Origin of the sequence: Streptomyces sp. WG5, assembly GCF_049974565.1 — a bacterium.
Taxonomy (GTDB): Bacteria; Actinomycetota; Actinomycetes; order Streptomycetales; family Streptomycetaceae; genus Streptomyces.
In genome coordinates this window covers 1-56,038 of record NZ_JBNGGC010000032.1, presented here as the reverse complement: position 1 = coordinate 56,038, position 56,038 = coordinate 1, and the positions used below count along the sequence as shown (strand labels likewise).

General features: G+C 72.8%; 48 protein-coding genes and 4 pseudogenes (1 of these 52 cut by a window edge). 20 read left to right on the top strand and 32 right to left on the bottom strand.

Annotation, left to right across the window (positions count from 1 at the left end; translation table 11 throughout):
- On the top strand, positions 1–347 hold the 3' portion of the coding sequence (locus ACP4IX_RS28210; RefSeq protein ID WP_426557286.1) for a VWA domain-containing protein. The gene continues 919 nt to the left of window position 1, outside the view; the window shows 347 of its 1,266 coding nt (coding positions 920–1,266); its start codon lies off the left edge, out of view; the stop codon is at positions 345–347.
- Positions 347–1,150 carry a hypothetical protein gene (locus ACP4IX_RS28205; RefSeq protein WP_426557284.1) on the top strand — a complete coding sequence of 268 codons (804 nt, stop codon included), beginning with the start codon at positions 347–349 and terminating at the stop codon, positions 1,148–1,150. Before ACP4IX_RS28210 ends, ACP4IX_RS28205 begins: the two co-directional genes overlap by 1 nt.
- A gap of 82 nt (positions 1,151–1,232) precedes the next feature.
- Here the strand turns inward: ACP4IX_RS28205 and ACP4IX_RS28200 are convergent, their stop codons facing one another.
- The gene (locus ACP4IX_RS28200) at positions 1,233–1,874 is read right to left on the bottom strand and encodes a winged helix-turn-helix transcriptional regulator (RefSeq protein ID WP_426557282.1); all 642 of its coding nucleotides are present in this window, start codon (positions 1,872–1,874) and stop codon (positions 1,233–1,235) included.
- An 87-nt stretch (positions 1,875–1,961) separates the two neighbouring features.
- Here ACP4IX_RS28200 and ACP4IX_RS28195 point away from each other — a divergent pair, with 87 nt between their 5' ends.
- The gene (locus ACP4IX_RS28195) at positions 1,962–3,170 is read left to right on the top strand and encodes a pyridoxal phosphate-dependent aminotransferase (protein ID WP_426557280.1); all 1,209 of its coding nucleotides are present in this window, start codon (positions 1,962–1,964) and stop codon (positions 3,168–3,170) included.
- Positions 3,171–3,236: 66 nt separating this feature from the next.
- On the opposite strand, the gene ACP4IX_RS28190 is transcribed toward ACP4IX_RS28195, so the two are convergent.
- Together ACP4IX_RS28190 and ACP4IX_RS28185 are read right to left on the bottom strand one after the other, a co-directional pair.
- A complete protein-coding gene (locus ACP4IX_RS28190) occupies positions 3,237–4,262 on the bottom strand; it encodes a hypothetical protein (protein ID WP_426557278.1) in 1,026 nt (341 codons plus the stop codon).
- Positions 4,263–4,428: 166 nt separating this feature from the next.
- The gene (locus ACP4IX_RS28185; protein WP_426557276.1) at positions 4,429–5,256 is read right to left on the bottom strand and encodes a helix-turn-helix transcriptional regulator; all 828 of its coding nucleotides are present in this window, start codon (positions 5,254–5,256) and stop codon (positions 4,429–4,431) included.
- Between the two features lie 100 nt (positions 5,257–5,356).
- Between ACP4IX_RS28185 and ACP4IX_RS28180 the strand changes: the two genes are divergently transcribed.
- From ACP4IX_RS28180 to ACP4IX_RS28170, 3 genes are all read left to right on the top strand, one after another.
- Positions 5,357–5,959 (top strand): histidine phosphatase family protein, encoded by a 603-nt coding sequence (locus ACP4IX_RS28180; RefSeq protein WP_426557274.1) that lies wholly within the window; start codon positions 5,357–5,359, stop codon positions 5,957–5,959.
- Between the two features lie 73 nt (positions 5,960–6,032).
- The gene (locus ACP4IX_RS28175) at positions 6,033–6,686 is read left to right on the top strand and encodes a hypothetical protein (RefSeq protein ID WP_426557273.1); all 654 of its coding nucleotides are present in this window, start codon (positions 6,033–6,035) and stop codon (positions 6,684–6,686) included.
- 54 nt (positions 6,687–6,740) lie between these two features.
- A complete protein-coding gene (locus ACP4IX_RS28170; protein ID WP_426557271.1) occupies positions 6,741–7,166 on the top strand; it encodes an acyl-CoA thioesterase in 426 nt (141 codons plus the stop codon).
- A gap of 168 nt (positions 7,167–7,334) precedes the next feature.
- Here the strand turns inward: ACP4IX_RS28170 and ACP4IX_RS28165 are convergent, their stop codons facing one another.
- Positions 7,335–7,865 (bottom strand): hypothetical protein, encoded by a 531-nt coding sequence (locus ACP4IX_RS28165; protein WP_426557270.1) that lies wholly within the window; start codon positions 7,863–7,865, stop codon positions 7,335–7,337.
- Between the two features lie 461 nt (positions 7,866–8,326).
- On the opposite strand from ACP4IX_RS28165, the gene ACP4IX_RS28160 reads away from it, so the two are divergent.
- Both ACP4IX_RS28160 and ACP4IX_RS28155 read left to right on the top strand, forming a co-directional pair.
- Positions 8,327–11,851 (top strand): ALF repeat-containing protein, encoded by a 3,525-nt coding sequence (locus tag ACP4IX_RS28160; RefSeq protein WP_426557268.1) that lies wholly within the window; start codon positions 8,327–8,329, stop codon positions 11,849–11,851.
- Positions 11,851–12,222 carry a DUF6086 family protein gene (locus tag ACP4IX_RS28155; RefSeq protein ID WP_426557322.1) on the top strand — a complete coding sequence of 124 codons (372 nt, stop codon included), beginning with the start codon at positions 11,851–11,853 and terminating at the stop codon, positions 12,220–12,222. Before ACP4IX_RS28160 ends, ACP4IX_RS28155 begins: the two co-directional genes overlap by 1 nt.
- A 189-nt stretch (positions 12,223–12,411) precedes the next feature.
- Here ACP4IX_RS28155 and ACP4IX_RS28150 read toward each other — a convergent pair whose 3' ends face one another.
- The 8 genes from ACP4IX_RS28150 to ACP4IX_RS28115 all read right to left on the bottom strand — a co-directional run bounded on the left by ACP4IX_RS28150 (position 12,412) and on the right by ACP4IX_RS28115 (position 19,734).
- Positions 12,412–13,800: a nucleobase:cation symporter-2 family protein gene (locus ACP4IX_RS28150; protein WP_426557266.1), complete on the bottom strand. Its 1,389-nt coding sequence runs from the start codon at positions 13,798–13,800 to the stop codon at positions 12,412–12,414.
- Positions 13,801–14,113: 313 nt separating this feature from the next.
- Positions 14,114–15,526: an 8-oxoguanine deaminase gene (locus tag ACP4IX_RS28145; RefSeq protein ID WP_426522824.1), complete on the bottom strand. Its 1,413-nt coding sequence runs from the start codon at positions 15,524–15,526 to the stop codon at positions 14,114–14,116.
- Positions 15,527–15,597: 71 nt separating this feature from the next.
- Complete coding sequence (locus ACP4IX_RS28140; protein ID WP_426522823.1) at positions 15,598–17,013, bottom strand: nucleobase:cation symporter-2 family protein; 1,416 nt, start codon at positions 17,011–17,013, stop codon at positions 15,598–15,600.
- A gap of 65 nt (positions 17,014–17,078) precedes the next feature.
- Positions 17,079–18,014 carry a factor-independent urate hydroxylase gene (gene pucL / locus ACP4IX_RS28135; protein ID WP_426522822.1) on the bottom strand — a complete coding sequence of 312 codons (936 nt, stop codon included), beginning with the start codon at positions 18,012–18,014 and terminating at the stop codon, positions 17,079–17,081.
- Positions 18,015–18,021: 7 nt separating this feature from the next.
- The gene (gene uraH, locus ACP4IX_RS28130; RefSeq protein ID WP_426522821.1) at positions 18,022–18,441 is read right to left on the bottom strand and encodes a hydroxyisourate hydrolase; all 420 of its coding nucleotides are present in this window, start codon (positions 18,439–18,441) and stop codon (positions 18,022–18,024) included.
- 2 nt (positions 18,442–18,443) lie between these two features.
- Positions 18,444–18,953 carry a 2-oxo-4-hydroxy-4-carboxy-5-ureidoimidazoline decarboxylase gene (gene uraD, locus ACP4IX_RS28125; protein WP_426557264.1) on the bottom strand — a complete coding sequence of 170 codons (510 nt, stop codon included), beginning with the start codon at positions 18,951–18,953 and terminating at the stop codon, positions 18,444–18,446.
- Positions 18,954–19,102: 149 nt separating this feature from the next.
- On the bottom strand, positions 19,103–19,471 hold the full coding sequence (locus ACP4IX_RS28120; protein WP_426557262.1) for a helix-turn-helix domain-containing protein: 369 nt from the start codon (positions 19,469–19,471) through the stop codon (positions 19,103–19,105).
- Positions 19,468–19,734 (bottom strand): hypothetical protein, encoded by a 267-nt coding sequence (locus ACP4IX_RS28115; protein WP_426557260.1) that lies wholly within the window; start codon positions 19,732–19,734, stop codon positions 19,468–19,470. The genes ACP4IX_RS28120 and ACP4IX_RS28115 overlap by 4 nt, the downstream gene beginning before the upstream one ends.
- 141 nt (positions 19,735–19,875) lie before the next feature.
- Between ACP4IX_RS28115 and ACP4IX_RS28110 the strand changes: the two genes are divergently transcribed.
- The 5 genes from ACP4IX_RS28110 to ACP4IX_RS28090 all read left to right on the top strand — a co-directional run bounded on the left by ACP4IX_RS28110 (position 19,876) and on the right by ACP4IX_RS28090 (position 24,654).
- Complete coding sequence (locus tag ACP4IX_RS28110; RefSeq protein ID WP_426557258.1) at positions 19,876–20,715, top strand: TIM barrel protein; 840 nt, start codon at positions 19,876–19,878, stop codon at positions 20,713–20,715.
- A 47-nt stretch (positions 20,716–20,762) separates the two neighbouring features.
- Positions 20,763–21,653, top strand: coding sequence for a 2-hydroxy-3-oxopropionate reductase (locus ACP4IX_RS28105; RefSeq protein WP_426557256.1), 891 nt, complete (start codon positions 20,763–20,765; stop codon positions 21,651–21,653).
- Positions 21,654–21,832: 179 nt separating this feature from the next.
- Positions 21,833–23,296, top strand: coding sequence for a catalase (locus ACP4IX_RS28100; protein ID WP_426557255.1), 1,464 nt, complete (start codon positions 21,833–21,835; stop codon positions 23,294–23,296).
- A 432-nt stretch (positions 23,297–23,728) separates the two neighbouring features.
- On the top strand, positions 23,729–23,980 hold the full coding sequence (locus ACP4IX_RS28095; RefSeq protein ID WP_272588326.1) for a hypothetical protein: 252 nt from the start codon (positions 23,729–23,731) through the stop codon (positions 23,978–23,980).
- Positions 23,981–24,036: 56 nt separating this feature from the next.
- Positions 24,037–24,654 (top strand): TIGR04222 domain-containing membrane protein, encoded by a 618-nt coding sequence (locus ACP4IX_RS28090; RefSeq protein WP_383145604.1) that lies wholly within the window; start codon positions 24,037–24,039, stop codon positions 24,652–24,654.
- Positions 24,655–24,729: 75 nt separating this feature from the next.
- On the opposite strand, the gene gcl is transcribed toward ACP4IX_RS28090, so the two are convergent.
- Positions 24,730–26,514, bottom strand: coding sequence for a glyoxylate carboligase (gene gcl / locus ACP4IX_RS28085; RefSeq protein WP_272588324.1), 1,785 nt, complete (start codon positions 26,512–26,514; stop codon positions 24,730–24,732).
- Between the two features lie 154 nt (positions 26,515–26,668).
- Here gcl and ACP4IX_RS28080 point away from each other — a divergent pair.
- Positions 26,669–27,362: pseudogene (locus tag ACP4IX_RS28080) on the top strand (hypothetical protein).
- A gap of 8 nt (positions 27,363–27,370) precedes the next feature.
- On the opposite strand, the pseudogene ACP4IX_RS28075 reads toward ACP4IX_RS28080, so the two are convergent.
- From ACP4IX_RS28075 to ACP4IX_RS28050, 6 genes and pseudogenes are all read right to left on the bottom strand, one after another.
- A pseudogene (locus tag ACP4IX_RS28075) lies at positions 27,371–28,938 on the bottom strand (trypsin-like serine protease).
- A gap of 34 nt (positions 28,939–28,972) precedes the next feature.
- Entirely contained in the window at positions 28,973–29,362 is a 390-nt protein-coding gene (locus tag ACP4IX_RS28070) for a hypothetical protein (RefSeq protein WP_426557252.1), read from the bottom strand.
- A gap of 83 nt (positions 29,363–29,445) precedes the next feature.
- Entirely contained in the window at positions 29,446–32,883 is a 3,438-nt protein-coding gene (locus ACP4IX_RS28065; protein WP_426557250.1) for an ALF repeat-containing protein, read from the bottom strand.
- A 252-nt stretch (positions 32,884–33,135) separates the two neighbouring features.
- Positions 33,136–33,621 carry a hypothetical protein gene (locus ACP4IX_RS28060; RefSeq protein ID WP_426557248.1) on the bottom strand — a complete coding sequence of 162 codons (486 nt, stop codon included), beginning with the start codon at positions 33,619–33,621 and terminating at the stop codon, positions 33,136–33,138.
- 215 nt (positions 33,622–33,836) lie between these two features.
- Positions 33,837–35,444, bottom strand: coding sequence for an AMP-binding protein (locus ACP4IX_RS28055; protein WP_426557246.1), 1,608 nt, complete (start codon positions 35,442–35,444; stop codon positions 33,837–33,839).
- Positions 35,441–37,114 carry an AMP-binding protein gene (locus ACP4IX_RS28050; RefSeq protein WP_426522807.1) on the bottom strand — a complete coding sequence of 558 codons (1,674 nt, stop codon included), beginning with the start codon at positions 37,112–37,114 and terminating at the stop codon, positions 35,441–35,443. The genes ACP4IX_RS28055 and ACP4IX_RS28050 overlap by 4 nt, the downstream gene beginning before the upstream one ends.
- A gap of 124 nt (positions 37,115–37,238) precedes the next feature.
- Between ACP4IX_RS28050 and ACP4IX_RS28045 the strand changes: the two genes are divergently transcribed.
- On the top strand, positions 37,239–38,087 hold the full coding sequence (locus tag ACP4IX_RS28045) for a response regulator transcription factor (protein ID WP_426557244.1): 849 nt from the start codon (positions 37,239–37,241) through the stop codon (positions 38,085–38,087).
- Positions 38,088–38,259: 172 nt separating this feature from the next.
- A pseudogene (locus tag ACP4IX_RS28040) lies at positions 38,260–39,071 on the top strand (ATP-binding protein); the annotation flags it as partial.
- Here ACP4IX_RS28040 and ACP4IX_RS28035 read toward each other — a convergent pair.
- A pseudogene (locus ACP4IX_RS28035) lies at positions 39,061–39,243 on the bottom strand (winged helix DNA-binding domain-containing protein); the annotation flags it as partial. The pseudogenes ACP4IX_RS28040 and ACP4IX_RS28035 overlap by 11 nt on opposite strands.
- A 207-nt stretch (positions 39,244–39,450) precedes the next feature.
- Between ACP4IX_RS28035 and ACP4IX_RS28030 the strand changes: the two are divergent.
- The gene (locus tag ACP4IX_RS28030) at positions 39,451–40,368 is read left to right on the top strand and encodes a polysaccharide pyruvyl transferase family protein (protein WP_426557320.1); all 918 of its coding nucleotides are present in this window, start codon (positions 39,451–39,453) and stop codon (positions 40,366–40,368) included.
- A 298-nt stretch (positions 40,369–40,666) separates the two neighbouring features.
- Here the strand turns inward: ACP4IX_RS28030 and ACP4IX_RS28025 are convergent, their stop codons facing one another.
- The 12 genes from ACP4IX_RS28025 to ACP4IX_RS27970 all read right to left on the bottom strand — a co-directional run bounded on the left by ACP4IX_RS28025 (position 40,667) and on the right by ACP4IX_RS27970 (position 53,451).
- Positions 40,667–41,563, bottom strand: coding sequence for a glycosyltransferase family 2 protein (locus tag ACP4IX_RS28025; protein ID WP_426557242.1), 897 nt, complete (start codon positions 41,561–41,563; stop codon positions 40,667–40,669).
- On the bottom strand, positions 41,560–42,495 hold the full coding sequence (locus ACP4IX_RS28020) for a glycosyltransferase family 2 protein (RefSeq protein WP_426557240.1): 936 nt from the start codon (positions 42,493–42,495) through the stop codon (positions 41,560–41,562). Before ACP4IX_RS28020 ends, ACP4IX_RS28025 begins: the two co-directional genes overlap by 4 nt.
- Positions 42,492–43,673: a glycosyltransferase family 9 protein gene (locus ACP4IX_RS28015; protein ID WP_426557239.1), complete on the bottom strand. Its 1,182-nt coding sequence runs from the start codon at positions 43,671–43,673 to the stop codon at positions 42,492–42,494. The genes ACP4IX_RS28020 and ACP4IX_RS28015 overlap by 4 nt, the downstream gene beginning before the upstream one ends.
- A complete protein-coding gene (gene rfaE2, locus ACP4IX_RS28010; RefSeq protein WP_426557237.1) occupies positions 43,670–45,040 on the bottom strand; it encodes a D-glycero-beta-D-manno-heptose 1-phosphate adenylyltransferase in 1,371 nt (456 codons plus the stop codon). The genes ACP4IX_RS28015 and rfaE2 overlap by 4 nt, the downstream gene beginning before the upstream one ends.
- Before the next feature lie 8 nt (positions 45,041–45,048).
- Entirely contained in the window at positions 45,049–45,657 is a 609-nt protein-coding gene (locus tag ACP4IX_RS28005) for a D-sedoheptulose-7-phosphate isomerase (protein ID WP_426522802.1), read from the bottom strand.
- Positions 45,657–46,874 (bottom strand): glycosyltransferase family 4 protein, encoded by a 1,218-nt coding sequence (locus ACP4IX_RS28000; protein ID WP_426522801.1) that lies wholly within the window; start codon positions 46,872–46,874, stop codon positions 45,657–45,659. Before ACP4IX_RS28000 ends, ACP4IX_RS28005 begins: the two co-directional genes overlap by 1 nt.
- A complete protein-coding gene (locus ACP4IX_RS27995) occupies positions 46,871–47,824 on the bottom strand; it encodes a glycosyltransferase (RefSeq protein ID WP_426522800.1) in 954 nt (317 codons plus the stop codon). Before ACP4IX_RS27995 ends, ACP4IX_RS28000 begins: the two co-directional genes overlap by 4 nt.
- The gene (locus ACP4IX_RS27990; protein WP_426557235.1) at positions 47,821–48,810 is read right to left on the bottom strand and encodes a glycosyltransferase family 9 protein; all 990 of its coding nucleotides are present in this window, start codon (positions 48,808–48,810) and stop codon (positions 47,821–47,823) included. The genes ACP4IX_RS27995 and ACP4IX_RS27990 overlap by 4 nt, the downstream gene beginning before the upstream one ends.
- Positions 48,807–49,655 (bottom strand): D-glycero-alpha-D-manno-heptose-1,7-bisphosphate 7-phosphatase, encoded by an 849-nt coding sequence (locus ACP4IX_RS27985; RefSeq protein WP_426557233.1) that lies wholly within the window; start codon positions 49,653–49,655, stop codon positions 48,807–48,809. The genes ACP4IX_RS27990 and ACP4IX_RS27985 overlap by 4 nt, the downstream gene beginning before the upstream one ends.
- A complete protein-coding gene (locus ACP4IX_RS27980) occupies positions 49,652–50,686 on the bottom strand; it encodes a glycosyltransferase (RefSeq protein WP_426557231.1) in 1,035 nt (344 codons plus the stop codon). The genes ACP4IX_RS27985 and ACP4IX_RS27980 overlap by 4 nt, the downstream gene beginning before the upstream one ends.
- Entirely contained in the window at positions 50,683–52,317 is a 1,635-nt protein-coding gene (locus ACP4IX_RS27975; protein ID WP_426557229.1) for a carbamoyltransferase family protein, read from the bottom strand. Before ACP4IX_RS27975 ends, ACP4IX_RS27980 begins: the two co-directional genes overlap by 4 nt.
- Positions 52,318–52,458: 141 nt before the next feature.
- Positions 52,459–53,451 (bottom strand): UDP-glucuronic acid decarboxylase family protein, encoded by a 993-nt coding sequence (locus ACP4IX_RS27970; protein WP_426522796.1) that lies wholly within the window; start codon positions 53,449–53,451, stop codon positions 52,459–52,461.
- Positions 53,452–53,579: 128 nt separating this feature from the next.
- Between ACP4IX_RS27970 and ACP4IX_RS27965 the strand changes: the two genes are divergently transcribed.
- The 3 genes from ACP4IX_RS27965 to ACP4IX_RS27955 all read left to right on the top strand — a co-directional run bounded on the left by ACP4IX_RS27965 (position 53,580) and on the right by ACP4IX_RS27955 (position 55,812).
- Positions 53,580–54,365 carry a polysaccharide deacetylase family protein gene (locus tag ACP4IX_RS27965; RefSeq protein ID WP_426557227.1) on the top strand — a complete coding sequence of 262 codons (786 nt, stop codon included), beginning with the start codon at positions 53,580–53,582 and terminating at the stop codon, positions 54,363–54,365.
- A 42-nt stretch (positions 54,366–54,407) separates the two neighbouring features.
- Positions 54,408–54,848 carry an SRPBCC family protein gene (locus ACP4IX_RS27960; protein ID WP_426557225.1) on the top strand — a complete coding sequence of 147 codons (441 nt, stop codon included), beginning with the start codon at positions 54,408–54,410 and terminating at the stop codon, positions 54,846–54,848.
- A gap of 85 nt (positions 54,849–54,933) precedes the next feature.
- Complete coding sequence (locus ACP4IX_RS27955; RefSeq protein WP_426557224.1) at positions 54,934–55,812, top strand: endonuclease/exonuclease/phosphatase family protein; 879 nt, start codon at positions 54,934–54,936, stop codon at positions 55,810–55,812.
- Positions 55,813–56,038 lie beyond the last annotated feature (226 nt).

Here is a 56,038-nt window from a genome sequence, read left to right as displayed (position 1 = left end):
AGATCGTGCGCGGTGAGGCGGCGGGCACCGGCCGTACGGATGTGATCTCCACGGGGCTGCGCTACCCCAAGGCGGAGAGCGACGAGGAGGACGCCCCGGCCGAGACCGTGTGCCTCCAGGTCACCAACTCCTTCTCCGTCGCCTCCGGAGTGAAGACCACTCCCGGACTGCCGCTGGAGCTGACCGTCGACGTCGTGGACGGCCCGGGCGACGCCGACGACGTGGCCTCCTTCGGCCTCGGACGCGGCTGGTGGCTGCTCGGCGTGCTGGTGCTCATCGGTTTCGCCGCCGGTCTGCTGTGGGGCTGGCTGTCACGCTGGCGGCTCGCGGTCTGGAGGACCAACTGATGCGTATCACCCGGACCCTAGGCACCGCGGCGTTGCTGCTCGGCCTCGCCGCGTCCCCCGCGGCGGCCGACTCCTCGCCCTCCGCGAGCCCCTCGGAGGACGGCGGCGCGCCGACGACGGCGGGCACCTCCTTCCGCACGGCGACCGAGATCGAGCAGGAGCAGCAGGCCACGGCGAGCGGTTCCGCGGGCGACTACCTGTACTGGTCGTTCCCGGCCGACGCCGGCCAGCGCCCCACCGTCAAGGCCACGGTGAAGCTGCCCGAGACGCACGCCGCCGAGACCTGGCGGATCGACGTGTACGACGGTCTGCGCCGCCGCCAGGCCTGCCAGTACGGGGCACAGACCCGCACCGCGGCGCCGAACGCCCCGACCGTGGAGCTGGCCTGCGTGCTGCGCACGGTCCGCGCCTGGTCCGAGCCGTGGGCCAACGACCCGCTGCCGGGCACGTACTACATCCGGCTGACGGCGGTGAACCTGCCGACGTCCGACCTGGGCGTCCCGGTCTCCACCGAGGTCCGGGTGGACTCCAAGGACATCGGCGGGGCGGCGGCGGTGGACGGTTCGCTGTCCGAGCCGCTGGTGCCGGGTGTGGCGATGAAGTCCCCGGCCGACGAGGAGGACTCGGACGGCGGGGCCGTACTGTCCGCCATCGAGCCCGAGGACGGCTGGTCCTCCGGCTGGTGGTCCGACCGGTGGGTGTGGACCGGGATCGGCGGCGTGCTGGCCGCGCTCGCGGGCATCGGCGGATACGCGCTGACCCGCGGTTCGGGACGGCCGTCCCGGGTACCGCCGACCGTCTGACGCGACCACGGAAGGCCCGCCCCCGGCGGGCCTTCCGTCGTCTCACGCCTCCCCTCTCACCCCTCCCTCTCGTCCCTCCCTCTCACCCCTCCCGGAGCGACTTGGCGACCGTGCCGTCGCCGGTCACCTCGACGCGCCCGTCCCGTACCGCGTCCCGCAGACCGGTCTCCCCGCGGCTGAGCGCCGCGCAGGTCCCGGCGTCCAGCACCAGCCGGGCGTCGGGCTCCCCCGGTGCGGGCCCGTCGCCGTACACGGGGCCCCGCTCGTCGGCGCCCGCGTACAGGTGGAAGTCCCCCTCCTCCAGCCGGACCTCGACGACGCCCTCCCCCACCCCGGCCTCCCGCACCGCCCGCAGCAGGGGCAGCGCGGACCAGTGCGCCCGTACGGCGTCCGTCGGCCGCCGCTCCCCCAGCTCGCCGGCGCCCCACGCACCCAGCGCCTCCAGTACCGGCAGCAACTCGCGGCCGCGCGCGGTGAGTTCGTAGACGTACGCCGCTCCGGGCGGCGGCAGCCGGCGCCGGGTCGTCAGCCCGTCGCGTTCCATGTCCTTCAGCCGCGAGGCGAGCACGTCCGTGCTGACGCCGGGCAGGTCGGCGTGCAGGTCGGTGTAGCGCCGCGGACCGGCGAGCAGCTCCCGGACGATCAGCAGGGTCCAGCGGTCGCCGACGGCGTCGAGCGCGCGGGCGGCGGAACAGTACTGGTCGTAGCTTCGGCGAGGTGACATGCGACGCAGTGTAGACAAGTTGTTGGACTTTCCAAGCGGCTACTTGGTAAAACCAAGCAACACCAGATTCCGGAGGGGAAGCCGCGCATGGAGTTCCGGCAGTCGAACAAGCTCAGCGAGGTCTGTTACGAGATCCGCGGCCCGGTGATAGAGCACGCCAACGCGCTGGAGGAGGCGGGGCACAGCGTGCTCCGCCTGAACACCGGCAACCCGGCGGCCTTCGGTTTCGAGGCACCGGAGGAGATCCTCCAGGACATGATCCGCATGCTGCCGCAGGCGCACGGCTACACCGACTCCCGCGGCATCCTCTCCGCCCGCCGGGCCGTCGCCCAGCGCTACCAGGCACTCGGCCTGGAGGTCGACGTGGACGACGTCTTCCTCGGCAACGGCGTCTCCGAGCTGGTCTCCATGGCCGTACAGGCGCTGCTCGAGGACGGCGACGAGGTCCTGATCCCCGCCCCCGACTTCCCCCTCTGGACGGCGGTGACGACCCTCGCGGGCGGCAAGGCAGTCCACTACCTGTGCGACGAACAGGCCGAGTGGTACCCGGACCTGGCCGACATGGAGTCGAAGATCACCGACCGCACCAAGGCGGTCGTCATCATCAACCCCAACAACCCCACCGGCGCCGTCTACCCGAAGGAGATCGTCGAGGGCATCCTCGACCTCGCCCGCCGGCACGGCCTGATGGTCTTCGCCGACGAGATCTACGACCAGATCCTCTACGACGACGCCGTGCACCACTCGGCCGCGTCCCTCGCCCCCGACCTGGTGGTGCTGACCTTCTGCGGCCTGTCCAAGACGTACCGGGTGGCGGGTTTCCGCTCCGGCTGGCTGGTGGTGACGGGGCCGAAGCAGCACGCGAAGGACTACCTGGAGGGCCTGACCATGCTGGCCTCCATGCGCTTGTGCGCCAACGCGCCCGCCCAGTACGCCATCCAGGCCGCGCTCGGCGGCCGCCAGTCCATCCGCGAGCTGACGGCACCGGGCGGACGACTGCGCGAACAGCGGGACGTGGCCTGGGAGAAGCTGAACGAGATCCCGGGTGTGTCGTGCGTGAAGCCGAAGGGCGCGCTGTACGCGTTCGCGCGCCTCGACCCGGCCGTGCACAAGATCCACGACGACGAGCGGTTCGTGCTGGACCTGCTGCTGAGGGAGAAGATCCAGGTGGTCCAGGGCACCGGCTTCAACTGGCCGAGCCCGGACCACTTCCGCATCCTGACGCTGCCGCACGCGGAGGACCTGGAGGCGGCGATCGGGCGGATCGGGCGGTTCCTCAGCGGGTACCGGCAGTAGCCGCCGACCCTGGGGAGCGGCACCCGGGACGCACGTCCGTGCGGCGCCGTGCCGGTCGGTCGTGCGCTACCCGAGCGGCAGGCTGGAGACCGTGAAGGGGAGGCTCTCCGGGGGGAGTCCGGCGACCCAGCGGTTGTACTGGCTGTTCACGACGAGAAGGCGGTTGTGGTCGGTGAGGGCCGCGGCGGAGGGGTGCAGGAGTCCTTCCGGCGGCACCAGACGGTCGACGAGGCGGCCGTGGGTGAGGGCGTCGTTCATCTCGACGACGGTGACCTGCGGCTGGGTGTCGGGATCGGCGTACAGGTTGCCCTGCGTCACGTAGAGGCGGCCGTCCCTCCATGCCAGGGCGTCGCCGTTGACAAGTGTGTGGCCGCCGAGGTCGACCTCGGCGGTACGGCCGGTGGAGCGGTCGACGCGCCACAGCTTTCCGGTGTTGCTCTGGACGGCGAGCAAGTGGTCGGTGCCGACCACGACGATGCCGTTGAGGTTGTGCTGTCCGTCGATCCAGTCGATGCCCGAGGCGTCGACGTCGAGCCAGTGCTCCAGCTCCCACCGGCCGCGCTCGTCCTCGGTCAGTCGGTAGACGACCGGCTTGAAGGAGTCGGTGACGTAGGCGGTGCCGTCCGCGGCCACCGTGACATCGTTGACGAAACCGCCCTTCGTTCCGTGCAGTGTGGTCAGCAGGGAGCCGTTCGACGTGTCGTAGACGCGCAGCGTGCCCGTACCGCCCCCGTTGACGTAGAGCCGTCCCTCGCCGTCGATGGTCATGCCGGCGGTGAAGGAGCGTCCGTCCTTCCCGCTGGGCGACCAGACCCGCGCGGTGGGTTTGCGGACATGTCCCCGGTAGAGGGTGCCGTCCTGGGCGCTGCCCACGTAGTAGTGCCCGCTGCGCGGGTCGTAGGCCACACCGGTGGGAAAGGCCTTCTCCCCCGGGATCACGTAGTGGTCGGGGAGCCGCGCGGTGGCGGCCCCTGAGCCTGCGGTGGATTCGGAGCCTGCGGTGGGTTCGGAGCCGGTGGCGGTCTGGGAGCCGGTGGCGGCGGTGAGGGCGAGCGCGGTGACGGCTGCCAGGGCGGACGCGAACAGGCGCATGGAGGACCTCGGCGGGGTCGGTGGGGCGGAATGGATGGTCCTGTTCATCCTGGACGGGCCGCGGGCCGGCTCCCTCCGCTCCGTCCCACCGGAGACACGGCGAACCTGGGTACTCCCAGTCCCCCCTCACCGGCGGACTCCCAGACTCCCGGACTCCCCCGCGGGCCTATGCCTTGGCCATGACGCGCAGCGCCTCCTCCTCGGGCGAGCCCGGAGCGGCCGTGTAGACGAGGAGGCTCAGCTCGGGGTCCTGGGGGAAGCGGGTGATCTCGTAGGAAAGGGTGAGTGGGCCGGCGACGGGGTGGTCGATGCGTTTGAGGCCGTGGGACTTGGTACGCACCGTGTGCTGTTGCCAGTGGCGCCGGAACTCCTCGCTGCCCTCGTTGAGTTCCCCGACCAGCCGCCACAGTTCGGGATCCTCGGGGAAGCGGCCCGCCGCGATGCGGAGATGGCCCACCGCCTCGCGGGCGATCATCTCGCGGTCGGGGTAGCGGCGGCCGATCTCCTCGTTCAGGAGATGGAGCCGGCACAGGTTGCGCTCGGCCACCGGCAGTGCGGCGAAGTCGGTGATGAGGGCGCACAGCGGCCGGTTCCATGCCAGTACGTCCATCCGGCGGCCCATGGCGAGCGCCGGAGCGGTGATCCAGTCCAGCAGCCGACGCACTCCGGGGCGCGTCTCCCCACCGCCGGACCGCCCGATCTCCGGGTCCGGCTTCTGGGGCCGCGCGAGCCGGAAGAGATGGGCGCGCTCGTCCTCGTCCAGCCTCAGGGCGGCGGCCACCGCCCCGAGCACGGCGTCCGACACACTGCGGTTGCGGCCCTGCTCCAGGCGTACGTAGTAGTCGATGCTCACCCCCGCCAGGTGCGCCAGCTCCTCACGGCGCAGTCCCGGCACGCGTCGCAGGCCCGCGCCGGAGGCGAAGCCGACGTCCTCGGGCCGGATCCTGGCCCGTCGTGAGCGTAAGAAGTCCCCCAACTCGCCGCGTGACTGCATGATCCCATTATCGTCTTCCTGGGCCTCACTGTCCGCAGGCGGTGCGTCGCCGGGGCGCGTGCGCAGTGATCGCCGGGCTTCCGCCCGTAGCCTGGGCGGCATGGGTGATCTTTTTCTGGTCCGGCACGGTGAGACCGAGTGGTCGCGGTCCGGACGGCACACGGGCCTGACGGACGTCCCGCTGACCGACCACGGGCGGGAGCAGGCGCGCAGTCTCGTGCCGCTGATCCGGTCGCACCGGATCGGGGCCGCGTTCGTCAGCCCGTTCCAGCGGGCCCGGGAGACGGCCGAGCTGATCGGACTGCGGGACGAGGTGCGGATCGACCCCGACCTGCACGAGTGGGACTACGGCGGGTACGAGGGCATCACGACGGTCGAGATCCACCGGAGCCGGCCGGACTGGTTCCTGTTCACGGACGGGGTCGCCCCCGGGCCGCCGGAGCACCCCGGGGAGACACCGGAGCAGGTCGGCGAGCGGGCCGACCGGGTACTGGCCAGGGTGGAGGCCGCGTTCGCCAACACCGAGGGGTGCGTGGTGCTGGTGGCGCACGGACACTTCCTGCGGGCACTCACCGCGCGGTACCTGGGGCTGCCGGCGTCGCACGGGGCACTGTTCCAGCTGGGCACGGGCACGCTGTGCCGGCTGGGCACGGAGCACGCGCGACCGGTGATCGCGGCCTGGAATGTCAGACCTCCGTCGTAGCCTTCGAAGGCATCACCGGTGATGCCACCGGTGGCGTGACCGGTGGCATCACCGGTGAGGGAAGGAGGACGCCGTGGCACTGTCGCCCACCGCCGCGCAGCGGCGTGTCATCGACGCCGCCGACCCCGTCAGCGGGCGGCTGAAGGGGACGGAGGCTCAGCTCGCCGCGCTGGTGAAACGGGGGCTCGCCTTCCGGCACCCGCGCCCGCCGCACGACCACTTCCTGACGCCGGCCGGGCATCGGATACGGGAGGCTCCCGCCGAGCCGGAGAAACCGGTGCCGGCCGGGCCCGCGGCGCCGGCCGAGCCCGCGGCCGGCGGTGTGTTCGCCGCGCGGGTGGGCGGGGAGGAGGCCGTGCCGGGCGATACCGGACCGGCGCGGCTGCGTGAGGTGCGCAGCGCCTGGCAGGGGCTGCTGGAGCTGCGCCGGATGACGCATCCCGACGGGGCGACGGACCGGCCGTGCGGGTGGGAGCGCAAGCACCTCGTGCAGGCCGCCGCGCTCGCCCTGGAGGCGGCCGGGCACCGCCCGGCGGGGCCGGACGGCAGGGCCGGGTACCGGGTGCGCGCGACGCCGCAGCCGGAGGCCGTCGCCGTGTACGAGCCGGACGGTACGGCGCTGCGGGGCTGTGCGGCGACGCTGGAGCGGGCGGGGTGGCAGGTCGGGGAGCACACCGAGCCGCGCACGCGGGCCCGTTACCTGCTGGCCTCGCCGCGGAAGGTGTGAGGCACTCGTGCCAGGATCGGTCGGTCAGTGCACCCACGAGGAGAGGCGGCAGCGGTGAGCGAGCCGTTTTCCGTACCCGTGACGGTCCGCGGGTACGAGACCGATACGCAGGGCCATCTGAACCAGTCCGTCTATCTGAACTACGCCGAGCACGCCCGCTGGGCCCTGCTCCAGGCAGCCGGTATTCGGCAGGCCGATCTCGTCGCACACGGTGTGGGGCCCGTGGTGCTGGAGACGACCATCCGCTTCCGGCGGGAGCTGCTCGCCGGTGACGAGACCACGGTGACCTGCGCCTTCGAGTGGGGCGAGGGCAAGACTTTCCGGATCCGCCAGGTGATCCGCAGGACGGACGACGGCACGCTGGCAGCCGACATCGAGGGGGTCGGTGGACTCATGGACCTGAACGCCCGCAAGCTGGTGGCCGACCCACTGCGGCGGTTCGAGGAGCTGGCCGCGGAGCCCGGAGTCCTCGGTCTGTGACCCGCGGTCCCCGGGCCTCCATGGACGGTGTGGGTGACCGGCGACGGGGAGGCACCCCGGTACCGGCACCCGAATCGTCCGGCCCCCGAAGGCGGCACGGCGCGGTATCGGCAGTCGTTCCAGGGGCCGTTCGGCCGGTCACCCCAACCTGGCCTCGGTCGGACTCGGTCAGCCCGTGACGCGAATCTCGACCAGAACGGATTGCTTGCCCCCGGAAGGAAGGTCTCCCTCGCCCACGGTGACGAACTGCCCCTCGGCGACGTTCACGGTGGTGGTCTCGCCTTCGGCGGTCAGGTCGGCACTGATGGGCCGGTCCGCGGCTTCCAGGGCGAACACGCGGGGAAGTTCCAGGGTGATGTAACCGGACGCGCCAGTGGCCTTGAAGCAGTACAGCTCCTTCCGGCCCACCGCTGGGTCAGCAACGGTCTGCACCCTGATCTGATCGAGCGAGAAGTCACAGTCGGCCAGCGTGACGTGACCGTCACCCCTCTTCAGAAGAATGCCTTCCTCTGCGAGGACCTGCTCCGCGTTCGGGTAGTTGAAGTCCTCGACCGCGAACGGGGGCGAGTCCGCCACCGCGGCGCCTGCCGAAACCGAGGACGGGGCCGACGCGGCGAACGCGATCGAGGTCACCCCTGCCACGGACGCGACCGTCGCTGCGATACCGACCAGCATGCGTCTGCGTACGCGTGATGTCATCAAAGGTCCTTTCAGGCAGCGCGGGGTGACACCAAGTCCGAAACGGTGCCCCCAGACCCTTGCCCCCCGTCACGCTGTACCGGCTGACGATCAGAATGCCGCTGAAGATTAACGCACCGTCAGGTGGCAGCGCGTGTGTGATCCGTCACATGGTAGGCCGCTCGCCGTCCGCCGTCGATCGCCTCCCCTGCAGTGCCCGGCAGCGGAGGCCCAAACGCACCGCGTCGACCCAACTGTTCGTGGTACTGGCTCTTCTCACGCGCCATCAGCCAATGCCTAAGATCACGCAGCACCGATGATCGGCAGCCGGTGAGAGCTGCCTCGGACGAGACGAGTCTTTGGTGAATCGAAGAACCCAAGGGACGAGAGGCCCGCGCGGAACCTGGCGTGTGATACGCGCCTCGGCGCTGGGCCTGTTGCCCTTCGCTCTGACCGTGAGCCTGCTGGGGTCCACACCCGCCGTGGCTGAGGACGCTCCGGCGTCGGCGGTGCAGCTCGCCGCCCTGGCTGAGGTGACTCCCACGGACCGCGGCCGGGTCGTGGACTACTGGAAGGAGGGTGGCCCCGGGGTCAAGGCAGCGGCCGAGGCCGCCCTGACCGGGACCGATGCCGACCTCCAGGCGTTCCTCGCAGCTGTGGACGGCATCGCGCACCAGGACAATCGCGTGACCACCGCCCAGATGGCCAGTGTCGGCGGCACGGAGCTCCTGACCGCCGCCCGAGCCGCACTGGCCGACACGCCCGCCGCGCTGGAAGACTTCCTTGACGACGGCTGGCAGGACCCGCTGGAGCAGGATCAGCGCGTCCAGGTCGCGCAGATCATCAGCACCGCGGGGTCGAACGTGCAGGACGCCGGGCGGGCCGCGCTGAACGGTACGCCAGAGGACGTCAGCGCGTTCCTCAGCGAGGGTCAGTACACCGCCCGTGAGCAGGACGAGCGCGTGCAGGTCGTCCAGATCATCAGCGTGGGCGGCGCCAACGTGCAGGCCGCAGGGCGTCTGGCACTCTACGGCACACCGGAGGACCGCCGGGAGTTCCTGGAGGTCGGCCAGTTCGTCGCGCGCAACAAGGACGTGGAGCACGCCACGGTTGCCCAGCTGGCCAGGCAGACGCAGGAGGCGGGCCGGCAGGCGGCCAAAGAGACCAAGGCGGCCAAGAAGGCGTCGGCAGAAGCGATCGAAGCGTCCAAACTGGCCAAGGAAGCGGCCCTGAAGGCCGCGGCCGAGGCCGAGGCCGCCAAGGACGACACCGACAAGGCCGCCCGTGCCGCGGGCCGTGCCGCCAAGGCAGCCACCCAGGCCGCCGCCTCGGCCCAGAAGGCGATCAACGCAGCTCGCGCCGCAAACAATTCCGCGCGCATAGCCGCGAACGCCGCATCTCAGGCGGCGGCCGCCGCGGCTGCCGCGTCGCAGGCCGCCGCACGCGCCCAGGCCGCGGCAGCCGACGCCGCCGTGGACGCGGACAACGCGGAGGCCGCGCGTACCGCCGCGGAGAACGCGCGCAACATCGCCAAGGGCGCCGACCTGGCCGCTGACGCCGCCGACGAGGCGTCCAAGGCAGCCACCGCGGCCGGTGACGCCGCCGCCTCGGCCAGGAGCGCGGGCAGCAATGCCAATCTCGCGGCTGACGCCGCGACGGCGGCGAGTGGCTACGCGGGGGACTCCAGCGCCGCCGCCGCCGAGGCGCGTGCCGCCGCGGCAGCCACCAGGCGCCACGCGCAGGAGGCCAACCGCGCCGCCGCCGAAGCCGAGAGGCTGGCCCGCAAGGCCGCCACGGCCGCGGGGGACGCCCGGGACGCCGCTCGATCGGCGGCGACTCACGCGAGGAACGCCGCAACCGCGGCGGACGATGCCGCCGAACACGCGGGAGACGCCGCTACGGCGGCCACCAAGGCCACCGCGCACGCCAACGCCGCCACCACGGCAGCGAACACGGCTTCGGACACCGTGGCCAAAGCCCAGGAGATCTACACGCTCGCCCGTGAGGTGGAGGCCGAGGAGCTGCTGGGCCGCACCAACGCCGGCATCGAACGTGCCAGGGACCAGAAGGCCGCGTACACCGCCCACACCGAGGGCCGGGCGGAGCTGGAGCAGGCAGTCCTGGACCGGGACGCCGAACGCGACCGGCTGGTGGCACAGGCCGCCGAACCGGGTGCCGACCGGGCCGCAACAGCGACTCAGGGCCGGAAGCTGGCCGTGCTGGTGATGAAGAACGGAACGGCCTGGGGACGAGCGGCAGCCGAAGCCGCACTGGCCGGTCCGGACGACGTCGTCCTCGACTATCTGGAGAACGGCTGGGAAACCGCCGGGCAGCAGGACGAACGTTCCTACGTCGCGCGCCTCGCCGAAGAGAGCGCAACCCCGGAGATCCGGGCAGCGGCCGAGGCCGCACTCGACGGTGACGCCGCGACCGTTACCGCCTTCGTCAACGGCGGCCAGTACCAGGCGGCCTCCCAGGGCATGCGCGTGGCCATCGCACAGATCGTCTCCGAGGCGGGCCCGGTCGTCACCGAGACGGGCAGGGCGGCGCTCAATAGCGGCGACCCGAAGAAATACAGTGAGTTCCTGGTCGAGACGCAGTACACCGCGCGGAACCAGGACGAGCGGGTCAGAGCCGCACAACTGGTCTCCGTTGGCAGTCCCGAGGTCAAGTCCGCGGCCCGGATCGCGCTGGAGGGCTCGCCTGCGACGCTGCACGCCTTCATCGCCTCCGGCCAGTACACAGCTGCACGCAAGGACCACCTCACGGCCACTCACGTGGCCCAGGTCCAGAAGCTGATCGCCGATGCGTCGAAGGTCGCGGCGAACGCCCAGAAGGATGCCGCGCTCGCGCAGAAGGTGGCCGCCAAGGCCCGCAAGGCCGCCGACGAGGCCAACGGCTGGGCGGTGAAGGCGGACGAATACGCCGAGCAGGCCCAGGGATACGCCGACGAGGCGGCCCAGCACGCCAAGGACGCCGAAGCCTCGGCGGCCAGCGCTGCCGCGTCCGCCGCGACCGCACGCTCCGCAGCCCAGGACGCCAACCTCGCAGCCGAGGACGCCGCCCTGTCCGCCACGGACGCCACCCTCTCCTCGGAGATGGCTCAGGCGTCGGCGTCCCGCGCATGGGTCGCCGCCGACCAGGCACGCGCGTCGGCGATCGCCGCCGGCAAGGACGCCGATGCCGCACTCGCAGCCGCCAGCGAGGCCTTCACCATCGCGGTCAAGAAGTACCGGGAAGAGGAGGAAGCCCGCCGCAAGGCCGCCATCGCCGCCAAACAGAAGGCGATGAACGAGCCTGGTGCCCGTGCCCGCAAGCAATACCGCTGCGGACAGGCAGTCGTCCCCTGCGACCCCCAGGAGTTCGCCCGCTGGTGTCAGCACAACGAGGTCTACTGCGACATCATCGCCTATGGGGACGAGTTCGGCGACGCCATGGAAGAGCTGTGGGGCGTCACCGCAGAACTCACCGGCCTCACAGCACTCGAAGCCTGCCTCGACAAGAAGGACCTCTCCAACTGCGGATCCCTCGCGGTGGATGTCCTCATTTCCAGCAAACTCAAGGCGCTGAACAAGGCCTACGAGGGTCTTACATGGGCCAGTCGCGGCTGCAAGATCGTCTCTGGTGTGACGACCATGATGACCGCGCAGGCGGCGGGTGTCGGCAAGGGCTGCCTCGAGGGCAAGAAGGACTACGATGTCTTCGACCCCGACACGGGGAACAAGATCACCGACATCGACCTCTTCGAGGATGACATTCTGTGGGAGGACAAGAGCGTTCTCGGCTACTGGGCCGACGAGGACTGGCTCAACGAACACATCGAAGAGAAGTTCGAGCGGTACCTGAGGGCCCGTAAGCAGCTTCCCGAGCACTATCGGGACGCCTCGATCGGCTTCCGGTTCACCCGGCCGAACCAGGACCCGCGGTTCATGGAAGCGGTCGAGGCCCGGTTCCAGAAGTTGAGGGAGAAGTACCCGGACGTGCACATCATGACGAAGTGGTTCTGATGGGTTACCCGTTCCAAGCCGCCGACAGGTCAGGCACTTTGTGGGATCCGGCACTCAGGGTGGGACAGGCCTACGTGGCGCTCGCTCGGGAAGCCGGTGAACTGCACGGTATGCCGACGGGCTTGACCGAAAACGAGCGACTCGGTGGAAGTGATGTGGACCTGGCGGTGTTCCAGCAGTTCACCCAGGGGCTCTACGACAGATACTGCTCCACCAACAACGTCGTCCTGCACGGTCTCCTGCGTGGGCTCTTGCTGCCCTCGATCGTGATGCTCGAAAAGGGCGGCGGCTCGATCACCCGGGCTCCCGAAGAGGAGGACGGTCTGCTGGAAGACCTGGACTCCTACGTGCGCGCCATGTGGGAGGGCTGAGCCGGCCTTCGTGCGGGCTCCGGGGCGGCCGGCCAGCCGGTCGCCCCGGTCCCGTCGGTGGCGGCGGCCCCGCCTCCGTCCGCCGCACACCTCGACCGGGCACGAAGCCGGTCCCGGGACATGGGTGGGCCGACGCCTCTGGCCGAGGCGCCGGCCCTCCTAACGCGCGGGGTTCACCCGGTGTCGGCCTCAAGGCGCGGCCGGGGCCCGGGTGGCCTCGGTGATCTCCGTCCCCGCCTCCATCGGGTGGGTCACGTCCTCCGCGTCCCGCCCCCGGCCGCCGATGTGGTTGAAGACCAGGTTGAGCAGGACGGCTGCCAGACAGCCGGTCGAGATGCCCGAGTCGAGGATGATCTTCGCGTTCTCCGGGAACGAGTGGTAGAACTCCGGCGCCGCGATCGGGATGATGCCGACGGCCAGGGAGACCGCCACGATCAGGACGTTGTTGTCCTTGTCCAGGCTCGCCCGGACCAGGGTCTGGATGCCGCTGGCCGCGACCGAGCCGAACAGCACCACTCCGGCACCGCCGAGCACCGGCCGGGGCACGACGGCGATGAGCGAGGCGGCCATCGGGCACAGGCCCATCAGGACCAGGAAGCCGCCGCCCGCGGCCACGACGAAGCGGCTGCGGATCTTCGTCATCGCCACGAGGCCGATGTTCTGGGCGAAGGCGCTGCACATGAAGCCGTTGAAGACCGGGCTGAGCGCGGACCCGAGGGTGTCGGCGCGCAGGCCGGCCGCGATGGTCTTCTCGTCGGCCGGGCGGTCCACGATCTCGCCCAGGGCGAGCATGTCGGCGGTGGACTCGGTCATCGAGACCACCATCACCACGCACATGGAGAGGATCGCGGCGAGCTGGAACTGCGGCGCGCCGAAGTGGAACGGCGTCGGGAAGCCGACGACGCTCGCGTCCGCGACCGGCCCGAAGTCCGTGACGCCGAACGGGATCGCGATGAGCGTGCCCGCGACCAGGCCGAGCAGCACGGCGATCTGCTTGACGAAGCCCCGGGTGAAGCGGCGCAGGAGGAGGACGACGACGAGGGTGATCCCGGCCAGGGCCAGGTTGGTCGACGACCCGAAGTCGTCGGCCTCGGGACTGGAGCCCTGCGCCCAGCCGAAGGCCACGGGCAGCAGGGATATACCGATCAGGGTGATGACCGTACCGGTGACGACCGGTGGGAAGAACCGGATCGCCTTGCTGAAGAAGGGGGCCGCGAAGAAGCCGATGAGTCCGGCGATGATGACGGCGCCGAAGATGATCGGCAACGCGTCGGACTTGTCCTCGGTGGACGCGACGATCGCGGTCATGGGGGCGACACCGGCGAAGGTGACGCCGTTGACGAAGGGCAGCCGGGCACCGATCTTCCAGATGCCCAGGGTCTGCAGGAAGGTGGCGAGGCCCGCGGTGAACAGGCAGGCGCCGGTGAGGAAGGTCAGTTCGGTGGCGGTCAGGCCGATGGCCGCGCCGACGATCAGGGGCGGGGCGACGACTCCGGCGTACATGGCGGCCACGTGCTGCAGGCCGGTCGTCGCCATTTTCAGTGGCGGGAGTTTCTCGTCAACAGGGTGGTCGGCCACGGCGGCGTCCCTCCGGTCGGGTACACGTCGGCATTGACGCGGGTGTCAGGGAGGTGGTGCGGATGGGCATGGGGTACCTCCCGCTCGAGCGGAGTCGAGAGTGGGGGAGGGACCGGGACGGACCGTTCGGGGAAACGGTGACCGCTCCGGGGGCGTACGCGTGGGCGCACGCCCCGGAGACGGCCGCCGTGGACCCCGCTCGGGTCCACGGCTACCGGCCGGGAGCCGTCCCTCCCGGCCGGAGCTCAAGTGCCTCGCGGCCTATCGGTGTTCGGTCGGCGGGGCGATGTCCGGCCCCGCGCGGGTCGCGGCCTCAGCCCTGCGCCGCGATGCGTGCCAGCCGCCGTGCCTCGTCCCGGGTGGAGCGGGCGATGGCGTCCTCGTCGACCGTGAGCAGCCGGCCGTTCTCGACGATCTGGCGGCCGTTGACGAACGACGCCGTGACCGGGGCCGCGGCACCGAGGACCAGGGCGGTCACCGGATCGGCGATCGAGGAGTGGGCGAGGGTGTCCATCCGCCACAGCACCAGGTCGGCCAGCTTGCCCGGCTCCAGCGAGCCGGTCTCGGCGGCCCGGCCGAGGACCTGGGCGCCGCCGTAGGTGCCCAGGCGCAGCGCCTTGCGGGCGTTGAGCGCGGCCTCGCGGTGGGCGCCGAGGCGGTTGATGAGGAGGGCGCCCCGCAGTTCGGTGTGGAGTTCGCCGGACTCGTTGGAGGCGGTGCCGTCGACGCCGAGGCCGACCGGGACGCCGGCGTCGAGCATGTCGGGGACGCGGGCGATGCCGGCGGCCAGTCGCGCGTTGGAGGACGGGCAGTGCGCGACGCCGGTCCCCGTGCGGGCGAAGGCGGCGATGTCGGCGTCGTTCATGTGGACGCAGTGCGCCATCCACACGTCCTCACCGAGCCAGCCGGTGGACTCGAAGTAGTCGGTCGGGCCCATGCCGAACAGCTCGTGGCAGAACTTCTCCTCCTCCACGGTCTCCGAGCCGTGGGTGTGCAGCCGCACACCGAGGCGGCGGGCCAGCTCGGCGCCCTGGCGCATCAGTTCGGTGGAGACGGAGAAGGGGGAGCAGGGGGCGACGGCGACCTGGGTCATCGCGTCGAAGGAGGCGTCGTGGTGTTCCCGGACGGTGGCCTCGGTGGCGGCGAGCGCGCCGTCCAGGCTCTCCACCGCGAAGTCCGGCGGCAGCCCGCCGTCGGACTCGCCGCGGTCCATGGAGCCGCGGGCGAGGGTGAAGCGGACGCCCGTCTCGCGGGCGGCGCGGATGATCGCGCCGGACAGGTCGCCGGAGCCCCGCGGGAAGACGTAGTGGTGGTCCATGGCGGTGGTGACGCCGCCGCGGGCCATCATGGCGAGGGAGCCCTGGGCCGCCGCGTACGCCATCGGCTCGTCGATGCGCGCCCAGGTCGGGTACAGCGCGACCAGCCAGTCGAACAGGTTGTGGTCGGTGGCCAGGCCCCGGGTGATCCACTGGTAGAAGTGGTGGTGGGTGTTGACCAGGCCGGGCGTGACCAGGTGGCCGGTCGCGTCGATCCGGCGCACCACGTTCTCCAGGCCCTCGGGTGCCTGTCCCGCGCCGAGCGACTCGATCCTGTTGCCGGCGAGGACGAGGTGCCCCGAGGCGATCTCGGTGTCACCCGCGTCCACCGTGGCTATCGCGCAGTTCTCGATGACCACACGCTCGGCCGCGTGCCCGGCCGCGCGCTCTGCTGCCGATGATGCTGCCATGCTGCTTCCTTCTCTTTCAGTGCGGCCCGTGGGCGGGAGTTGAGTACCCACGGGGAGGGCACGGCAGGACCCTAGGAGGATTTGAGTGCCGGAACGGTGGTGCGGCTCCGGGTGCCGAGATGGTGGAAGAACAGGTTGAGACAGACCGCGACGAGCGCGCCGGCGCTGATGCCGGAGCCGAGGACGGTCTGCGCCCACGCCGGGAACTCGGCGTAGAAGGTCGGCGCGGCCAGCGGGATGATGCCGGCGCCGAGCGCCACGGCCACCAGGATGATGTTGGAGCTGTCGTCGAGGCCCGCCTCGGCCAGGGTACGGATGCCGCTGACGGCGATCGAGCCGAAGAGCACGATGCCCGCGCCACCGAGTACCGGCATGGGGACCAGGGAGACGACCGCGCCGAGGACCGGGAAGGCACCGAGGACGAGCAGGGTGGCGCCGGCGACGGCGACGACGTAGCGGCTGCGTACCCGGGTGAGGGTGACGACGCCGACGTTCTGGGCGAAGGCGGAGGTGGGGAAGCCGCCGAAGACGGGGCCGACCAGGGTGGCGAGGCCGTCGGTGCGCAGGCCGCGGGTGATGACCTTGGCGTCGGCGGGGCGGTCGCAGATCTCGCCGAGGGCGAGCATGCCGGCGGACGACTCGGTCATCAGGACCAGCATCACGATGCACAGCGACAGGATCGCGGCGGGCTGGAACTCGGGGGCGCCGAAGGCGAAGGGCGTGGGCAGCGCGGCGACCGGGGCGGACTTCAGGCCGCTGAAGTCGGCCATGCCGAAGGGGATGGCGGCCAGGGTGCCGATGAGCAGGCCGAACAGCAGGGCGACCTGCTTGAGGAAGCCCTTGCCGAAGCGCTGCATGACGAGGATGACGGCGAGGGTGAAGGCGGCGAGCGCGAGGTTGCGCATCGCGCCGAAGTCGGCGGCCGTCTCGTCGCCGCCCTGCGCCCAGCCCACCGGGACCGGCATGAGCGTGACGCCGATGAGGGTGATGACCACGCCGGTGACCAGGGGCGGGAAGAAGCGGAGCAGTCGGCCGAAGAACGGGCCGACGGCGAGGCAGAAGACGCCGGCGACCATCACCGCGCCGTAGATGGCGGGGAGTTGACCGCCCTCGCTGTTGGTCTCGGCGATGGCGAGGATGGGCGCGATGCCGGCCGAGGAGGCGGCGTTGACGAACGGCAGGCGGTTGCCGACGAAGCCCTTGACGCCCATGGTCTGGATCAGGGTGGCGATGCCCGCGATGAGCAGGCTCGCGGCGATCAGCCGGGTGCGGCCTTCGATGTCGAGGCCGACGGCCTGGCCGATGATGAGCGGAGGAGTGACAACGCCCGCGTACATGGCGGCGATGTGCTGGAGCGCGGCGGGGACGAGCCGCGAGGGGTGGAGCTTCTCGTCGACCGGGTGCACGGACGTGACGGCGTCCTCCGTGTGCTCCGGTGACGGGGTGGAACGTGAGCCTTTCGCCGGCTCCGTTGCAGGCTGTGCCATGGTGTTCCCTCCGGTGTGGCGCGCCACCGGCCCCGGGGGGCCGGGCCGGTGGCGCGCGTCCCGCGTCAGAGGTTGGTCATGTCGACCGGGATGAGTTGCTCGGCGCCGTCGCGCAAGATGGTGGCCTCGATCAGGCCGTAGGGCCGGTCGGCGGCGTAGTAGACGGCGCCGTCCTTGGCCTCGTTGTCGATCCCGAAGGGCGACAGGTCCGAGCGGAAGTGGTGCTTGTTGGGCATCGAGAAGCGGATCTCGTCGACCTCGTCGCGGGAGTTCAGCACCCGCACACCCATCTCGAAGAGGGTCTGCTGGAGCGAGTACGAGTAGGTCTCGGCGAACGCCTGGAGCGCGTGCTTGCGCACCCCGTTGTACGAGCGGTCCCAGTCCGGGGCGTGCGAGTCGATGCCGTCCCAGTTGTGCCGCCACCAGGTGGAGACGGTGGTGGCGAGGATGCGGTCGTAGTCCTCCTTGAGGGTGGTGTACTTGTCCTTCAGGTAGCCGAAGAACTCGGAGTTGGTCGAGTTCAGGACGGTGAGGTCCTTGAAGCCGGAGAGCACCTGGATGCCGTGGCCGTCGTAGGTGATCTCCGCGACGCGGGTCTCCTGGCCCGTGCGGACGAAGGAGTGCGCGATCTCGTCGGAGCCGACGAAACGGGAGCCGCCCTTCGAGGTCTCGATCCGCTCCCAGCCGTACTCCTCGATGCGGATGCGGGCCCGCTTGATGGGCTCGTTGTTGTCGACGAAGTGGCGGGCGAGCTTGACGCCGAGGTCCTCGGCGCTCTCGATCCCGTGCTCCTTGGCGAAGGCGAACACCGTGTTCTTGGTGGTGTCGGTCGGCAGGACGTTTGCGTTGGACCCGCTGCGGTGGACCTCCTCCATGTCGCCGGAGAGGGCGACGGAGACGTTGAGGTCCTTGATGTGGTGCGTGTCGCCGTCCCGCGTGATCTTGACGACGCGGTTCTCTGCCTTGCCGTACTGGTTCTGTCCCAGGACGAAACGGGTCATGTGTCGGTCAGCTCCCTCGGTAAACGGAGTAGCCGAACGGGTTGAGCAGCAGCGGAACGTGGTAGTGCTCCCCGGGCACCACCGCGAAGGTGATGGTGACCTCGGGGAAGAACACCGGCCGGCCGTTCTCGCTGTCCCGGAGCGCGGGGGCGTCCTGCTGGGCCGCGGCTTGTTTCTTGGCGAAGTACGTCTCGGTGTCGAAGTCGAGGCGTACGTGTGTGGTGCCCTCCGGCAGGGCCGGGAGGTCCTTGCACCGGCCGTCCGCGTCGGTCGCGGAGCCGCCGAGCGTCTGCCAGTCCTCTCTTTGCCCGTGATGGGCGGAGCTGCCCGAGCGGGCGGCGAGCCGGACGGCGACTGCCTCGGCGGGGCGGCCGACGCTGGTGTCCAGGATGTGCGTGGACACGGAGGCGGTGGTGCTGGTGCTCATGGTCAGGCGTCCTGTTCGACGAGTCGGGAAAGGCGGATGCGGTTGATCTTCCCCAGTTCGGTGCGGACGATCTCCCGCTCCTGCTCGGGCGAGTTGCCGATCCGCTCCTTGAGCGCGTCCCGCATCTGCTCGCCGGTCCGGCCGGTGGCGCAGATGAGGAAGACGTGGCCGAACGTGTCCTGGTAGGCCAGGTTGAGGTCGAGCATCTCCGCCTTGAGTTCCTCCGAGGCGCCGGCCATGCCGGCCTGCTCCCGGGAGGAGGTCGGGTCGCCCGGCTTCGGGCGGCCGATGGGCGGGTGCCCGGCCATCGCCTCGGCGAGGTCGTCCGCCGTCAGCTCGGCCATGGCGGCGTCACTCGCGGCGTACAGGTCCTCGGTGGTGGCGTAGGGGCGGGCGGCGAGCAGGTGCCGGGCCCACGCCGTCGAGGCACACGCCTCGTGGAGTTCCGCGAGCGCCGCGGACTCCTCGGATGCGTTGAAACGGGCCAGGCCCGACGCGGAAGTGGACGTCACGGGAGCCTCCGTGGCCTTGTGCTGAACGGGCGTGCCGATAGCTAACGCCCTCGGAAACAACGCGTCAACACTTTGTTGAAAATTCGGTGTTGCGAAAGCCGCCGCCCGGATTCCGGACGGCGGCTCGTGATGTGGGGCTCCTGTGCAGGTCAGGAGTCCTTCTCGCGGTTGAGGTAGTTGTAGACGGTGAAACGGCTGACGCCGAGGGCGCTCGCGACGGTCTCCACGCCGTGCCGCACGGAGAAGGCGCCGCGCGCCTCCAGGGTGCGTACGACCTCCTGCTTGGCGCGCCGGTCCAGGTCCGCCAGCGGCCTGCCCTGCCGGCGCTCCATGGCCGCGAGGATGTGGTCGAGGGAGTCGGCGAGCTGGGGCAGGCGCACCGCGACGACGTCGGCGCCCTCCCAGGCGAGGACGACATCGTCCTGACCGGCCTCGTCGGGCGGCAGCATCTCGCCGCCGATGGCGTCGACCAGGGGCTTGACGGCCGCGATGAAGGGCTCCTGACCCGGGCCGGTCACCGCTCGCCCCCCCCTTCGGCGCCCTGCCCGACCACGTTGACCTGGAGGGAGATCCGGGTGGCCCCGGCCTCCAGGGACCGGCGCAGCAGCGCGTCCACCGCGGTGAGCACCGCGTCGGCGCCGCCCTCGGCGGTGTTGCCGAACGGGCCGACGTCCACCTCGTCCAGCTCCGCGGCCTCGACGACCTCACGGGCGACCACCGCGTGCGCGGGCGCCTCGTCCAGGTCGAAGGGCTCGGTCGTGAACTCCACTCTCAATCGCACCCGGTCAACCTAACGCGCGGTGACCGTTTTACGCCGCCCCCTCTTGACAAGTGCGGAGCTCCACCGGCAATCTTCCATTACGCAGAAACGAACTTCCGTAATGCGGAACAACGAACGAAACGGAAGGGAGCGCGGCACCCGATGGGCTTCGCAGATCAGCGCTTCAACGTCAACCTGTCGATCCTCTTCACGGAACTCCCGCTCCTGGAGCGTCCCGCGGCCGCCGCCGCGGCCGGCTTCACCGCGGTCGAGCTGTGGTGGCCCTGGATCGACTCGCCCACCCCCGAGCAGTCCGAGCTCGACGCCCTGAAGAAGGCGATCGAGGACGCGGGCGTCCAGCTCACCGGGCTGAACTTCTACGCGGGACAGCTGCCCGGCCCCGACCGCGGCGCCCTGTCCGTGCCCGGCGAGGAGTCGGACCGCTTCCGCGCCAACATCGACGTGGCCGCCGACTTCGCGAAGTCGCTCGGCTGCACGGCGCTGAACGCCCTGTACGGCAACCGCGTCGAGGGCGTCGACCCGGCCGAGCAGGACAAGCTGGCGCTGGAGAACCTGGTCCTCGCCGCCCGCGCGGCCGACCGGATCGGCGCGATCCTGCTGATCGAGGCGCTCAACAAGCCCGAGTCGCCGCTGTACCCGCTGGTGTCGGCGCCGGCCGCGGTCGAGGTCGTCGACAAGGTCAACGAGGCCACCGGACTCGGCAACGCGAAGTTCCTCATGGACCTCTACCACCTGTCCATGAACGGCGAGGACCTGCCGCAGGTGATCGACGCGTACGCCGCGAAGACCGGCCACGTGCAGATCGCCGACAACCCGGGCCGCGGCGCCCCCGGCACGGGCTCCCTCCCGCTCCAGGAGCTGCTCGACCAGCTGAGGAAGGCCGGTTACGACGGCTGGGTCGGCCTGGAGTACAAGCCGGGCGACAACCCCAGCGCCGAGGCCTTCTCGTGGCTGCCGGCCGAGACCCGCGCGGCCCGCTGAGCGCCACCCGCAGGAACTCTTCACAGATTTTCAGAGAGGCACCCATCATGAGCACGCTCCCCAAGGTCGCCTGGATCGGTCTCGGCATCATGGGATCCCCCATGTCGGAGAACCTGATCAAGGCGGGTTACCAGGTCACCGGCTTCACCCTGGAGCAGGAGAAGCTGGACCGCCTGTCCGCCGCCGGCGGCACCGCGGCCGGCTCGATCGCCGAGGCCGTGCGCGACGCCGACGTCATCGTGACCATGGTGCCCGCGTCGCCGCAGGTCGAGGCCATCGCCTACGGTCCCGAGGGCATCCTGGAGAACGCGAGGTCCGGCGCCCTGCTGGTCGACATGTCCTCGATCACCCCGCAGACCTCGGTCGACCTCGCGAAGGCCGCCAAGGACAAGGGCATCCGCGTCCTGGACGCCCCGGTGTCCGGCGGCGAGGCCGGCGCCATCGAGGCCGTGCTGTCCATCATGGTCGGCGGTGAGCAGGCCGACTTCGACGAGGCCAAGCCGCTCCTCGAGGCGCTGGGCAAGACCATCGTGCTGTGCGGCCCGCACGGCTCGGGCCAGACCGTGAAGGCCGCCAACCAGCTGATCGTCGCCGTGAACATCCAGGCGTGCGCCGAGGCCGTGGTCTTCCTGGAGAAGTCGGGCGTGGACCTGAAGGCCGCCCTCGACGTGCTGAACGGCGGACTGGCCGGCTCGACCGTGCTGACGCGGAAGAAGGACAACTTCCTGGCCCGCGACTTCAAGCCGGGCTTCCGCATCGACCTGCACCACAAGGACATGGGCATCGTCACCGACGCCGCCCGCAACGTCGGCGCCGCGCTGCCGGTCGGCGCCGTGGTGGCCCAGCTGGTCGCCTCGCTGCGCGCCCAGGGCGACGGCGGCCTGGACCACTCGGCCCTGCTGCGGGCCGTGGAGCGCCTCTCCGGCGCCCAGGTCTGACCGTACGCACCCCAACGAGACTTCCGGGCGGCGCCGCCGCTGACACCTGTCCTGTCGCGCCCGAGCGGCGGCGGCGCCCGGAACCCGCTTCAACAAACTGTTGACGTGCCTGACACCCGAACTTAGGCTCCACGAAGCGGAAACAAGTTTCCGCTGACCCCTCGCACGGAAGGTCCCCGATGTCGCAGCGCGTGCTCACGACAGAGTCCGGCGCCCCGGTCGCCGACAACCAGAACTCCGCCTCCGCCGGCATCGGCGGTCCCCTCCTCATCCAGGACCAGCACCTGCTGGAGAAGCTCGCCCGCTTCAACCGCGAGCGCATCCCGGAGCGCGTGGTGCACGCCCGCGGCTCCGGCGCCTACGGCCACTTCGAGGTGACCGACGACGTCACCGGCTACACGCACGCCGACTTCCTGAGCACCGTCGGCAAGCGCACCGAGGTCTTCCTGCGCTTCTCCACCGTGGCCGACTCCCTCGGCGGCGCGGACGCGGTCCGCGACCCGCGCGGCTTCGCGGTGAAGTTCTACACCGAGGAGGGCAACTACGACCTCGTCGGCAACAACACCCCGGTGTTCTTCATCAAGGACCCGATCAAGTTCCCCGACTTCATCCACTCGCAGAAGCGCGACCCGTTCTCGGGCCGCCAGGAGCCGGACAACGTCTGGGACTTCTGGGCGCACGCCCCCGAGGCCACGCACCAGGTGACCTGGCTGATGGGCGACCGCGGCATCCCGGCGTCGTACCGCCACATGAACGGTTACGGGTCGCACACCTACCAGTGGACCAACGCCAAGGGCGAGTCGTACTTCGTCAAGTACCACTTCAAGACGGACCAGGGCATCCGCACCCTGACCGCCGACGAGGCCGCCGAGCTGGCGGGCCAGGACCCGACCTCGCACCAGACGGACCTGGTGCAGGCCATCGAGCGGGGCGTGTACCCGTCGTGGACGCTGCACGTGCAGCTGATGCCGGTGGCCGAGGCGGCGAACTACCGCTTCAACCCGTTCGACGTGACCAAGGTGTGGCCGCACTCCGACTACCCGCTCAAGCGGGTGGGCCGGCTGGTGCTGGACCGCAACCCGGACAACGTCTTCGCCGAGGTCGAGCAGGCCGCCTTCTCCCCGAACAACTTCGTTCCGGGCATCGGCCCCTCCCCCGACAAGATGCTCCAGGGCCGTCTGTTCGCCTACGCGGACGCGCACCGCTACCGGCTGGGCGTCAACCACACCCAGCTCGCGGTCAACGCGCCGAAGGCCGTGCCCGGCGGTGCCGCCAACTACGGCCGCGACGGCTTCATGGCCTCCAACGGCCAGGGCCGGGACGCCAAGAACTACGAGCCGAACTCGTACGAGGGCCCGGTCGAGACCGGCCGCCCGCTGGCCGCCCCGCTGGCGGTGTCCGGCCACACCGGCACCCACGAGGCCCCGCAGCACACCAAGGACGACGACTTCTTCCAGGCCGGCGAGCTGTTCCGCCTGATGTCCGAGGACGAGAAGAAGCGCCTGATCGCGAACATCGCCGGCGGCCTGTCCCAGGTCTCCCGCAACGACGTGATCGAGAAGAACCTCGCGCACTTCCACGCCGCCGACACGGAGTACGGCAAGCGCGTGGAGGAGGCGGTCCGCGCCCTGCGCGAGGACTGATCCACCAGCTCGCGTACGGAACCCGGCGGGGAGGCCGGGACCGTGCGCGGCCCGTGAAGGCACCGGAGCGGCCCGGATGAGGGGTGGCCGCCCGGGGCCGGCACGGGCAGGGCGAGGACCGCGGCGGCCTGCGAGCCAGTGCGGTGGTGAACGGCCCGGACGCTTCTCCTACGACCTGAGGGGAGCGGTGTCCCGGGCCCGTCGCACCGCCGCGGTCCCAGCCACCCGCCCCTTCGAGAAGGGGCCCGACGACTCCGTCCGGCGGCGCGAACGACCTGTCGCGCCCAGCCTCGCGCTGTCGGACGGACACCACGTGAAGAACCTTCACCGGCCGAGAAGCGCCGGATGCGGACGGTCCCGCATCCGGCGCTTCTCGGCGTTTCCCGGCCCGCACCGGGTGCGGATCCGCCGCCCGCGCAGCAGCCTGGAGGCATGGCAACGGCACACCCACCCGAGCACCCGCACATCGTGGTCCACGCCCCCGCGCTGGACGGATCGCGCCGGGTCACCAACGGCGACGAGACCCTCGGTGTCGCCTCGCACGCCGACGACGTCGCCGAGCTGCTGCGGCTGGCCGACCTGTACGTGACCGACGTCGAGGAGAGCGACCTGGTCGAGTGGCAGGGCGGCGGCCCGGACGACTGGCCCGGGCTGCACGAACACCACGAGCACCATCGGGGCTGAGCACGCGTAGCGGCCCTCGGCAGCGGGCACAACCCCGGCACACGGGGGTGGTCGCCATGGACGACGACGGGACGGTCCGGCTCGAACCGCACGAGGTCGCGCTGCTGCGCGGCGGCCCCCGCGCCGCCGTGACGGTCGCCGTGGTCGACCTGTACATGCGCGGCGCCGTCGAAGCCGGCCCACCGGGCACCGTACGCGCGCTGGACGCCGAGCCGGGGATCGCCGCGAGGCCGCTGCCGCCGCTCGCCGAGACGGTGCGGTGGTGCCTCGACGAGCCGCTGAGCATACGGAGGCTGACCCGGCGGCCGGACGTCCGCCTGGCCGTGGCGCTGATGCGGATACCGCTGGCCGAGGCCGGCATGCTCCGCCCTCCGCTGCTCGGCCCGACCCGGGCCGCCCGTCGCCGGGTGCGCGCCCTCCGGGAACGGCACCCGCCGCCCGCGGGCCGGCGCGGCATGACGGCCGACGACAGGCTGCTCGCCGTGGCCCTGCACGACGTGGCCGCCCTGCGCGTCCTCTTCCCCCGCTTCGCCCTGCGGGCCGGGCTCGTGGAGCGGGTGGAGGTGGGCGGCAGGGGCCTCCTCAAGCACTCCCCGCGGGGTACGGGGAGCGGATCGACGGGCGGCATGGCGTACTACTGCGGCGGCGGGGGCGGGGGCGGCGGCTCCGACTGAGAGCGGGCACGTGAAGAGCGGCCCGTCCACCAGGGGACGGGCCGCTCTCGGGTGTTTCGCGGGTCAGAGCTCGGGTCAGACCTTCAGCGTCTTGACGGCCGTCGGGGCGTGCCCCGGCTCGGTCGCCAGCTCCTCGAACTCCACGACGTTGCCGATGTCGTTGGTGCCCGACATGGAGATGTTGGTGACGCGCTCCAGGATCGCCTCGACGACGACCGGCACCTGGTGCTCGGCGGCCAGCTTCTTGGCCTGCTCCAGGGCCGCGCCCAGCTCGTTCGGGTCGGTGACGCGGATCGCCTTGCAGCCCAGGCCCTCGGCGACCTTGACGTGGTCGACGCCGTAGACGCCCAGCTCGGGCGAGTTGATGTTCTCGAACTCCAGGTTGACCTGGAAGTCGATCTCGAACGCCCGCTGCGCCTGGCGGATCAGGCCCAGGTAGGAGTTGTTGACCAGGACGTGCACGTAGGGGATCTTGTGCTGCGCGCCGACGGCCAGTTCCTCGATCATGAACTGGAAGTCGTAGTCGCCGGAGAGCGCCACGACCTGGGCCTCGGGGTCGGCCTTGGCGACGCCGAGCGCGGCCGGGACGGTCCAGCCGAGGGGGCCGGCCTGGCCGCAGTTGATCCAGTGCCGCGGACGGTACACGTGCAGCATCTGGGCGCCGGCGATCTGCGAGAGGCCGATGGTGGAGACGTACCGGGTCTCCGGGCCGAAGGCCTTGTTCATCTCCTCGTAGACGCGCTGCGGCTTGATCGGGATGTCGTCGAAGTGCGTACGGCGCTGAAGGGTGGCCTTGCGCTCCTGGGCGGAGGCGGCCCACGCGGTGCGGTCGGGCAGCTTGCCGGCCGCCTTCAGCTCCTTCGCCACCTCGACGAACAGCTCCAGGGCCGCCTTCGCGTCGGAGGCGATGCCGTAGTCCGGGGCGAAGATCTTGCCGATCTGGGTCGGCTCGACGTCGACGTGGACGAACTTGCGGCCGGCGGTGTAGACGTCCAGCTTGCCGGTGTGGCGGTTGGCCCAGCGGTTGCCGATGCCGAGGACGAAGTCCGACTCCAGGAAGGTCGCGTTGCCGTAGCGGTGCGAGGTCTGCAGGCCGACCATGCCGGCGTTCAGCTCGTGGTCGTCCGGCAGCAGGCCCCAGCCCATCAGGGTGGGCACGACCGGGGTGCCGGTCAGCTCTGCGAACTCGACGAGGAGGTCGGCGGCGTCGGCGTTGATGACACCGCCGCCGGCCACGATCAGCGGGCGCTCGGAGGCGTTGAGCAGACCGATGGCCTTCTCGATCTGGGCGCGGGTGGCGGCGGGGCGGTAGACCGGCAGCGGCTCGTAGGTCTCCGGGTCGAACTCGATCTCCGTCATCTGGACGTCGATCGGCAGGTCGATCAGGACCGGGCCGGGGCGGCCGGAACGCATCAGGTGGAAGGCCTGCTGGAAGACGCCGGGGACCTGCGCGGCCTCCAGGACGGTCACCGCCATCTTGGTGACCGGCTTGGCGATGGAGGCGATGTCGACGGCCTGGAAGTCCTCCTTGTGGATCACCGCGGTCGGCGCCTGGCCGGTGATGCACAGGATCGGGATCGAGTCGCCGATCGCCGAGTAGAGACCGGTGATCATGTCGGTGCCGGCCGGCCCGGAGGTGCCGATGCAGACGCCGATGTTGCCCGGGTGGGTGCGGGTGTAGCCCTCGGCCATGTGCGAGGCGCCCTCGACGTGCCGGGCGAGGGTGTGGTTGACGCCGCCGGAGGCCTTGAGCGCCGCGTAGAAGGGGTTGATCGCCGCGCCCGGCACACCGAACGCGTCGGTGACGCCCTCGCGCTTGAGAATCTCAACTGCCGCTCGGGCAGCGGTCATACGAGCCATCGAGTACTCCTGCTTCGGCTGTCGGATTCGCACTCCCGTCGCGCCCCGCGGTGAGCTCTTCCGTAGCGACTTTACGTTTTCCGTATAGTGGAAACTTGTTTCTACGATCTGGAAGTAATGTAAGTGGGTAGCCGGAGGCCGTCAAGGGAGGACGATGGGCGTCATGCCCGAGACCGTCTCGGTGCGCTGCACCGCCTGCGGCCGCCGGCACCGCTACACGGCACCGTCGTACCCCTGCGCGTGCGGGGAGCCCGTCGCCCCGGAGCTCGATCCGCGCCGGGCCGCCACTCCGGTCACCCACCGGAGCTGGGAAGAGGAGTGGATCGGGCTGCGCTGCGCGGCCTGCGGGGCGCGGAGCCGGTGGCCGCGCCCGGAGCTGGGCTGTCCGTGCGGGACCGTGCTGCGCGTGCCGGTGGACCCGGCGGCCGCCGGCCGGTCCGGGCGTACGCCGGGTTCCCGGGTGCCGGCCCACCGGTCCGCACCGATCCGCACCGCCCGCGACGCGGTCACCGCCGCGGTGCTCTATCTGCGCGGCCTGGGACACCGGGACGTCCGGCGCGCCGACCAGCGGCCCGTGGCCGGCATCGGGCTGGCCGCGCCCGGCCTCGTGGTCCAGGTGGACCCGACGGCGGGCCCGACCTCGGCGCGGGACGTGGAGTGCCTGTGGCTGACGGCCATGGCGGAGTCGGCGCGGGGGGGTCTACTTCTCGCTCGCCGGTTACGCCGAGGACGCCCGGGTCCGCGGCGACCTGCTGGACGTCGCGCTGTTCGTGCTCGACCCGTCGGGCGTGCCGCGCCCGGCGAACGCGCCGGCCGTGGCGCTGGACACCACGGCCGGCTGGGACTGACGCGGCGACTACCGTGCCGCGAACCCGAAGGTGGTGCCGGAGACGGGGAGACCGCCCTGTCCCGGCTGGTAGGCGGTGACCGCGGTGTTGGTCTCGCCGAGGGTCACGTTGGACATCGGCAGGGCGTACAGCGCGCCGGTGCTGGTCGGACCGTAGGGCATGCCCACGTACAGGTGGGTGCCGGTGAAGTGGACGCTCGAGCCGAGGCGCTGGTTCGCGCCCGGGGTCCCGGCGATGCCGTCACCGTCGCCGGACTCGATCCACTTGTCGTTGGCGCCGGGCGAACCGAGCAGCGAGAAGACGTGCACCGCCCCGGCACTGGCCATCGAGCCGAGGCCTCGTCCGGGATGCCGACGGCCAGCTTCATCGTCGCCGTGGTGCTCACCGCGCGCGGCGCGGTGTTGACAGCGGTGAGGGTGGACCCGAACCGAGACTCTCGCCCGGCACACCGATGGCGAGGAACGGCTCGGCCCACCGGCGGCGGTGGTACCGGCCGCGAGGGCCTGCCCCATCAGGTCGCCGGTCTCCGACGCGGAGGCGCCAATGGTCCCGTTCCCGGCCCCCTGCTCGAAGTGGGTGGCCTTGGTCGCCGAGGTGCCGAGACCGCCCCGGCCGCCGTGCAGGACGTCGATCATGCCCGCGTCGACGGCCTCGCCGAGGTTCTCACGCGGGGTGCCGACCGCGAGGTCGCTGCACCCGTCCTCGCCGTAGTCGACGACGGCCGGCGTCGTGCCGAACTGATCGTTGCCCTCGGAGCCGCCCGGGACCCAGTCGAGGCCCTGGGTGATCTCGGCGGCGCCCTTGCCCCCGCCGTAGACGACCCTGACCAGGCCCGCCTGGGCGTGTGTCGACGTCGGCCGTCGGGTCGGCGACGGCGACGTCCTCGACGCCGTCGCAGTTGAAGTCGGTGCTCCGGCGCCGGTCTTGGGCGCCACCCAGGAGCCGAGGTCGTCGACGCGGGCGACGATGCCGCCGGTGCGCGTCTCGGCGGCGCCGGTGTCGCCCATGCACGCGGCCGCGGCGTCCTTGCCGGTCACCGCCGCGGTGGTGGCGTCCGGCGCGTCCACCGAGAAGACGCCGGTGTGCAGGTTCAGCGCCGCCCACTCGGACGCGCTACGGCCGTATCCGGCGAGCGTCAGCTCCTCGCCGGCGGTGGGGGCGGTGGTGGCCAGGGGGGACGGGGTGACATGGGTGACCGGGCGGTTCAGCCGGGCCAGGACCACGTCACGGTCGGTGCGCGGCACCAGCTCCACGACCATGCGGACGGCGCCCCCCGTGCCGGTAGGTCGGCCCGGCCGATGGTCGCGGTGGTGGCCAGGGCGGGCTTGCCCGGGGGCACGGCGAGGCTCTCGGCGGGGTTGTCGGCGGAACAACTGGCGGCGGTCAGCAGCCACTCGGTGTCGACCAGGACGCCGGAGCAGCCGCGGTCGCCGATCAACAGCTGCGCGGTGTAGGCGTGAGTGGTGTCGGAGTCGGCGGCGGGGCCGGCGACGGCGACGGCCGGTGACGCCGTGATGAGCGCGGAGCCTGCGGCAAGGGCAAGTGCGGCAGAGCGTATGGATGCGGTGTGGCCCACTGGTCTCGCGCGGTGACGGATGACTCCTCAATATTCAGTCAATGAATCGCCAGAGATAAGCCCCCACCCCGATGCAAACTGTACAGGAACCCATAATCCAGTACAGCGAAAAAGTATTGAGCGGAACCTTGTCCCAAGGCTTTTCTTCCTGCTCCGCAATATCAGCTCCAACTTTTTTCGCCACCGGCCCAAGCATAATCACAAGCACGAGCAGGACACTGCTGTAGACATACGAAGTGAGAGCGATGGAATACCCTTCCATCAGGGCATTTGGCAGCAGGAAAGCCCAACCCGTGAGCGGAATGAGAAACATGCGCAGCCGTGCTTTCGGCGTCGGCATGATCCACGCCATGGCAGCGATGTACACGGCGGTGACACTCACAGAGACAAGGATCCACTGAGATGTGGTCAGGTCTGCAGACACGGTCGTGGAACCTCCTGGGGCGGAACACGTTGTCGGTGCTCTCAAGACGTTGAAATCCCGCCCCGGAGGTTATCATTCCCGATTTACCAGGGCGTCAGATCGTGCCAGGTATCGCTGACGGCGTCACCCACAGCCTTCCCCGCGCTGATGACCGTACTGGTGGCCGGGGAGAGAACTGCCGCTCCCACACGCCGGGCTTGGACACCCACCGACATCGCACCGGCCCCGAGTCCGCGGAAGGCATCGTCAATGGCGCCGACGGTGCCCCCGAACTTGCCCCAGGGAAGGCCGGTGGTGTAAATACCGACGGCGACGCCGAATGCCGACGTGAGGAATTCCTCGGACGTGATTCCGTCGGTGAATCCGTAGATGACGGTGCTGGCGACGCCCGTGATCAGGGAGACACCACCGGCGATGGCGTAGATGGCCTCGCCCGCCGGCGGGGGGACCAGGAGGCCGAACGCCGCCACGTAGGCCGAGTAGGTGGAGATGGTGCCGAGCGTGGCAGCGGCGCTCCGCCACTCGTCCTTGTCGGCGCCGAGGAAGGTCCCCGGCTCCTCCACCCCGTCGTTCTCTGCGGTGTCGGCCTGGTCGATAGCGTTCTGTTTGGCCTTGTTCGCCTCCTCCTTGGCCTTCCTCGCCGCCTCGATCTGCTCCTGCCTGCGCTTCTGGTGATAGATCTGCTTCGCCTCGGACGCGGCCGCCGCCGCCTCCTTCGCGTCCTTGCCCGCCTGCGTCGCCGAGGCACGGGCGGCGTTGGCCGAGGCCTGGGCGTTGTTGGCCGACACCACCGCCGAGGCGGCGGCCGCGGTCGCCCGGTTGGCGGAGTAGTTGGCGCGCCGGGCGGCGGTTCGGGCGGTCAGGGCCGCGTTCTTCGCCTTGTCGGCGGAGGCCTGGGCATCCTGAGCCGACTTCTCGGCCTCGTCCGCGTGGGCGTCCGCCTGCTTCTTGTACACCTCGGCCTGCTCGGCGGAGTTCGAGGCGGCCGTGGCCCACCGCTGCGCGTCCTCCGCCGCGTCGCGCGCCTCCGCGGCCACCTTCTGCGCGTAGGCCGCGTTCGTCACCGCGTCCTGGGCGTGCTTGGCGGCCTGGGCGAGCAGGGCCTGCATCGCCGCGATGTGAGCGGCGGCGTCCGCGTCGATCTGCAGCATCCGCTGGTACACGGTGTTGACGAAGTTGCGGCGCATCCAGCTCGGTCCCTCGAGCGCCACGGTCGCCGCCGTCCTGGTGTACGGACCCGCGGAGTCGAGCTTCGAGAAGACGGCTACGTTGTCGTCCTCCGCCAGAGCCGGCGCGTACTTGACCGTGAAGAACTCGTGCACCGCCTTGGCGGAACCGTCGTTGAGAGCCTCGGTTGCCGCCTGAGTGACCGCCTTGCCGGGGTTCTGACCGAGGATCCGGAAGATCGCCGCGGTCTGGTCCTCCCGGGCGGCGTCGATGGCGCCGGTGTTGAGGAACTTCGTGGGCGCGGCCTCGTCCGGGGACTCCAGCGCCGTCTGCGCCGCGCTCGCCACGTCGACGGAGGAGACCTGGGCGATGAACAGGACGGTCTCGCGGTCGTCCTGCTTCTGTGCGATGGACCGATCCGTGTCGACCCAGTTCAGGACCGAGTCCTCGCCCGCGGCCAGGGCGAAGCTCGCCGCCTCGCGGGTCCAGGTTCCGTGCGAGGAGCACAGGTTGAAGCAGGCCTTGCGGCCCTGGTCGACGGCGGTCGCGCGGTCTCCGGCCGCGAGTGCCTTCTCGGCCGCCGCGATCAGGTCGCGCGTGGCCGAGTCCATGGCCTGCTGCCGGGTCAGCTGGTTGCGGGCCGCTTCGTTGTCCTGCTGCTCGATCCTGGCGAGTTCGAGGGCCTCCGCCTTGCCCTGGTCGGCATACTCCTCGAGCTTGGCCAGCTCCGCCTCGCGCGCCTCCTGCTCCACGGCCTGGGCGTCCAGCACCGCCTTGATCGCGGCGTCGGCCGCCTCCTGGGCGTCGGCAGCCCAGGCAGTGCTCTTGTTGGCGAAATCGACGGCCTGCCCTGCGGCCTTCGCTGCCTCCTCGGCCGCGGCAGCGGCCTTCTCGGCGTGACCGGCCGCGGAGTTGGCCGCGTCGCGCGCCGCCCCGGCCGCGGCCGCCGCCTTGTTGGCCAGGGACTGTGCCGTGGAGGCGGCGCGGGTGGCACGGGCCGCCTGGGCGTCCGCCTGCTGGGCGGCGGCACGTGCGGCGGCCGCCTCCGACTGGGCGGCACCGGCGGCGCCGGCCGCGGTGGCCGAGGCGTTGGCGGCGACCGCGGCGTCCCGCGCGGCGGCGGCCGCCGAGTTGCCGGCCGCGACGGACTGGGCGGAGGCGATCCTCGCCTGGTCGGCGGCCGCGGCGGCCGACCGCGCCTTGGCGGCCGCGTTGCGGGCGGCGACGGCCGCGTCCTTCGCGGCGGCCGTCTTCGAAGCGTCCTTGGAGGCGGCCATGGCGGCCTGGTAGGCAGTGGAGGCGGCACGTGCGGCCGTGGCCGCGGCGGACGTCGCCGCATGGGCGGCCCAGGCGGCCTTGCGGGCCGCGGTCTGTGCGGCGTAGGAAGCGGAGATGGCGGTCGCCGCCGCGTTGGCCGCACCCTTGGCGGCACTGGCCGCCTTGCGGGCCGCGGCCGCGGACCTGGCGACATCCTCCTTCGCGGCCTGAGCCTCGGCGGCGGCCTCCAGCGCGGCCTTCTTGGCCTCGGCGGCGGCCTTCTTCGCCTTGTCCGACTGTTCCTCGGCCTTCGCCGTCGACAATTCGGCACGCGAGGACTGACGTGCGGTCACGGCGACAAGCTGCTCGATGGACGCGGCCTCCTCGTCGCGCGCCCGGGCTATGTTCTGGCCGATCTCCAGGAACCAGCGGATGGCTTCGGCGCCGCCGTCCTCCAGCGCGCGCTGCGCGTACGTGGTCAGCTCGGGTCCGGCGCCGCCGAGGAGCTTGAACACCTCGGCGGTTTCGTCTTCGAGGCGCGCGGTGAACTGCGTTTCGGTGATGAACTTCAGCAGGGCGTCACCGGAGCCGTCGTTCAGCGCGGTGTCGGCGGCGGCCTTGACGCTCCTGCCGCCCATGCCCTTCAGCGTGAAGGTGAGGGCACTCATGTCCTCCTTCTGCGCCGCCTCGTACCCGCCGGCGAGGAAGGCCTCGATCGCCGCGTCTCCGGCGGTCAGCGCGTCGGAGACGGCGGCCGTGGTGCCCTTGCCGGCCAGGGCCAGCGACCTGAAGAGGGCCACGCGGTTGTCCTCGGCGACCGTGGCAGGCAGCTTCGTGGCGACGAACTCCTCGACCTCCGCGTCGGTGCCGACGAGAGCGACGGCCGCGGCTGCCCTGGTCGCCTTGCCGCCGGTCTGCCACGCGGTCACGGCTCGCGCGCGGGCTGTGTCCGGAAGCGACGGCAGGTTGGGGGCGTCACCCGAGGCGACCGTCGCGGCGAAGGCGCGGGCGGTGGCGGTCAGGGGGAGAGCCGCGGCCGCCGTCGTGGCGGCGGCCACGCTCAGGACCCGGCGTCTGCTCCAGTACGTCGTGTTCAAGAATCGACTCCCGATCGTTCGGCAGCCGGCAGCATCCGGGCACGGCAGGGACGCCGCCGGCGGTGAATGGGAAAACGGAATACGGGACTGACGCGACCGCGCGCCGGGCCCAGGGAGGACGGGCCCGGCGCACGGCGCGCAGAGGCCCTGGTCGGTCTCGACCGGACGGTGTTCGGACAGGCACGGGCCCGCTGTGACCGGATCACCGGCCGACGACGGCGTCCCGGCAGGACGACTGCGGTGCGGCGCGGCCTACTTGCTGGTGGTGATCTCCAGAAGCATGTGGTCACGGCCCTCGGGATCTGCGGTCTCGCCCACGTTCGTGAGCGTGCCGGCGGGGACGTCGTAGTGCGACTCTTCGTCGTCGACGGTCATCTTCACGTCGGCGGACTGGTTCGCGGCGCCCTTGATGCCGTATACGGCGGGGATCTCCACGCTGAGGTAGCCACTGTCCCCGGTGACACGGAAGCAGACGTGCTCCGCGCGGTAGCGCACCCACAGCTCCATCAGGCCGTCTTCACTGCCGCACTCAGCGAGCACGATGTGTCCGTCGCCCCGCTTGAGGACGATGCCCTGCTCCTGCTGGATCCTGTCGGCTCCGGGGTAGTTGAAATCTTCGACGGCGTAACCGGGGGCCTCGTCCGCGACGGTCGTGACCGCGGCCGGCGACGGCTCGGCCGATAAGGAGGCGGAGGCGGACCAGGCGACGGCGGCGGCGGTCGCCAGGCAGACAGCCACACCTGTGCGAGCGATAGGTCTCACAACACGTCCTAACTACACAGACACCTCCGGAGGGATGACTGAATCCGCTGGAACGGCGAACCCGGGACGCACCCCCCATACGGCGCCTTGGGCTTGTCAACTCGCCTCATACAAACAACAGTTCGCGCACCTGTCCACCTGATCAAACTGGGTGATCACGGAGATCGGCGGGCGAACCGGGACCTCCCGCCTCACACTCCGTACCGCTGCCGCAACTCCACCTTGCGCACCTTCCCCGAGACGGTCATCGGGAAGGAGTCGAGGACCTGGAGGCGGCTGGGCACCTTGTAGTGGGCCAACCGCCCGTCGCAGTAGGCGCGCAGTTCCTCCAGGGTGAGCGGGTCGGCCGCGTCGCGCGGGATGACGCAGGCGAGGACCTCCTCGCCGTAGCGCTCGTGCGGGACGCCGACGACCTGCACGTCCGCGATCTTCGGGTGGGCGTGGAGGAACTCCTCGACCTCGCGCGGGTAGACGTTCTCGCCGCCCCGGATGATCATGTCCTTGATGCGTCCGACGATCTCCACGTACCCGTCCTCGCGCATCACCGCGAGGTCCCCGGTGTGCATCCAGCGGCCCTCGTCGATCGCCTCGGCGGTCTTCTCCGGCTCGTCCCAGTAGCCGAGCATCACGCTGTACCCGCGGGTGCGCAGTTCACCGGCCTCGCCCCGCGGCACGGTCACGCCGGTCACCGGGTCGACGACCTTCACCTCGATGTGGGGCAGGACGCGGCCGACGGTGCCGGTGCGGTGTTCGAGGTCGTCGTCCCTCCGGGTCTGGAGGGAGACCGGGGAGGTCTCGGTCATGCCGTAGCAGATGGAGACCTCCGCCATGTGCATTTCGGCGACCACCCGCTTCATGACCTCCACCGGACAGGGCGAGCCCGCCATGATGCCGGTGCGCAGGGAGGTGAGGTCGTAGGAGGCGAAGTCGGGGTGGTCCAGCTCCGCGATGAACATGGTGGGGACGCCGTACAGGGACGTGCACCGCTCCCGCTGCACCGCCTCCAGCGTGGCGGCCGGCTCGAAGGACGGGCCGGGGATGACGATGCACGCGGCGTGGGAGGTGGCTCCCAGATTGCCCATGACCATGCCGAAGCAGTGGTGGAAGGGCACGGGCAGACACACCCGGTCCTGCTCCGTGTAGCCGACCGTACGGCCCACCCAGTAGCCGTTGTTGAGGATGTTGTGGTGGGAGAGGGTGGCGCCCTTGGGGAAGCCGGTGGTGCCGGAGGTGTACTGGATGTTGACCGGGTCGTCGCAGCTCAGCTCGGCCGCCGCCGAGGCCAGCCGCTCCGGCGGTACGGAGGCAGCGCCCGCCGTCAGGGCGTCCCAGGACGGGTCGCCGATGTAGACGGTCTCGCGCAGCGCTGGGCACCGGCCGCGGACCTGGTCCACGATCGCCCGGTAGTCGCTGCTCTTGTGGGCGAGGGAGGCGATCAGCACGCTGATGCCGGACTGCTTGAGGACGTACTCCAACTCGTGAGCGCGGTAAGCCGGGTTGACGTTCACCAGGACGGCGCCGATGCGGGCGGTGGCGTACTGGACCAGGACCCACTCGGGGCAGTTGACCGCCCAGATGCCGACCCGGTCGCCCTTGGCGACGCCCTTCGCCAGCAGTCCGCGCGCCACCTCGTCGACGTCCGCGCCGAACTCGGCGTACGTCCAGCGCCGTCCGGACACCACGTCGACCAGGGCCTCGCGGCCGGGGTGGGCGGTGATCGCGCGGTCGAGGTCGGCGCCGATGGTGTCGCCGAGGAGGGGGGTCGTGCTCGTGCCGTGGGCGTAGGAGGGCGCGGTCACCGGAAGTCCTCCTCGCGGTACTCGTTCGCGGAACCGGCCGCCGTGGCCTCGCGCAGTGCGATGCGGCGGATCTTGCCGGAGACGGTCTTGGGCAGGTCGCCGAACTCCAGGCGGCGGACGCGCTTGTAGGGGGCGAGGGTGTCGCGGGAGTGCTCGAAGAGGACCTTCGCGGTGTCCGGGCCCGGCTCCCAGCCGGCCGCCAGCACGACGTACGCCTTCGGCACGGCGAGGCGCAGCTCGTCCGGGGCCGGTACGACCGCCGCCTCGGCGACCGCCTCGTGCTCCAGCAGGGCGCTCTCCAGCTCGAAGGGGCTGATCTTGTAGTCGCTGGCCTTGAAGACGTCGTCGGCCCGCCCCACGTAGGTGAGGTAGCCGTCGGCGTCGCGGGCGCCGATGTCGCCGGTGCGGTAGTAGCCGCCGGCCATCGCCTCCGCCGTGCGGTCGGGGTCGCCGTGGTAGCCGGTCATCAGGCCGACGGGGCGCTCCGACAGGTCCAGGGCGATCTCGCCCTCGGTGGCGCCGGGCGCGCCGGTGACCGGGTCGAGGAGTTCGACGCGGTAGCCGGGGCTGGGGCGGCCCATGGAGCCGGTCTTCAGGACCTGGCCGGGGCTGTTGGAGACCTGGACGGCGGTCTCGGTCTGGCCGAAGCCGTCCCGGATGGTCACGCCCCACACGCGGCGGACCTGCTCGATCACCTCGGGGTTGAGCGGCTCACCGGCCGCGACGACCTCGCGCGGCGGGGCGGCGAGCTGGGTCAGGTCGGCCTGGATGAGCATGCGCCACACGGTCGGCGGGGCGCAGAAGGTGGTCACCCGGGCCCGGTCCATCTCGGCCATCAGGCGGGCCGCGTCGAACCGGGTGTAGTTGTACAGGAAGACGGTCGCCTCGGCGTTCCACGGCGCGAACAGGTTCGACCAGGCGTGCTTGGCCCAGCCGGGCGAGGAGATGTTCAGGTGGACGTCGCCGGGCTTCAGACCGATCCAGTACATGGTGGCCAGGTGCCCCACGGGGTAGGAGACGTGGGTGTGCTCGACCAGCTTGGGGCGGGCGGTGGTGCCCGAGGTGAAGTACAGCATCAGCGGGTCGCCGGCGGCGGTCGGGCCGTCGGGGGTGAAGGTGTCGGAGGCCGTGTGCACGTCCTCGTACGGCTGCCAGCCGGGCTCGGCCGTACCGCCGGCCGCGATGCGGGTGTAGTCGCCGGGTACGTCGGTGAACTTGGCGGTGTCCTCGGCACGCACGACGACATGGCGTACCCGTCCGCGGTCGACACGGTCGCGCAGGTCGGCGGGGCCGAGCAGGGGGGTGGCCGGGATGACGACGGCGCGCAGCTTCATCGCCGCGAGCGCGGTCTCCCACAGTTCGGCCTGGTTGCCGAGCATGACGAGGATGCGGTCCCCGGGGCCGACGCCCCACTCGCGCAGCCGGTTGGCGACCCGGTTCGAGCGGGCGGACATCTCGGCGAAGGAGACCCGGACCTCGGTGCCGTCCTCCTCGACGATGTGCAGCGCGGTGCGCGTGTTGCCGTCGGCGATGGCGTCGAACCAGTCCAGGGCCCAGTTGAAGTGTTCGGGCCGGGGCCACCGGAACCCCTCGTGGGCGGCGGTGTAGTCGTCACGGTGTTCCAGCAGGAAGTCGCGTGCGCTGCGGAACAGCTCCGTGGCCGTCGTCATGTGTCCTCCTCTGCGCCGGACCTTGCCGGGCGGCTTCCTGCCATCGTGTAATCCGTGATGCAGGTCTCACTACCCCCGAACGGGGGTGTGCGTCCCGGGACGGGCGCGAGGGAGGGCGGAACGAGTGGTGATGGACGCTGCCGGCACGGTGGAGATCCGTGGTGCGCTGACGCGGCTGCGGCGCACGACCGGGCTGCCGGTCGCCTTCGGCGGACTGGTGGAGACCGGCCGGCGGCGGGTGCGCATCAGCGAGCTCAGCGGCACCGCCACGACCGCGCTGAGCTCTCTCGCGGTGACCTCGGGCAACGGCCTGGGCGGCAAGGCGGTGGAGCTGTCGCGGCCGTGCGCCGTGACGGACTACTCCGTCTCCCGGCGGATCAGCCACGAGTACGACCTCCCGGTCGCCGCCGAGGGCCTGCGATCGGTGCTGGCAGTGCCGGTGGTCGTACGGCGCCGGGTGCGCGGCGTGCTGTACGGCGCCCTGCGCACGGCCCAGCCGCTGGGCGACCGCACGCTGAGCGTGGCGGTGGAAGCCGCACGGGACGTGGAGCAGGCGCTCGTGCTGCGGGACGAGGCGGGCGAACTGCTGGCGGCGGCCCGGCCGCGGCCGGCGTGCGGTCCGGCGTGCGATCCGGCGGGTTCCGCGGCCTGGGAGCAGGTACGGGAGGCACACGCGGCGCTGCGGGCACTGGCGCCCCGGATCCCGGACCCGGCGCTGCGGGAGGAGTTGCTGCGTGCGTGCGGGCTGCTGGCCGCGGGCGACGGAGCGGCGCGGGGGGTCCGGCCGGCTCCCCGCGAGGTGGACGTGCTGGCCTGCGTCGCCGAGGGGGCGACGAACGCGTCGGCCGCGGAGCGGCTCGGCGTACGGCCGGAAACCGTCAAGAGCTACCTGCGTTCGGCCATGCGCAAGCTCGGTGCGCGCACCCGCGGGGAGGCGGTCGTCGCGGCACGCCGGGCGGGCTGGCTGCCGTAGCCGTCCCCGGGTCGGACGGCGGCGCGGTTTCGGGGATGTCCGTGTTCGTGGCCGCCGGTTGTCATTCGTCTCACCTCCTCGTCTCCCCGTGACTCACCTCCTCGTCTCCCCGTGGTGCGACGGCCGTTGCCTGATATTGGCCGGGACACGACATACGGAGAGGGCGGTCGCCGTGCGAAGGGACTTCGCGGGGTCTGCCGGATGCCGTTCCGACCTGGTCATCGGGCGGGAGGAGTCGTTCGGCGCGGCGCGTGAGCAGCTCTCCCGGGGCGGCAGTGTGCTGCCGCACGGGCCCGCCGGAATCGGAAAGTCGACCGTACTGCGGAGCCTGGCCGCGGAATACGCCCGTACGGCACACACCGTGTTGCGCTGTTCGGCCACCGAGTCCGAATCCCATCTCCCGTTCCTGGCTCTCGCCGACCTTCTGGGTCTGGTCCTGGACGAGGTGTCGGACGCGCTGCCCGGAGGACGAGGCTCGCCGCACGCTCCTGGTCGCGAGCGCCGGGGCCCGTCCCACCCCCGGCGCTGCTGCACGCCGCCGGCCGGGAGAACGCCGAGGCGGAGACGGCACAGGCGGCGGCGCTGGGGCTGCTGGCGACCGACCCGGCGGGCCCGGCCGTACGGTTCGCGCACCCGCTGATCTCGGCCGCGCTGTACGCCGAGGCCCCGGCGCCGGAGCGGCGGGCCGCGCACGCCGCGCTGTCCACGGCGGCCTGCGACCCCATCGAGCGCGCCCGGCACCTGGCCCTGGCGACCACCGGCGCCGACCCGGAGGCGGCGGCCCGGCTGGGCGAGGCCGCCGCGCTGGCCCGGGACCGCGGGGCGCCGTCGGTGGCCGCGTCGCTGGGGCTGCTCGCCGCCCGGCACACCCCGGCGGACGGCACACCGGGAGCGGACGAGCGCCGGCTGACGGCCGCCGAGGACGCCATCACCGCGGGTGAGCCCGACCTCGTCCGGGACGTCGCCCGCGAGCGAGTCGGGCGGCGAGCGCGTAGTACGGGGGCTTCACGTTCTGGGCCTGGAGTCCGACGAGGTGCGCGACGGCGGCCTCGGCGGTCATCGACGCGCGGCGCAGCAGCAACTGCCGGGCCAGGGTGGCACGGTTCAGGGCGCGGGTGCCAAGGACGGGGGCCGTCGTCGGTGCCTTGGTCGTCATGCTGCGCACGGTAGCGAGGATTGCGGACACGTTCTGTCCGCGGACCTTGTCAGCGAGCCTTGTCAGCGGTCAGCGGTCCTTGTCCGCACCCCCTTCAGCGGGGCGCCTTCTCGGATACGGAGGACGCGGCCATCGCTCGTTCGGCGGACGCCCGTCCCGGCAGCCGCCGGTGATTGCGGTGACGGCGCCGGGGCACCCGTGCGCACTGTGCACGGACGAGACAGGATCCTGGTGACCGGCTGGTTCAGCTTCCTGCACGGGGAGGCGACCGCCGGGGACGTGCTGGCGCTGCGGCGGGTGGAGGAGGTACTCCGGAGCGCGGGGCTCGCCCACGACGTCGTGTGGAGCCCCGGGTTCCGGGCGGACGGGCCGCACTTCGCGGACGTGGACCCGGCGGCGTACTCCCGGCTGGTCTTCGTGTGCGGCCCGGCACACGGTCCGCAGGTCGAGGAGGTGCACCGGCGGTTCGCGCACTGCGTGCGGATCGCCGTCGGCGTCTCCGTCGTCGATCCGAGGTCCCCGGCCGTCACCGGCTTCCACCAGGTGCTGGCCCGGGACGCCGCCGGCGCGGCGCCGACCCTGGACCTCGCGGCCCGCGCGCCCGCGCTGCCCGCCCGGCCGGTCGTCGGGGTGGTCCTCACCCACGGGCAGCAGGAGTACGGGGGGCAGCGGCGGCACGAGGAGGTCGCCGCGGGGCTGACGCGCTGGCTGGCGGGCAAGGACTGCGCCCGGCTGGAGCTGGAGACGCGGCTCGACGCACACGACTGGCGGCTGTGCGGCACGCCGGCCCAGCTGGAGGCCGTACTGGCCCGGCTGGACCTGGTCGTCACCGACCGGCTGCACGGACTGGTCCTGGCGCTGCGGGCGGGGACGCCCGCGCTGGCGGTGGACCCGGTCGCGGGCGGCGCGAAGGTGACGGCGCAGGCGCGCGCCTGCGGGTGGCCGGCGCTGGTGGCCGCCGGACGGCTGGAGGAGGGCGTGCTGGACCGGTGGTGGGACTGGTGCCTGACCGACGGGCGGGAGGAGGCCGGGCGGATCGGCGCCGGGTTCCGGTCGGCCCGGCCGCTCCCGGACGCCGCGGACGCGCTGGTGGCGGCGCTGGAAGCGCGGCCGGCCGGCCGGTAGGGGCCCGCCACCATGGTGCCGGCCCGGGCGGGAGCGGACCGGTCCGGAATGGACGGTCGGGAGCGGACCGGTCGGCGCGGGCTTCAGGACGCGCGCCACCAGCTCCTTCGTCTCGTACCCGTCGTCAGCGCGGCCTGGGCTGCTGCGAGGTTGTCACGGCTGGTGAGGGTGTGGGGGTGGTCGGGACCGAGGAGCCTGGCGGAGCGGAGCGGCGGAGCCCGCCTCGAACCACCGCCACAAGGGCCGACCCCGCGTCCCCTCGGCGCGGAGTCGGCCGGTGCGGTGGTGGGCGGGGGTGTCAGCCCGTGTAGCTGCGGGCGGTCGAGTCGCGCTGGGCGGGTTCCAGTGAGCGCAGGCGGGCCTCGACGTCCGGCGGCAGCACCCGGCGTTCGCGCAGCACCCACGGCAGGGCGGCCGTCGCCTCGGCGAAGGCGCGCAGGGACGCGGTGTCGCGCGGGACCGTGCGGGCCAGGTGGAGGGTGCGGCGCAGGGCCGGGCCGGCCGGGCGGCGCAGCCAGGTGAACCACAGGGTGTTGCGGATGCCGTGCGCCCGGCGCAACGTCGCGTCCCGGACCGCCGACGGATGGTGATGGATCGTCAGGTTGTCGGCGTACGTCAGCCACCAGCCGTTCGCCGCCAAGTCGGCGGCGAGCAGCTCTTCCTCGCCGCCCAGCCACAGCCGGGGGTGGAAGCCGCCCGCGGCCCGGAAGGCGTCGGTGCGCAGTACGGTCGCGGCGGCCAGGAAGGAGCCGAGGGCCGGACCCGGGAGCCAGTCGGGGCGGGGCACGGGCGAGTCGCGCAGTTCCTCGACGATCGGGTCCTCGGTGCCGTCGGGTTCGACGAGGATGCGGGCGGTCACCGAGCCGACGGCCGGGTAGCGGTCGAGCAGGTCGGCGGCCCCGGCCAGGGAGCCCGGTGCCCACCAGGAGTCGTCGTCGCAGAAGGCGACGTAGGGCGTGCGGACCTGGCGGACCGCCAGGTTGCGGCCGACGGCGCCGAGGTTGCGGCCGGGGCGCAGCAGCCGTACGTCGGGGTGGTGGCGGGCGACGGCGGAGGCCGTGCCGTCGGTGGAGGCGTTGTCGGTGACGATCACCGCGGGTTTCTCGGGGAGTTCGGCGAGGCGGTCCAGGGTGCGCAGGAGTTCGGGGCACCGGTTGTGGGTGATGACGACGACGGTGGTCCGGGTGTCGCTCATGAGGTCGCTCCGCTCGCCGTGTCCAGGAGGCGGGCGGCGCGCTCCACGTGCGGGGGCAGGGGCCTGCGGGCGCGCAGCGCGGCGGGCAGGCGGGTGAGCGTCTCGCGCAGGGCGCGCCGGGCGTGCGGGTCGTGGCGGGCGTCGGCGGCGAGGGCGCGGGTGCGGGCGAGGGCGTACGGGAGGGGGCGGCGCAGCCAGGCGGTGAGGAGTTCGTTGCGGCGTACGACGGCCGGGCGGTCGGTACGGGGGCCGGGGGCCGGGTGGTGGTGGGCGACCACGTCGGGGCAGTGCGTGACGCCCCAGCCGCGGGCGGCGAGGTCGTAGGCGAGGAGGGTCTCCTCGGCGCCGAAGAAGAGCAGCGGGTGGTAGCCGCCGGCGTCGAGGTAGGACGTGCGGCGGGCGACGGCGGCGCAGCCGAGGTAGCCGAGGACCTGGGTGCCGGGCAGGTCGGTGGCCGGGCCCAGGGGGGAGGCGGCGAGCAGGTCGTTGAGGGGGTCCGCGGCGTCGGCGGGGCCGACGAGGGTGCGGGCGGAGAGCAGGCCGAGCCGGGGGTGTTCGTCGAAGTGCCGGGCGGCGGTGGTGAGGGCGCCGGGTGCCCACCAGGAGTCGTCGTCGCTGAACGCCACGTACGGGGTGTCGAGGGAGCGGACGCCGTGGGTGCGGGCGAGGGCGCCCCGGTTGAACGGCAGGGCGAGCAGACGGACCTGGGGGAAGTCGCGGGCCAGCATGGCGCGGGTGTCGTCGGTGGAGGCGTTGTCGACGACGAGGACCTCGGGACGCTCGGGCAGGGCGAGCAGGTTCCGCACCGTGACGGCGAGGCTCGCCGAGCGGTTGCGGGTGGCGATGACGACGCCGACGGGGGCGGGTTTGGCGGGGTCGGCGTGGGAGCGTTCGCGGGTGGTCGACGGGCCGCGGTTCGTGGCGTGGTTCATGGTGCCTCTTCCAGGGCGTCCAGTGCGTCGAGGGCTGCCAGGACGTCGTCGGTGGTGATCCGCAGCAGCGCGGGGTCGGGCTCGTGGCCGTGCGGGTCGCCGTGGTCGCCGTCCGGGCCGGGGCGCCACAGGGCGCGGTGCCGGGGATGGTCCGGCGGGCCCCAGCGGCTGGGCGGGACCGGGCCGAACAGGGTGACGGACGGCGTGGCGTGGGCGACGGCGAGGTGGGCGATGCCGGTGTCGCCGCTGACGACGGCGCGTGCTTCGGCCACCAGGGCGGAGAGCCGGTCGTGGGGCAGGCCGCCGCCGAACACGTCCGTGTCGGGCAGGTGGGCGAGCTTGGCCAGCCGGGCCACCAGGTCGGCCTCGTCCGCTCCCCCCGTTACGACGACCCGGCGTCCCCGCGCGCGCAGCGCCTCGGCGACGGCCGCGTACCGGTCCACGGGCCAGCAGCGGGACGGGGCGCCGGCGCCGGGGTGCAGGACGACGGCGCCGGGGGCGCACGACGGTGCGTCCGGACGCGGCAGCCGCAGGTCGGCCGGGTCGGCGTCGATGCCGTACGCCCGCAGCAGCCGGCACCACCGGTCGCGCTCGTGCTCGTCGGCGTACCAGGGCGGGCCGTCGGCCTCCGGGGTCTCGGGGTGCGCGAACGCCAGCAGCCTCAGCGGGCGCAGGCCCATCAGCAGGCGGTGGCTGGGCGGTCCGTTGCCGTGCAGGTCGACGGCGACGTCGGGGGGCGGCCCGGTCCAGTCGAGGGTGCGCGGGACGGCACGGCCGGGCTCGGCGGCGGGCAGCAGCCGGTCCACGGCACCGGTGGCCGCGACGACGGGCGCCAGCTCGGCGGGGGCCGCCAGCACCAGCTCGTGCCCCGGGTAGGCGCGGCGCAGCGCGCGCAGCGCGGGCACCCCGGCCAGCAGGTCGCCGAGCCCGAGGGCACGCAGAACGAGCAGCCGGGGACGCGCCCGCCCACCGCCCCCGTGCCGTCCCGCGTCCGAGGCGGCGTACGCCGCACCGGTGCCGGGCGGGTGCGCCATCGCGGCGGACGGCGGGTGCACGGGATCGCCGGTCACGGGGCCGCCGGCCGACGCGGGGGGTGCGGTGCCGTTCGCCGGCGGGCGGGCGGCGGACGGGGGGGTCGGGGCGCGGCCGCGCTCGGTGGCCGGGGTGCGGCGCGTCATCGCACCCCCTCGGCGGCGCGGGCCATCAGGGCCGTGGAGGAGCGGCCGTCCAGGTAGGGCAGGAGGACGGCCTGGCCGCCCCACTCCTGGAGGAGGTCGGCCTCGGGGAGGTCCGCGCCCGCGTAGTCGCCGCCCTTGACCCAGACGTCGGGGCGCAGGTCGCCGAGGAGGCGTTCGGGGGTGTCCTCGTCGAAGACGGCGACGGTGTCGACGCAGGCGAGGGCGCGCAGGACGCGGACGCGGTCGGCGAGGGGGTTGACGGGGCGGCCGTCGCCCTTGCGCCGCCGGACGGAGGCGTCGGAGTTGACGCAGACGACCAGGCAGTCGCCGAGCCGCCGGGCGGCCTGGAGGAGGCCGACGTGGCCGGCGTGCAGCAGGTCGAAGCAGCCGCCCGCGGCGACCACCGTGCCGTGCTGGGCGCGGACGCGGGCGGCCAGGGAGTGCGGATCGTCGGTGTCGGGCGGCGAGGAGGACGGCGGGCCGGACTCCGCGGGGGGCAGGGCGCCCGCACCGCCCGCCGCGACGAACGCCGTCGCGGCGGCCACGGCGCCCTCGACGGCCTCCCCCACCAGCGCCCCGTCGGCGAGCAGCCCGGCGGCGGTGGCCGCGAACCGGTCGCCCGCGCCGCAGGAGTCGCCGTGGTGGGCTGCGGGTGCGGGGACGAGCAGGGGGTGTTCGCCGTAGGAGAGGAGGGCGCCGCGGGAGCCGAGGGTCACCGTCACGGCGGCCACCCGCCAGTCCCGTACGAGGGCGGCGGCGTCGAGTGCGGCGGCGCGCAGGCCCCCTGGGGAGTGCCCGTTCCGGGGCGCGAAGCCGTGCGCCTCCTTCTCGGCCGGTGTCACCAGCCGGGTGCCGGGAACCGGCGGGCCTCCGCGCGGGTGCGGGTCCCAGACCAGCGGCGGGCGTGCGGCCAGCACGTCCCGCAGGGCGTCCGCGGTGCCGCGGCCGTAGTCGGAGACCAGGACGGCCCGGGCGGAGCGCAGCGCGGCGCGGGCCTCGTCCGTGGCCGCGCGGGCCCGGCCGCCGCCGCGGTCGAGGCGGACGACGGGGCGGTCCTGCGCCAGGACGCGGGTCTTCTCGGGCAGGGTGCCGGTCAGGGGGAGCGGGATCAGGGTCAGCCAGGGGTCGAGGAGTTCGCGCAGGGCCAGGCTCGCCGGGTCGTCGCCCGCGCCCGTGATCAGCGTGACGTCGCGGCCGTCGCGGGCGGCGAGATACGCGGCGAGCGCGGCGCCGCCCGGACGTACGCGCTCGGCGCACTCCGACACGACCGGAACGGGCGCGTCGGGCGCCAGCCGGTCGGCGGAGCCGGTCAGGTCGCGGTCCAGCAGGGCGTCGCCGACCACGACCAGGGGGGTCCTGTCAGCCATGGGTCCCGTCACCTCCGCGTTCCCTTGCCGCGGGCCCCCCGCGCGCCCCGTTCCAGGGCGGCGTCGAAGGCCGCGCAGATCATGTGCACGGCGACCAGGTGGATCTCCTGCACGGTGGCCGCCGAGGGGGCCTGAACGCACAGCGACTCGTCGCTGCCCGCCATGAGCGGGTTGGGCTCGCAACCGGTGAGCGCCCACACCCGGACCCCTGCCCCGCGGGCGGCGTCGGCCGCGGAGAGCAGGTTGGCGCTGGCGCCGCTGGTGGACAGCAGCATCAGGACGTCGCCCGCGCGGCCGTGGGCGCGCACCTGGCGGGCGAAGACCTCGTCGACGCCGTAGTCGTTGGCGATGGCGGTCGTGGAGGACGTGTCGGCGTGCAGGGCGATCGCGGAGAACGGCGGGCGGTCGTCGCGGTAGCGGCCGACGAGTTCGGCGGTCAGGTGCTGTGCCTGGGCGGCGCTGCCGCCGTTGCCGGCGGCCAGCAGCCGGCCGCCGCCGGAGAGGACGGCGGCGAGCCGCGAGCCCCAGCGTTCGGTGATGTGCGCGGAGGCGCGGAACGCCCCCAGCGCCTCCTGGAGTTCGTCGCAGTGCCCGACGACGGGCGGGTGCACGGTCATCACGCCACCTCCTTCGACAGTGCGTGGTCGGCGAGGGTCAGGCGGTAGACCTGTTCCGCGCCGTCGGCGACCCGCGCCCAGGTGTAGTGCCGCAGGACGCGGTCGCGGCCGTTCCTGCCGTACTGGCGGCGCAGCCGTTCGTCGGCGAGGAGTTCACCGGCGGCGTCCGCGATGGCGTCGGGATCCTGCGGGGGGACCAGTCGGCCGGTGGTCCCGTCGGCCACGGAGTCGCGGTGACCGCCGACGTCGGTGGCGAGGACCGGCACGCCGCACGCCATCGCCTCCAGCGGCACGATGCCGAAGGGTTCGTAGACCGGCGTGCACAGCACCAGGTCGGCGCTGCGGAGCAGGGCGGGCATGTCCTCGGGGTCGATGGCGCCGAGCAGCCGGACCCGGTCGGCGACGCCGGTGCGGCGGGCGAGTGCGGTCAGGCGCTGTGCCTCCGGGTCGGCGTCGAGTCCGCCGGCCGGCGGGCCGCCCGCGACGAGGAGTTCGGCGTCGGGGATCCGGGCCAGGGCGCGGACGGCCTGGTCGTAGCCCTTGCGGGGCACGAGCCGGCCGCAGGCGAGCAGCCGGTGCCGCTCCGTGCGGGCGGGGGTGCGGCCGGTGTCGGCGGTGGGGTGGAAGTGCTCGGCGTCCACGCCGCAGGGGACGACGGACACCTGCCGGGGCGGTACGCCCATGTCGCCGAGTTCGACGACCTCGTCCGTGCAGGTGGCCAGGACCCTTTCGCAGGCGCGGCCGAGCTGCCGTTCGATGCCGATGCGCTCGTACGGGCTGGTGTCCCGCATGCCCTGGTGGCGCCGCTTGACGGTGCCCAGGGCGTGGAAGGTCTGCACGAGGGGGATGCCGTGCGGCCGTACGCCGATCCGGGAGGCCATGCCGGACATCCAGAAGTGGGCGTGCACCACGTCCGGTGTCTCCCGCGCCCAGGCGCGGGCCAGGTGGGCGCCGAAGGCGGGCATGTGCGGGAAGAGTTCGTCCTTGGGCACGGACACGGGTGGTCCGGCCGGCACGTGCTCGACGACCGCGCCGCCGGGCAGCGGCACCCGGTCGGGCAGACCGGTGGCGTCCCGGCGGGTGTAGACCGTGACGTCGTGGCCGCGCTTGGCCAACTCCTCGGTGAGGCGGGCCACGTAGACGTTCTGTCCACCGGCGTCGACGCCGCCGAGCGCGGCGAGGGGGCTCGCGTGCTCGGACACCATGGCGATCCTCATCGGGTCACCTCCTTCAGCAGCCGCTCCCAGTCGTCCAGGAAGCGGGACAGCCCGTAGCGGGACAGGGCCGCCGCACGGGCCCCGTCGCCGACGGTCCGCGCGTGCAGCGGGTCGGCGAGGAAGTCGCGTACGGCGTCGGTCAGTACGTCGATGCGGTTGGAGACCACCCCGGCGCCCGGGGGCACGGCCTCGGTCACCTCGGTGGTGGCGAGGGCGACCACGGGCATGCCCAGGTGCATGGCCTCCAGGAGGGACAGGCCGAGGGAGGTCCAGCGGACGGGGTGGACGTAGACGCGGCGGCGGGCCAGTTCGGTGTGCAGGTCGCTCTGGGCGACGTCCTGGGTGCGGCAGCGTTCGGGGTCGACGCCGATGTGCTCGGCGAGGCCTTCGGTGCGCATGCCGAACACGTCGAGCGGGGCGGCGCGGGAGAACGCGGGGAGCAGGTCGGTGCCGGTCGTGCGCCCGCGCCGGACCGGCTCGTTGACGACGACGGCGGCACGGTCCAGCTCGCCGGTCCAGCGGTGGCCGGGGTCGATGATGCCGTGTTCGATGACGGTCGTCTCGGCCGGGCCCGCGTCCCACATCAGCCGGTTGAAGTGGGTGACGTGGACGAGGGCGGTGATGTCGGGGAGGCCGGCGGCGGGGTGGCGGGTGTCGGGCACGTCACCGTCGGGGGCGTTGTGCTCCAGGTACACCAGCGGCGGGCGGCGGCCGAGCCACTCGTCGACCAGGGCGAGTTCGTGCGGGCGCTGGATGATCACGAGGTCGATGTGTTCGTCCCGCAGCCGCCGAGGCGGTACCTCGACGACGGAGTCGGGCCAGTCCCAGGTGCGGGCGCGGCCCAGGCCGTCGGGTCCGCGGTCCGGGGTGACGGGGACGAGGTAGGTGTGCGGGCCCTGCACGAAGGCCGTGGTCCACGACCCGTGCACGTGCCAGATGAGGATCCTCATGCCTCCCCCAGGAGTTTCTCGACGGCGGCGGCCACGTCGGTGGCCGTGACGGTGTTCAGGCAGGGGTGGCCGGGGACGGGGCAGTCCCGGGCCCGGCTGTCGGCGCAGGGCGCGTCCTGGTCGCCGAGCAGGACGTACGGGACGCCGTACGGCCGCCAGCGCTCGGCCGGTACGACGGGTGCGAACAGGGACACGACGGGGGTGCCGACGGCGGCGGCGAGGTGGGCGGGCGCGGTGTTGCCGGTGACGACGACGGCGGCGCCCGCGAGGACGCCGGCGAGTTCCGGGGCCTCGGTGCGGCCGCCGAGGTCGGTGCCGTACCCGCCCGCGACGTACGCGGTGAGGTCGCGTTCGTCGGGGCCGCCGGTGACCAGCACGCGGTGCCCGGCGGCGGCGAGTTCGCGCACGGCCTCGGCGGCGCGCCCGCGGCTCCAGGCGCGGGCGGGGACGCTGGCGCCGGGGTGGAGCACGACGTAGGGGCCGGGGCCGGTCAGCGCGTCGGTGCGGGGTGGCGTGCGCACCCGCAGCCGTCCGTCGTCGGGCCGGGGGAAACCGGCCGCCTCGGCGAGGTCCAGCGCGGCCTCGGCCTCGTGGGCGTGCGGGGCGCGCCGGTGGCGCAGGTCGAGGAGGGAGCCGGGGTAGTCGACGCTGTCCGCGGCGATGTGCCGGACGCCGGCGAGGCGCAGGACGAGGGCGGTGGGCAGCGGCGACTGGTGGAAGGAGGTGAGGATCAGCGCGGTGTCGGCGTCGATCCGGTCCACGAGCGCGTCGATGTCCGCCCGGCTGACGTCGGGCGGCTGGAACCCGCCCCACGGCGCGTCCCACACCATCACCTCGTCCACGCCGGGCAGCAGGCGTGCGGCGGGCGCCCCGCGCGAGCCGCACAGCAGCGTGACGTGGTCGGCCCGGGCGGCCACCGCGCGGACGGCGGGGCCGGCGAGCAGCACGTCGCCGAAGCTGTCGAGCCGGGTGACGAGCGCCTTCATCGCGGCCTCCCGCGGGTCTCCACGGTGGCCTCGGTCCGGGCCGCCCCGGGCCTGGGGGCGGGGGCCGGCGCCGAGGCGGGGGCCGTCCCGTCGGTGCCGACGGCCGACGCGGCACCGTCCGCGCCCCCGCGCGGCCTCCCGCCGGGCCCCACCACGGCGCCGGCCCCGGCCGCCCCGGGCCGGGACCGGGAAGCGGTGCCCTCGGCGGCGGCCGTCGCGGCATTCCCCACACCCGTGGCGGGCGCCTCCTCCTGCCGTGCTCCGTCGCCGCCCGTCCCGGACGCCGCCTCGACGGGTCGTTCGTCGACGAGGACCCGGCCCTGGGGAGGGCCGGCGAGTACCGCCCGTACGGCGGTCAGGAGGTCCGGGGCGACGTGGGCCGCGGTGGCCTTCTCCTCCGGGCGGGTCCGCGCGTTGGGGACGAGGATGCCGTGGGCGCCCGCGCGTGCGGCGGCCTCCGTGTCGGCGCCGATGTCGCCGATGACGACGCAGTCGGCGGGGGTGGTGCAGAGGCGTCCGGCCGCCCAGAGGACCAGGCCGGGCCGCGGCTTGCGGCAGTGGCAGCCGTCGTCGGGGGCGTGCGGGCAGATCGCCCAGACGTCGAACGGGCCGACGAGGTCGTCGATCCGCCGGTTGACGCGGCGGACGTCGGTGTCGGTGACGAGGCCGCGGGCGACGCCGGACTGGTTGGTGACGACGCCGACGCGGATGCCGTGGGCGCGCAGCAGGGCGACCGCCTCCCGGGCGCCCTCGACGGGCCGGACCCGCTCGGGGTCGCCGTTGTAGGGGACGTCGTGGACGAGGGTGCCGTCACGGTCGAAGAGCACGGCCTTGACGGGGCTCATGCGGCCACCTCCCGCCAGGCGGGGGCGGCACGGTGCCGCCACAGTCCGCTCAGCCGGTGCCAGGTCGCGGCGGGCGGGATGAGCACGCTGGTGACCAGCATGGTCGTGACCTCGTGGCGGGTGCGCGGTCCCGGGGCGATGCGGGCCCAGGCGAACTCGGCGGTGCCCGCGGCCCAGCCGAGTCCGGCGAGTGCGGCGGTGCGGGGGCGGCCGGCGGCGGTGAGGGCGAGGGCGGCCACGCCGGCGGCGGTGATCACCGCGTGGCGCCGGATCCGGCCCTTGGGCGCGACCGCCTTGGCCCACCAGTCGGGGCCGTGCAGCCGCCGCATCAGGGCGTCGTCGGCGTTGCCGCGCTGCTGTTTCAGGGACACCCAGCGGGAGGCGTCGCGTACGGGGTGGCGGGTGGTGCGGCGGCCCCGCCGGATGCGCCAGCCCGCGTCGAGGACGCGCAGCGCGAGGTCGGCGTCCTCGCGGAAGGCGCGGGTGAAGCGTTCGTCGAAGCCGTCGACCTCCTTGAGCACGTCGGTGCGGTAGGCCATGTCGGCGGTGATCCACTGGGCCCGCGCGAGTCCGGCGGTGCCGCGCTCCCAGTCGGTGGGGCGGCGCTCGCCGGGCAGCGGGACGGCGATGACGCCCTGCACGGCCCCGGTGTCGGGTGCCGCCTCGGCGAGGTCCTGGACCAGTTGGTCGCACCAGTGCGGACCGACCTGGACGTCGTCGTCGAGGAAGGCGGTCCAGGGCGAGGTGACCGCGCGGAGGCCGGTGTTGCGGGCGGCGGCGGGTCCCCGGCCCCCGCTGCGCAGCACCACCGTGCGCTCGCGCAGGTCGCCGAGGACGCTCAGCGGGTGTTCCAGCGCGCCGGGGTCCGCGTCGAGGTCGGGCCGGTCGTCGACGAGGACGATCTCGTCGGGGCCGGGTCCGGTCGCGGCGGCCAGCGCGGCCAGGCAGTCGGCCAGCGTGTCGCGCACGAGGGTGGGGACGACCACGGCGTAGCCCGTCCCGGGGCCGCCGGTCTCGGGTGTGCCGGTCATGCGAACGCCTTCCCCCGGCGCACCGCGAACGGCCCGATGGCCAGCAGGTCCACGGGTGCGGAGCCGAAGCACTCCAGCGCGTCGCGCGGGTCGTCGACCATGGGCCGTCCGGCGGTGTTGAGGCTGGTGTTGACCACGACCGGCAGCCCGGTGCGCCGTTCGAAGGCGGTCAGCATGCGGGCGACGAGCGGCTCGCGGCGTTCCTCGACGGTCTGGATGCGGGCGGTGCCGTCGACGTGGACGACGGCGGGGATGCGGTCGCGCCAGGCGGCGGCGACGTCGTGCACGAAGAGCATGTACGGGCTCGGGATCGGGCCGGTGAAGATGTCGGCGGCGCGGTCGGCCAGCACCATCGGCGCGACCGGCCGGAACTCCTCGCGCCCCTTGACGTGGTTGAGGCGTTCCAGGTTCTCCGCACGGCCCGGGTGGGCCATCAGGGAGCGGTGTCCGAGGGCGCGCGGCCCGAACTCGCTGCGGCCCTGGAACCAGGCGACGATCCCGTCCCGGGCGAGTTCCTCGGCGACCGTCTCGGCGATGTCGTCCGGCTCCTCGTAGGGGATCGCTGCCGTCTCCAGCCAGGCGCGGATCTCCTCGTCGCTCCAGCCCCGGCCGAGGTCGGCGCCGGGCACGGGCTCGGGGACGGCGTCCTGCGCGGCCAGGTGGAGGGCGCCGCCGAGCGCCGTGCCCGCGTCGCCGGCGGCGGGCTGCACCCACACGTGCCGGTACGGGCCGCGGGCGGCGATCTTCGAGTTCGCGACGCAGTTCAGCGCGACGCCGCCCGCCATGGTCAGCGCCTCTCCCTGGGCCTCGCGGTGCAGCCAGTGGACGAGTTCGAGGAGGAGTTCCTCCAGTACGGCCTGGGTGCTCGCGGCGAGGTCGGCGTGGTCCTTCGTCCAGTCCTCGCCCTTCGCGCGGGCCGGGGCGAGGGCCGCCCAGTCGACGCCGTGGGCGCGGAAGCCGCCGTCGCCGGTGGCGTGGACGTGCTCGCGCAGCCGGTCCACGAACCGGGGTTTCCCGTAGGAGGCGAGGGCCATCACCTTGTACTCGTCGCTGCTGCGCAGGAAGCCGAGGTGCTCGGTCAGTTCCTCGTAGACCAGGCCGAGTGAGTGCGGGAGCGCCTGGGTGGCGAGGGTGTCGAGCTTGCCGTCGCGGTAGCGGCCGGCCAGGTGGGAGGCGGACTCGCCGCGCCCGTCGAGGACGAGGACGTCGTTGTCGGGGTGCGGTGAGGCCGGTCCGGCGGAGGCGGCGTGCGCCACGTGGTGCGGGACGAAGACGACCTGGTCGGGGTCGAGCCCGGGCAGCGCCTCGGCGAGGAACTCGGGGGCGCGGCGGGCGTACTCCAGCCGCAGCGGGTCCCAGGGGTCGTCCAGGCCCATGTCACGGGCGGGCCGGGCGAGCCCCGGGTCGAAGGAGTACGCGACGGCGTCCAGTTCCTCCGGCCGCACCCCGGCGTGCTCCAGACACCACCGTGCCGACAGCTCCGGTACCTCCCACGCGGAGAAGGGCACCGGGCGCTTGCCGTGCTTGCGGCGGCTGAAGCGCTCTTCCTCGGCGGCCGCGACGGTCCGGCCGTCGACGACGAGTGCCGCGGCCGGGTCGTGGAACAGGGCGTTGATACCGAGGATGCGCATGGGGGGTGCTCCGTCCCGGGCGACTACTGGCGTCTCTCTGGGCTCGCGGGTGCCGCACTGCGGCTGACTCAAACACTTGGAGACAACTCGGTTCCGGATACGACCGGACATGTCACCGTCCGTGAGTGCCCGTGGTGCGGGTCAGGCCGCGACGGAGTGCGCGAACCAGCCGATGGTCCGTTCCAGCCCCTCGCTCCAGCCGACCCGCGGCTGCCAGCCGAGCCGTTCCCGGGCCAGGGTGGTGTCGGGCCTGCGCCGGGCGGGGTCGTCGACGGGGCGCTCCACGAAGCGGATCCGGGAGCCGGAGCCGGTGAGTTCGACGACGCGGCGGGCCAGTTCCAGCATGGTGATCTCGTCGGCGCCGCCGATGTTCACCGGCCCGGTCTCGCCGGACGCGGCGAGGGCCAGGACGCCGTCGACGGTGTCGTCGACGTAGCACAGGGAGCGGGTCTGGCCGCCGTCGCCGGCGACGGTGAGGGGCATGCCGTCCAGGGCCTGCGCGATGAAGGTGGGCACGGCGCGGCCGTCACCGGTGCGCATGCGGGGGCCGTAGGTGTTGAAGATGCGGACGATGGCGGCGTCGGTGCCGTGCACCTGGCGGTGGGCGGTGACCAGGGCCTCGGCGAAGCGCTTGGACTCGTCGTAGACGCTGCGGGGGCCGATCGGGTTGACGTTGCCCCAGTACGTCTCGCGCTGCGGGTGCTCCAGCGGATCGCCGTAGACCTCGGAGGTGGAGGCGAGCAGGAAGCGGGCGCCGTCGGCGCGGGCCCGCTCCAGGGCGTTCCGGGTACCGGTGCTGCCGACGTCGAGGGTCTCCAGGGGCAGGCGGAGGTAGTCGGCGGGCGAGGCCGGGCACGCGAAGTGCAGGACCAGGTCGAACCGGCCGGGCAGGCCGCGCAGGGCCGCCGGGTCGGTGGCGTCGGCGTGGACGAACCGGAAGCCGCGGTGCCGCTCCAGTTCGGCCACGTTGCCTCGGGAGCCGGTGGCCAGGTTGTCCAGGCACACGACGTCGGCGCCGTCCTCCAGCAGGCGGCCGCACAGGTGGGATCCCACGAATCCGGCTCCGCCGGTCACCAGGGCCCGGCGCCAGACGCGTCCGCTCAAGGGGCTGCCGCCCACGGGGCTCTCGCTCACGGGGTCCTCCTCACTCTCGGCGTCATGCGGTGCCGGCTGAGTAACCCGGTGAACGCCCCCACTACCTCGAACTTACGTTCGTAAGGGTTCTATAAACTGCATCTATACTCGCTATGTATAGTCCTCGCATGCCTTCGCTGACCGGGAAGATGACCAAAACGGGGACCAGGTTGCGTGCACTCGCGACACTCGCGGCCGCCGCCTCACTGACACTGGCACTGAGCAGTTGTACGAAGCTGGAGACGGCCTCCCCCAGCTCCGTCCGCGGCGCGGCGGGCACCCAGGCACGGGCCGGACTCGGCGCCGTCGACTGCGGCCGCGTCAAGTGCATCGCGCTGACCTTCGACGCCGGACCGAGCGAGCACTCCGCCCGGCTGCTCGACATACTCAAGGAGAAGAAGGTCCCGGCGACCTTCTTCCTGCTCGGCAAACGGCACATCGACACGTATCCCGAGCTGGTCAGACGCATGGCCGACGAGGGCCACGAGCTGGCCAACCACACCTGGACGCACAAGATCCTCACGGACGCCGAACCGGACGAGATACGCGAGGAACTGGAGCGCACCGACAAGGAGATAGAACGCCTGACCGGGCGGCGCCCCACCCTCATGCGCCCGCCGCAGGGCCGCACGGACGACACGGTGCACGAGATCTGCCGCGAACTGGGGCTGGCGGAGGTGCTGTGGAGCGTGACCGCCAAGGACTACACGACGAACGACTCCGGCCTGATCACCGAACGCGTCCTGAAGCAGTCGTCCCGGGACGGCATCATCCTGCTGCACGACCTCTACGACGGCACCGTGCCCGCCGTGCCCGGGATCATCGACGCGCTCAAGAAGCGCGGCTACGTCTTCGTGACGGTGCCCCAGCTGCTGGCCCCCGGGAAGGCCGAGCCGGGCAAGGTCTACCGCTAGGCCCTACGCCCGGTCACGCGGCCGGTTCCCTACGATCGCTGCGTGGCCATCTTCTCGCTCGAACGCACCGCCCCGCTCCCCCTGGACGAGGCCTGGCGCCGGCTCACGGCGTGGCAGCGGCACGGGGACGCCGTACCGCTGACCCGGGTCACCGTCACCACCCCCGGGCCCACCCGCCCGGGCACGGTGATCGTGGCCCGCACGGGTGCCGGCCCGCTCGCCTTCGACGACCGGATGGAAGTGACCGTCTGGCAGCCACCGCGGGACGGCGCCCCCGGTCTGTGCCGGCTGGAGAAGCGCGGCCGGCTGGTCGGGGGCTGGGCCGAGATCGAGGTCCGTCCCGGCCCCGGCGGCCGTACCCGCGTCCTGTGGCGCGAGGAGCTGCGGGTGCGTCTCCTGCCGTCCGCCTTCGACGGCGCGCTGGGCGGTGCGGGGCGGTACGTCTTCGGCCGCACGGTCAACCGGTTGCTGCGGCGTCCGTGAACCACCGGTGGCGTACGGGGTACGGGTCGCGGACGATGTCGCGCCGCAAGCCTCGCGGCGGGTGTTTCCCGCGTACCGTGCCGCCATGTCTGCCAGAGCACGCACCGTCGTCCAACTGTCCGTGACCGCTGCCCTGTTGAGCTTGGCAGTGGCGACACCGGCCTCCGCCGACCAAGGCGGGGGAACCGCGGTCCCGCTGCGCGTCGCCACCTACAACATCCACGCCGGCACCGGATCGGACGGTGTCTTCGACCTCGACCGGCAGGCCGCCGTACTGCGCGCCCTGGACGCGGATGTGATCGGCCTCCAGGAGGTCGACGTGCACTGGGGTGCACGCAGCCAGGGGCTGGACACGGCCGAGGAGTTGGGTCGCCGGCTCGGCATGCGGGTGTCGTTCGCCCCCATCTACAGCCTCGACCCGGTGGAGGCCGGGGGCCCGCGGCGCGAGTACGGCGTGGCGGTGCTGTCCCGCTTCCCGGTCCGCTCCGCGACGAACCACGAGATCACGCGCCTGTCCACGCAGGACCGGAATCCGGCGCCGGCACCCGCGCCCGGGTTCGGCGAGGTGACGCTCAAGGTGCGCGGAGTGCCGGTGCAGGTGTTCGTGACACACCTCGACTACCGGTCCGACCCGGCGGTGCGGGTGGCGCAGGTCGCCGACACGCGGCGGATCATGGCGCGGGAGCGGGCGGAACTGCCGGGCGCACGGCAGGTGCTGCTCGGTGACTTCAACGCCGAGCCTTCGGCACCCGAACTGCGTCCGCTGTGGGCGGAGGTGCGCGACGCGGGGACGGGCACCGGCGGCACGTACCCGGCCGCGGCACCCGTGAAGCGGATCGACTACGTGGCCGTCGGGAAGGGGGTGCGGGTACGCGGCGCCTCCGTGCCGGAGGAGGCCGTGGCATCGGACCACCGGCCGGTGGTCGCGGACGTCTCCCGGCTCAGGAGGACCGGCCGGTCCTAGAAGACCGGTGAGGATCCCGGAGGGGGGGGGGCGGCGCGGGGGGGGGGGGGGCCCCCCCGCCCCCCCCCGCCCCCCCCCCCGGGGGGGGGGGGGGGGGGGGGGGGGGGGGGGGGGGGGGGGGGGGGGGGGGGGGGGGGGGAGGGGGGGAGGGGGGGGGGGGGGGGGCCGGGGGGGGGGGGGGGGGGCGGGGGGCGGGGGGGGGGGCGCCGGCCCCCCCCCACCCCAC

What these genes read in the sequence shown, in the direction of transcription:
- ACP4IX_RS28205 (WP_426557284.1), top strand. Translation starts at nt 347, where the DNA reads ATGCGTATCACCCGGACCCTAGGCACCGCGGCGTTGCTGCTCGGCCTC.
- ACP4IX_RS28200 (WP_426557282.1), bottom strand. Translation starts at nt 1,874, where the DNA reads ATGTCACCTCGCCGAAGCTACGACCAGTACTGTTCCGCCGCCCGCGCG.
- ACP4IX_RS28195 (WP_426557280.1), top strand. Translation starts at nt 1,962, where the DNA reads ATGGAGTTCCGGCAGTCGAACAAGCTCAGCGAGGTCTGTTACGAGATC.
- ACP4IX_RS28190 (WP_426557278.1), bottom strand. Translation starts at nt 4,262, where the DNA reads ATGCGCCTGTTCGCGTCCGCCCTGGCAGCCGTCACCGCGCTCGCCCTC.
- ACP4IX_RS28185 (WP_426557276.1), bottom strand. Translation starts at nt 5,256, where the DNA reads ATGCAGTCACGCGGCGAGTTGGGGGACTTCTTACGCTCACGACGGGCC.
- ACP4IX_RS28180 (WP_426557274.1), top strand. Translation starts at nt 5,357, where the DNA reads ATGGGTGATCTTTTTCTGGTCCGGCACGGTGAGACCGAGTGGTCGCGG.
- ACP4IX_RS28165 (WP_426557270.1), bottom strand. Translation starts at nt 7,865, where the DNA reads ATGACATCACGCGTACGCAGACGCATGCTGGTCGGTATCGCAGCGACG.
- ACP4IX_RS28155 (WP_426557322.1), top strand. Translation starts at nt 11,851, where the DNA reads ATGGGTTACCCGTTCCAAGCCGCCGACAGGTCAGGCACTTTGTGGGAT.
- ACP4IX_RS28145 (WP_426522824.1), bottom strand. Translation starts at nt 15,526, where the DNA reads ATGGCAGCATCATCGGCAGCAGAGCGCGCGGCCGGGCACGCGGCCGAG.
- ACP4IX_RS28140 (WP_426522823.1), bottom strand. Translation starts at nt 17,013, where the DNA reads ATGGCACAGCCTGCAACGGAGCCGGCGAAAGGCTCACGTTCCACCCCG.
- pucL (WP_426522822.1), bottom strand. Translation starts at nt 18,014, where the DNA reads ATGACCCGTTTCGTCCTGGGACAGAACCAGTACGGCAAGGCAGAGAAC.
- uraH (WP_426522821.1), bottom strand. Translation starts at nt 18,441, where the DNA reads ATGAGCACCAGCACCACCGCCTCCGTGTCCACGCACATCCTGGACACC.
- ACP4IX_RS28110 (WP_426557258.1), top strand. Translation starts at nt 19,876, where the DNA reads ATGGGCTTCGCAGATCAGCGCTTCAACGTCAACCTGTCGATCCTCTTC.
- ACP4IX_RS28105 (WP_426557256.1), top strand. Translation starts at nt 20,763, where the DNA reads ATGAGCACGCTCCCCAAGGTCGCCTGGATCGGTCTCGGCATCATGGGA.
- ACP4IX_RS28100 (WP_426557255.1), top strand. Translation starts at nt 21,833, where the DNA reads ATGTCGCAGCGCGTGCTCACGACAGAGTCCGGCGCCCCGGTCGCCGAC.
- ACP4IX_RS28095 (WP_272588326.1), top strand. Translation starts at nt 23,729, where the DNA reads ATGGCAACGGCACACCCACCCGAGCACCCGCACATCGTGGTCCACGCC.
- ACP4IX_RS28090 (WP_383145604.1), top strand. Translation starts at nt 24,037, where the DNA reads ATGGACGACGACGGGACGGTCCGGCTCGAACCGCACGAGGTCGCGCTG.
- gcl (WP_272588324.1), bottom strand. Translation starts at nt 26,514, where the DNA reads ATGGCTCGTATGACCGCTGCCCGAGCGGCAGTTGAGATTCTCAAGCGC.
- ACP4IX_RS28050 (WP_426522807.1), bottom strand. Translation starts at nt 37,114, where the DNA reads ATGACGACGGCCACGGAGCTGTTCCGCAGCGCACGCGACTTCCTGCTG.
- ACP4IX_RS28025 (WP_426557242.1), bottom strand. Translation starts at nt 41,563, where the DNA reads ATGAGCGACACCCGGACCACCGTCGTCGTCATCACCCACAACCGGTGC.
- ACP4IX_RS28020 (WP_426557240.1), bottom strand. Translation starts at nt 42,495, where the DNA reads ATGAACCACGCCACGAACCGCGGCCCGTCGACCACCCGCGAACGCTCC.
- ACP4IX_RS28015 (WP_426557239.1), bottom strand. Translation starts at nt 43,673, where the DNA reads ATGACGCGCCGCACCCCGGCCACCGAGCGCGGCCGCGCCCCGACCCCC.
- rfaE2 (WP_426557237.1), bottom strand. Translation starts at nt 45,040, where the DNA reads ATGGCTGACAGGACCCCCCTGGTCGTGGTCGGCGACGCCCTGCTGGAC.
- ACP4IX_RS28005 (WP_426522802.1), bottom strand. Translation starts at nt 45,657, where the DNA reads ATGACCGTGCACCCGCCCGTCGTCGGGCACTGCGACGAACTCCAGGAG.
- ACP4IX_RS28000 (WP_426522801.1), bottom strand. Translation starts at nt 46,874, where the DNA reads ATGAGGATCGCCATGGTGTCCGAGCACGCGAGCCCCCTCGCCGCGCTC.
- ACP4IX_RS27995 (WP_426522800.1), bottom strand. Translation starts at nt 47,824, where the DNA reads ATGAGGATCCTCATCTGGCACGTGCACGGGTCGTGGACCACGGCCTTC.
- ACP4IX_RS27990 (WP_426557235.1), bottom strand. Translation starts at nt 48,810, where the DNA reads ATGAAGGCGCTCGTCACCCGGCTCGACAGCTTCGGCGACGTGCTGCTC.
- ACP4IX_RS27985 (WP_426557233.1), bottom strand. Translation starts at nt 49,655, where the DNA reads ATGAGCCCCGTCAAGGCCGTGCTCTTCGACCGTGACGGCACCCTCGTC.
- ACP4IX_RS27980 (WP_426557231.1), bottom strand. Translation starts at nt 50,686, where the DNA reads ATGACCGGCACACCCGAGACCGGCGGCCCCGGGACGGGCTACGCCGTG.
- ACP4IX_RS27975 (WP_426557229.1), bottom strand. Translation starts at nt 52,317, where the DNA reads ATGCGCATCCTCGGTATCAACGCCCTGTTCCACGACCCGGCCGCGGCA.
- ACP4IX_RS27965 (WP_426557227.1), top strand. Translation starts at nt 53,580, where the DNA reads ATGCCTTCGCTGACCGGGAAGATGACCAAAACGGGGACCAGGTTGCGT.
- ACP4IX_RS27955 (WP_426557224.1), top strand. Translation starts at nt 54,934, where the DNA reads ATGTCTGCCAGAGCACGCACCGTCGTCCAACTGTCCGTGACCGCTGCC.